We start from the raw sequence: 57,087 nt of genomic DNA, 5'->3' as shown, positions 1-57,087 counted from the left end.
GACCCCGTCTTCGATCTGGTCTTGGAAATACTGGCGGTCTTCCAATGACAGGGCGCCGGCCACGGTCAAATGGACCAGCACTCGATCCAGCTCATCGGCGCTCCCGCGCAGCTTTTCGGCGAGAAAGTCGATATCCTTGCGGCGATTGATCCGCTCCGAGAAATGGGTCCAGGTGTAGCGCCCCGTCGGCACCGGCGTGACCGTCGGCGGCGCGGCCGGTCCTTCGATTTCCACGAGCAGCGCCCGACCGCCGTCGATCACGTCGAAGGCATCCGTCTCGGGGGTGCCGCTATACCAGCACCGATCGTTGATCTTTTTCTGGCCATGCCAATCGCCCAGGGCAAGATAGGCCAGGCCGGCCCGCTTGGGGCGGTCGGGATCGATATAGTTGGGAGTCTCCCGGTCGTCCGAGCCGAAGCCGGTCACGGTGCCGTGGGCAAGACCGATGCGCACGAACCCGTCGGGAAGTTCTACCTCGTCCATGTAAGCGGTCGGATCATCCAGGGTGCGCCGATAATGCAGCGGGGCCGGCAGCAGAGCGGCGCCGATCTCTTCCAGGATCATGGGTTCCGGCGCGACGTGAGCATGCACGTTTTCGGGCAGACCCTTGCCAAGCAGCCGATCCCAAAGACCGTTGGGGCGATGTGGGTCATGGTTTCCCGGAAGCAGATGCCACTGCACGCCGGTGAAGCTTCGCATCCGCTCCAAGGGCTGGTTGAGCGAGCGGGGCGGAAGAGCCTCCATGTCATAGACATCCCCGGCGACCAGGACATGGCGGACGGCGTGCTCGCCGGCGAACTCGCCGATGCGCGTGATCGCTTGGAGCCGCGCCTCCTGAAGCAGCCCCATGGCGGTGCTGTCCATGAAGCGAAACACCTTTCCGATTTGCCAGTCCGAGGTGTGGATGAATCTTATCTGCATGGTTTCTTTTAGTCGGGGGATGTCGTCTTCTTTAAAATAACCATTAAGGGAGGTTGTCGGTCAAGGAAGGATCGACGATTCTGATCGCCGCGAGCCCTGAGGGCGTGGATGAGTTCGCCGAAAACCGGGCCCAATGGCGCAGCCCGGGAGGATGGATCAATGGTGCTTCGCACTCGGTATTTTTATAATGGGTACTCGTCTACCCATTGGAGCGTTTTTTCATGCGACCTCATATCGTGCTGGAGGAGGCACCGGTCGAAGAGGCTTTCAAGCTCACTGGCGCCTCTACCCAAAGGGAGCCGGTGCCGATCGGCTTCGGCAACGGCTCGGGGATCAGGAGCCGGCACTGACTCGCTTCAGCCAGCTGGAGTTGCTGCAGAGCTGCCGCGATGAAAAGGAGTGGGGGATGGGCGGTGAGCTGGAAAATCCCGTCGTTTCTGGATGAGAAGGGGTGGCAATGGCAATTGAAGAAAAACGAAAGCGGAAAGAAGCGCTCCTGACAGGCAAGGTCCAGGTGCTTGAAATGATCGCCAGGGGCGCCCCTTTCCACCAAGTGCTGGAAACCCTGTGCCGGTGCATCGAGCAGAACCTCGACCAGGGTTTGTGCTCCATCCTGCTCCTGGACCCGGCAGGCCGGCACTTGCGCCAGGGGGCGGCCCCAAGCCTGCCCGAGGCCTATAGCCGGGCCATCGACGGAATCGCCATCGGTCCCAAGGTGGGTTCCTGCGGCACGGCGGCCTTCCATGGAAAAAGGGTGATCGCCGGGGACATCGCGACCGACCCCCGCTGGGCGGGCTTTCGTGCCCTGGCCCTGGAGCACGGGATGCGCGCGTGCTGGTCGGCGCCTATTTTCTCCTCTCAAGACGAGGTGCTGGGGACCTTTGCCATCTATCACCGCATCCCCTATCGTCCCGAGACCGAAGAACTGGAACTCATCGACACCGCCGCCCAGCTTGCGGGCATCGCCATCGAACGTAAACGGATGGCCGAACGTCTTCTCTTCTACCGCCAGATCTTCCATCATGCCCACGATGGGATCGCCACCACGGATCTGGCCGGCTACTATCGGGAACAGAATCCCGTCCACCGGGCGCTCATCGGCTATTCCGATGAAGCGCTGGCCGGCCAAACCCCCGCCATTCACCTGGGCGAGGAAACCTTTGCCCGGATCTTCCAGGCGCTGGAGTCCGAGGACGTCTTCCGCGGCGAGATCCGCTCGCGAACGCGGGCGGATGACTGGGTGGACATCGAGCTCACCGCCTTCGTGGTGCGGGACGAGGACGGCACTCCCCTGGGCACCGCCGGGATCAAACGTGACATTCGCGCCCGCAAGCGGGCGGAGTCCCGCCTCAAGCAGCTTGCCGAACGCGATTATCTGACGGGCATCTATAACCGCTCCATGTTCCACCGGCTCCTGGAGGCGGAACTTGCGAGGATCGGCCGCCATCGCCGGCCGCTTTCGCTCATCCTGTTCGATGTCGATCATTTCAAGCAGATCAACGACCGTCACGGCCATCTCGTCGGGGATCGGGTATTGATGCAGCTGGCGGAAATCGTCCGGGAAAACATTCGCAAAGCGGACGTGTTTGCGAGATACGGAGGCGAGGAATTCGTCCTCCTGCTTCCGGATACCCCACCCGAGAAGGCGGGAAGGCTTGCGGAAAAGCTTTGCCTCAAGTGCCGCAAGTATTGTTTCGAACGCGTGGGCAAGGTCACTTGCAGTTTCGGCGTGGCCGGGTTCAGGCAAGTTGAATCCGCCGAGGATTTCATCGGGCGGGCGGACGAGGCCTTGTATCAGGCGAAAGACGCCGGACGCAACCAAGTTCACACTCGCGTGGATCGATAAGCCTCATGAAACCATCATCAATAAGAGGCCCTCAGATCCCCTGCTCAGTGCTTTCCCCCTCACCCTATTTTCCTCGGATGAGCAGCTGACGAGCCCGAGGATTCCAGCAATGCCCGGATAATCCGATCGTACCTGACCCTCGAGACCCGCCACTCATCCGGCGGTTCACACTGTCCCGATGACGCCAGAATATCGTGCAGACAGCGGGCGGCAGCGTCCGCTTCCTTCTCGGCATCGTCTTCATAACTGGGATAGAGATAAGGCGACGGGACGTATTCCGGGTAGGCTAGCCGGTCCGGTGCCAGTGGAATACAATCGGATGCCATGGCCTCGAGCAGGGAAAGCCCTTGGAAATCGTGCAGGGCCGTCGAAATCACCACATCCGCCTCTACCAGCAATCGCTCATATCGGGCCCGATCCGCAATAAAACCAAAATGGGCGATGTGCTCGGCATAACGCGCTCCGATCTTCTCGAACGCTTCGGGCTGCTTGCGAAATCGCTCGCCGACTACGCTCAGTCGAAAGGGCTGCCCTAGGTCAGCCAGCCGATCCAATAAATGAAGCAGCCGATCCGGGCCCTTGTCATACTCCCAGCGGTGGTTCCACAGCAGGTGCGGACACTTGCGGTTCAGCGGACTGGTCCGCTTGACGAACAACCGATCCTCGATCGGCACCGGGACCACGTCCGATTTGGCTTGCAACGCATCCACCAGTCCCGGGGGCACGCCGTCCGGCAAGCGAGACAAGAATTCGTCCACGCCGCTCAGAAAGCTCATCCGGTTCCACCGACTGTTAAAAACCACCCGGTCGGCGGCGACGGCACTGTACAAGTTCACCATCTGCGGTTCCGCGCTCCAATGCTGGCCTTCCGATACAGGAAATGCGAACTGGTTTTCATGCATGTAGAGCAACGCCGGCACGCGAGCCAGGTTGGGATGGAAACCGCGCAGGGATGCCAGGTCGACCATCGAGCTTGCGACAATCAAATCCCAGCATTCCTGCAGCAGCGGTTCATCCAGCCAGGACAGCGGATTGCCGCGAATTCGCCAGCGAAAAAACCGGGGAGGCAACGAAAGCACATGCCATTCATAGTGCGGCAGCGCTGCAATCAACTGCTCCCGCCAGCGGCGATGACTGGCGGCATCGTACGCGGAAAGCACCAGTATGCGGGATTGGCTGGGATCGATCATGAGCGTATTTTAACCCGGGGTTCGGGCTCACACTCGGATTTACAGGATAGCGGAGCCCCTGCCTGGAAAGTAAGAATGTACTTGGTGGGTGCGGCTCCGGCGGTAATGCAGCGGGGCCGACAATAGAACGGCGCAGTTTTGTATACAGCCTCTAAAATAACCATTTAACGAGGTTGTCAGTCTCAAGGGAGGATCGACTCAGGCGGCGGGTGATTCCTTTTTGGAAACGCCGCTTTCACGCAACGCCAGGTAAACCGCCGTCTTCAGGGTCAGGTGCAGGAGTACCTCAACCACCTCACGTTCGCCCGGCTTTGCTTGAGCACGAGAATGTTCTCTTTGAGGTGGTCAGACCAATTCAAGCGCCTGCTCACCTTTCTGGCGAGGCTCAATGTGCATGATGATCTTCTGGTCCAGCCGGTTTAGGAATACCAGTAGACGCCCCTCGGAAAATAGGTGGTATTTTCCATTCATCAGTCGGGAAACCTCGGATTGGTCGATGTCGAGCAGTATAGCGATTTCTCTTTGTTTGTAACCCTTATCTTCTAGAATCTTGCGCACCGCATGGCCAAATTGGGCACGGACCATGAGTTCATCCGGGTTTTCCAATCCCATGTCAGCGAAAACGTTTCCGCTGCTTTGTTCGAATCGATCTTGAGTCATGAATTTCTCTCCTGCTCGATCTCAACCGCCATTCGATACCGATGCCGGATTAACTCCACTTCTTTCTGGGGTGTTTTGATCCCTGATTTGGCTTTCTTCTGGAAGGCATGCAAGACGTAAACGCTAGAGCCAATTTGCACTGCATACACCGTGCGGTAGGTATCAGTATCGAAACGGGTGACAATCTCGAATACTCCTTTGCCCGCGCCCTTGAACGGCTTGGTATCGGGGGACTTGTCGCCTTTCTGAGCGTCATACAGGGCGACCCCGATTTCCCGGCGCACTTCAGCGGGGAACCGCCGGACTTGTTTTAGTGAATCTCCTATCCAGATAACCGGGCTTATCGCTTTTTCGTTCAAGGCTTATTTTTTATTTTATGAGTAGATACTCAATATTACAAGATTTATCTTTTTGCTTCCAAAAGTATAAATTCTTCTGTCAAGTTCCAGAACGATTGTTCTGATCACGGGAGGGTCGGCGGACGCGGATGCATTCGTCGAAAGCTGGACCCGGCAGTTCGGTAGGATGCGCCGACGAAGAAGGCGCATCATTCGTGTTTGATGCGCTTCGTTACACGAAGCGATATGAGGGCCTTCTTAACCCGGGTCATTGAGCATTCACTTTCATACTTTTCCACGGGTACGTGACAGTTAAATATTGTGTCACCTGAATTCCCGCCTTCAGGGACCATGTGCAAGGGGACTACGACCTCACGTTCGCCCGGCTTTGCTCGATTGGACACGGGGATCTCTTCTTCGTCATCGGTGCGCCCCGCGACGGCTTCCGCCAAACAGTCGGCTGCCTTCTTGGTCTTTTTGCGATCATGCAGGAAACCGGATCATGATAGTCTCTTAATCAGATTTCATCCTGCTCATGTCCAGTTGCCTGAGCGTGGAGTCGAGGGTGCCGTATTGGTTTATCCTTGGGAGTGTTTCCTGCCTTAGCCAAACGGTGCTTCTTCTAGGTGAAGGCGCTTAGGGCGCACTATTCGGTCTATTTATAAATCGCTATGCTAACTATATTGTTAATTTTCATCGGAATCCTGGACCGTTCAACTCCAAAGCAATTACCGCCATCAAGCTATGACTGAAAATATATCGGCTCTGAATAGCACTTCCAATCCTACGCATCCTTGCCCGTTCTGTACGTTACCGGATGAAAGGGTTATTGCCCATAGTCCGCTGGCGTTGGCCGTCCGCGATGGTTTCCCTGTCTCACCAGGACATACTCTCATCATTCCGCGAAGGCATGTCGGCTCCTTTTTCGATACCAGGTCAGATGAACGTAGCGATCTGCTTGCTCTGCTTGAACGCGCCAAGGCGCAGCTTATCTCGGAGTTTCAGCCCGACGGCTTCAACATCGGCATAAACGACGGGGCAGCGGCCGGTCAGATGGTGGCGCACCTGCACATTCACCTGATTCCTCGCTACCTTGGAGACCAATCCGACCCACGCGGTGGCGTCCGCTGGATTTTGCCCGAAAAAGCGTGCTACTGGGATGGCTGATATACAGCTCGATGAGTACTGTCGGCACTTCGCTAGGCTAAAGCGCGCGCCCAACCGTGTCTTTCCGGAATCGACTCTGCGAAAAGCGCCGCATAAGCCGCTGCTGCTATTGGCAATCATGGAGATGATTGCCCGAGGAGAAATCACTTCCAGATTTATCAGTATCACCGGCGAGTTGATAGAGCTGAATGCGCTGTTTACCGCCTACTGGCGTGCGTTGATGCCAATCACTCAGACGACCAGCATTGCCTTTCCTTTTTCGCGTCTTCATACCGAACCTTTCTGGGAATTGGTGGCAGTTCCCGGGAGGCAGATAACACGTGCAACGATCGATGCCGTCTCGTCTATTTCCCAACTCAGGAAATTAGCACTAGGGGCAAATATCGACGAAGAGCTATTTTTTCTGATGACGCGACCGGAAAGCCGCAGCAGGCTGGTCAACACTCTACTGCAATCCTGCTTTTCCGACGAAGGCCGAAAAATTCTCCAAGCCGAACTCGGCGTGCAGCATCAAATTTTTCAGTACAGCCTGGAACTCGAAGCACTTCCTCATAAAGTCGCCGAGCCTCAAAATCCCATTCCCTATAACGATACCGTGAGGGATCAGGGTTTCAGGCGAGCCATTGTTTATTGCTATGATCATCGCTGCGCACTATGCGGCGTCCGAATCGTTACGCCGGATGGTCATACGGTGGTAGAGGCAGCTCACATCAAACCCTGGAGCCAATTCAAGGACGATGATGTAAGAAACGGCATAGCGCTTTGCCGATTGTGTCATTGGGCGTTTGATGAATGGTTGATGGGCGTGGACGACAATTACCAGGTTCTCCTGTCCCGGCACATGGCCATCAGTCCGAATGCCGCGGGTTTTCTGATGACCCTGTCAGGGCGGCCGATTATCTGTCCTCAGGATAAGGCGCTATGGCCGGATCTAGGTCGGTTGGCTTGGCATCGGAAGAGGATGTATGCGTAAGGGGCTTCAGAGTGAAAGGATCGGACACGATTCCTTCATTAGATGTCTCCTGCGGTCGCTATTTGAGCTTTCGCCAACTGATGGAGTGCGGCGAGACCCAGACACCGCAGAACGCTTCGATAGATTGCCGGACAGTGAAACCGCCGATCTAGCCCGTACCCGCGCGACAGAATTAAGCAAACTGCTGGCACACAAGCCGGAGGCCGATCGCGCCCGTGTGCAGCTCGACGATGCCGAACTGATCCTGCCGCGCCATCCCTTGACACTGCTGCGTGATATTTTGACCGCCATGGCTCAAGGTAACGCCGTGACCATCGTCCCCACCCATTGTCGACACCGATGAACTGGAAGAACTCACCCATGCAGCCATTTTCCTCATGGTCGACCTAAAATCCATCGGAAATCGTTGCAATCGGTACGATAAGGTTTAATTGAACTGAAGGTGCGTAACCAGAGAGTTCCTACAATGGGATGACTAAAACCTTTGGGAAACGTATCGGTAGCCAACTTTACCTCCATGTGGAATACTTGGACCTGCTCGGCGTTGGCTCACGTGAACGTTGTCTTGATGCTAGCAATTTGTGCGGAGATCCATGATTGAATTGCGGGTGCTTTGGTTGTGCCGCCGCTCCTCTTGTAGCTGTAAACTGAAAGCGGAGTCCTCGTGAACGACGATGGTTTTCTTTCCCTATTTGAATCCATGAGACATGCCGGCGAGCTTCGCCATCTCAACCGTGAGACCCGACGGCGATTCAAGTCCTGGCTTGCTCGCTATTTCGATGACTCGAAACCGGCAGACGTTAAAGCCTGGGAATTCATGAAGGAACTTCGTCGTCTCGAGGACCTGGATGCAATCGAAGACGGTACCGATCCCGACGAAATTTATGCCGGCAATCTGTTGATTCCGGTTGAAGACGTTCGACTTACGGTGTCGGATAAGGCGGATTCGATGGCGGCGTGGGAGGCCATTTCTCTATGGCATTGAAGGAACTGGATTGGACAAGCGTATCCGAGTTCATTCAGCGCATGCCGGAAATCGAGACTATCTTAGTCGGGGGACAGGCGGTGGCTTTCTGGAGCCGGCATTATTTGAATCGCCCTGTTACCAGCCAGGATATTGATTTCCTCGGTACCGCGGAAGATGCCGAAGAGTGGTCGCAGGCGTTAGGTATCGAATGCAAAATTCCGGACCTCTCCGATCCGACTCCGAACAGCGCAATGCTTCGCTGCCTTATCGGAAAAGACGAGGTCGATATTGATTTTCTCGCCAGCCTGGAAGGTTTGAACAGTATCGATATTCGAAAGACCGCCATCGAAATTCATATCGGCGACAAAACCCTTCGAATCATGCATCCGATTCTGTGTCTGGAAAGCAGGGTGTTCAACCAACGACTGCCTTCAAAGAAGGGGCATCCGAAGGCATTAGAGCAACTTGAAGCCAGTATCGATTTTTCTCACGGTTTTCTTCAGGATTTAATCGCCGGCAATCGAATGCGTTCAGCTTTTTATGGGATCGAACGGGTTTTCGCGTTGGTCTTGGAGCCGATGGGCAAGGAAGTATGGTACCGGTATGGTATCGATGTCTTGAGGGCCATCCCGCAAGATTCCAGGTTGGGCAAGGACTTTTGGGAGAAGCGCTACCCGGCGGCCTTGAAGCAAATCGAGCAATCACGAGAGAAATTCAGACAGCTTCAGGCGCGTCGCTTGGAACAGAAAAACAAGAATCGGGATGACGAGGACCAAAGCTCCGGCTTCTCGCCCAATTGAGTGTGTGCGCTCACTTGAATGAGAGTAACCACCATGTCCCGTTCCTGCTTTATCACTATTTCCCTTAATGGTTCCAGATAACGCCGTGACCATCGTCCCCACCCATACGGAGCTGACCACCCAAGAAGCGGCCAATATCCTCAATGTCTCTCGGTCCTACCTGATCAAACTTCTGGAGGAAGGAACCATCCCCTTCACCTCTACCGGTAGTCACCGGCGGGTCCGCTACCAAGACCTGATGAAATACAAGGCCGTACGTGACCGCCGGAGCCGAGAAGCGTTGGAAGAATTGGCGAAGCAGTCTCAGAAATTGGACATGGGATACTGATGCCTTTGTCGTTGTCGACGATGCCTGTGTTCTCTATCCCGCTCCCTGCGAGATTTTCTTGTGCGTCTGGTGACGGTAGGCTTGTATGCAGCAATTGGCTTATTTCATCCCGGGGCAGTAGTCATTTTCCAGCATTCCGTACTATAGATTGCAAACATGCCTGCTTTTAACCGGAACCCATTGTCCTGCGGCAAGACCATCGGCCAGAAGACTTATCTGCATGTGGATTGCATTGACTTGCTCCCTTATGACCAGCAATCCCGGATCGCCACAGCCCAGCAATTGGCCGATGTCCAGAAGGAAACCCATTTCAACGTCATCCGTCTTGACCTCGACGGTCCCGGTATCGCCTTGCTCGCGTACTCAAACTTCTTCGAAGATCCCTTCCCCGCCCTGAAAGAAAGCTGGTTGGTGGATTTGGATCAAAAGTCGGTACGTCACCGAAACTATGCCGAATCATCCAATCCCCCAATCCTTCACCGGAAGGAATTGCTTCTGCCTCAAGAACACCCGCGGCGAGAAGAGTATGCCGCCTTGACCGCGGCCGCCAAATCCCGCTGGAACACCCGATCAACCCGGCGGATATCGTGAATTTGGGGTTCGTGGTCAATGTCATCGAGGACTTCGATGAACGGGTGGATGCCCTGACCCGAGCCTATTCGCTGGCTGAACGGCTGCTGGTGGTCTCGGTGATACTGGCCAATCAAAACGTCTCCGGGACGAAGTTCCGGGATGGGCTCTTGACCCAACGCGGCACCTTCCAGAAATACTACACCCAGGCGGAGATCAAGCAATTCATCGAGGGCGTCCTGGACGAATCGCCCATTCCGGTGGCCCCGGGCGCAAATTGTTTGGTTGCGGAATTCTTCTTCGGGTAGGCGGGTGCCGCGGGTGGTTTCGGTGGAAGATTTTTTGGCTATTAGCACCCATTACAACGAGCGCTAAAGGTATAGCCCGTGAAAGAAGACGAGCTTCTGAAACGCATCACCGTTAATCCAGAGATATTCGGCGGCAAACCCATCATCCGGGGCAGACAGTTGGCCGTAGAGCATATATTGGGCATGCTGGCAGCAGGGGATGATTTTGAAACCTTGCCTGGAGGGGTATCCCGGGTTGGAACGAGAAAACATACAGGCTTGCCTGGCATGTGCCCATCGTATGGGGGAGCATGAGCGGGTGGAGCCCGATTTAAGGTGAGGTACGATGCCAGTCGACACCATCGGTGGAAAGGGGGAGGGCGAGCCGGATTTGCCCTCGCGGGGGTAATCAGAAAGAGTCGGTTGTGGGAAATCCCTCATCGCTTGATCGACGGGAAGACCTCGGATCGGTCGATACCGAGTAATGAGTCTATGTGCCACTGCGGGATTCGCGTACGGCTTCCAAAATATCTTGAGTCGAGGCGTTGGTTTTGATGCCGGGCACATCGAAGGGGGATTTTTCTAATTCTTTCTCGGCACGGAGGACAAAAACCGAGCCGTCCTTTCTCCGGATGCGAATTTCTTCGTTTTAGGCCAAAGTGAGCAATTTGGCCAGATTCTGCCGCGCTTCTGAATAGGTAAAGACTTTCATGGGGATTACTCCAATCTCTCAATATCAAGTTTCGCGGCAACCTGCCGCATCTGACGGTCTAACATAATCAGAGGACATGCCAGGGACCGCACGCACTCTAGAAAATAAGCATCATAAGCGTAGATATTGAACTGAAAGGCAATGTCCAAGGCCTTGCCGATATCCACGGCCAATAGCCGAACCGGAATCATTTCCGTCACATCATGGACCCTCAGCGCCTGCTCAGGGATAATCTGTCGGCGTTTACACATTGCCGTTAGTGCATTACCGATCTCATAGGTCGGGTAGGCCAATTTTATTGGCTATTGACAATACCGCTTCGATATTCTGGTTAGTTGTCGTAGGAAGGTACATCAAAAGCAGGTTGCTTGGCCATGTAATTTATATGTGGGGTCGTACTTCAATAGGAATTTCTGTTAAACAGAGGTGTAGCCAATGAACGAAGACGAGCTTCTGAAACGCATCACTGTCAATCCGGAGATATTCGGTGGCAAACCCATCATCCGGGGCAGACGGCTGGCCGTTGAGCATATATTGGGCATGCTGGCGGCGGGGGATGATTTCGAAACTCTACTGGAGGGGTATCCTTGGTTGGAACGAGAAGACATACAGGCTTGCCTGGCATATGCCCATCGTATGGTGGAGCATGAGCGGGTGGAGCCCAGTGTGATGGAATCGGTGGCGTGAATCTGCTATTGGATACCTGCGTCTGGGGCGGAACGTTGCAGGTGCTTCGCGAGGCGGGTCATGATGTGGTTTGGACCGGCGAATGGGATACCGATCCCGGTGACCAGGAGATCCTCCGCTACGCTTATGAGGAGGACCGAATTTTGGTGACTTTGGACAAGGATTTCGGAGAGCGGGCTATTGTCTACGGTGACCCCCATTGTGGAATTGTCCGTCTGGTGGGTATTCCGGCGCGTAAGCAGACGGATTATTGTCTTCGAGTCTTGGAGAAATACAGTTCCGAATTGATGCGTGGAGCCATTGTCACCGTTGACGTGAAACGAACACGCATCCGAGTGCCGAAGTAGGAATATTAAATCAACTATAGGGAAGGAAATCTGCAAAAGGCCGCGGGTTGGAGCAATACTGGATTCCAACAGCGTGTGCGTCGACCGTGAGGTCAAAAAATCTTGCCAAACAAAACAGTTTGGGATAGCGTTGGCCTGACGATAGGCTGGAAAGAGACATTGTTCCTGTCCCTTATCTCCAGGTCTGAGGCATGCCGAAGCTCACCCCCGAAATCCGCCGCAAGCTCGCCGCCCTGGCCCGCCGTTACGAGGTCAGTGAGGACGCTGTCCTGGCCGCTTTCCAGGCGGTATCGGAGGGCGGGGGTCGGATGGCCCAGTTCCACCACCCGGAGCTGGGTGGAGGCGTGCAATGGATGTACAGCGGCATGATAATGATCGGCGACATGTTCAACAACGTCCTCAAGGCTCGCGTCGACGGGCTTTGCACTGAGATCTCCGAGCTGTTGGCGGAGCAGAAGCCGGGACCTTCGACACCGGCGTCGGAGGCCTATCAGAGTCAGCGGCAAATGGGATCTTCAGCAGAGGGAGATGCCCCGCCGTCGGCTGAATCGGGAAGGGTTTCTTTCTCGACGGCGTCGTGGGACTGGGGAGTGCGGGAGTCCTGGTGGCCGGAGCAGCTGGGTACGCCGAGCGCTACGGGGACGCAGAACGATCTCGCCTACGCCATCTTCCCCCAGCACCATCGCCTGGCGATCCGGTTTCGCGGAGTGGTGCGCATCTACGACACCCTCGACCATCGAATCACCGGGATCGCCCAGCAGCAAAGCCGCCATGCGACGCTCAACTTCACCAGCCAGAAGGGGACGGTCGTGCTCGACCGGCTCCCGCTTGTAGAAGAATGCGGCGACCCTTCCACCGGCGGCTCCTGATCTGCATGGATGGCTGATCTGTACCAACGCGAGGATCCGAGGTCTCTTTGACTAACGGCCGGATGCCAATCGATGTTCGACGAGTCTCGATTATCAACTACCGGAACCGCACATTCTCGCGCGTGAGCCGGCTGATCGAGGTGCAGCCCATCAATTTCATCCCCCGTTCGATTTCCGCCCGCATCAGTCCCAGCGCCCGATCGACACCGGCCTGACCGGCGGCCGCCAGGGGGAAGAGGTAGAAGCGTCCCAGCCCCACGGCCTTGGCGCCGAGCGAAAGCGCCTTGAGGACGTGGGTTCCGCGCTGGACCCCGCTGTCCATCATCACATCGACCCGATCGCCCACCGCATCCACCACTTCCGCCAACTGGTCGAAGGCGGTCCTACAGCCGTCGAGCTGGCGGCCGCCGTGATTGGACACGATGATGCCCGTGCAGCCGATCTCGGCGGCGCGTCTGGCATCCGCCGCCGATAGGACGCCCTTCAGACAGAAGGGTCCGTTCCAGAATCGGATCATGTCTTCCACGTCCTTCCAGTTCAGGGAAGGATCCAGCATCTCGGTGAAGTAGCGACCGATGGACAGGGTCCCGCCGCTCATATCCACGTGTTGCTCCAATTGCGGCAGCTTGAATTTTTCATGCATCAGGTAGTTCCAGTTCCACCGTGGCTTGATCGCAAACTGCAGCATGCCGCCCGGGGTCAGCTGGAAGGGAATGGTGAACCCGGTGCGCAGGTCCCGCTCGCGGTTGCCTCCGGTGATGCTATCGACGGTCAGCATCAGGACCTCGACCCCGGCCGCTTTGGCGCGTTCCAACATGGCGCGGTTGAGGCCGCGATCCTTGTGAAAATAGAACTGATACACTTGCGGCGTGGCGTAGGTCCGGCGCAGCTCCTCCAGGCTCACCGTGCCCAGCGAGGAGACGCCGAACATCGTTCCGTATTTGGCGGCGGCCGCGGCGACCGCCCGTTCGCCCTGATGGTGGAACAGACGCTGGAGCGCGGTGGGGGAACAATAGACGGGCAGGGCGAGCTTCTGGCCCATCACGGTTGCGGAAAGATCGACGGTTTCCACGCCGCGCAGAACATTGGGTATCAGATCGCAGCGCTCGAAGCTTGCCGAGTTTCGGCGGTGGGTGATCTCGTCGTCGGCCGCGCCGTCGATGTAGTCGAATATCGGTCCCGGCAGCCGTCGTCTCGCCAGTTCGCGGAAATCGTGGAAGTTGTGGCAATCGCTGAGTCGCATGTTGAGTCTGAATGTTCAGTAGGTGCATTGATGAGGAGGACCGAATTCTGGTGACCCGGGTCAAGGGTATTCAAGCGGGGTAGATCAATCCCTGGATACCCCGGACCGGATGGGTCAATCGATCTCCGCCGGCTCCATAACCCCATGCTTGATCCGCTCGCGCTTCCAGGTATAGGTCATGTGCACCAGGCCGTCTCGAGTCTGGATCATGGCGGGATAGGAGTATTCCCCCGGCGAATCTTCCAGGGTAACGACAGGCCGCCAATCGATTCCATGGGCGGACAGGGCGAGGGCGAGCCGGTTCCGCCGGCGCGGGATGGGGTTGTAAATCAAGAGGAAGCGGCCGTCGGCGAGTCTGATCGCGTCGATGCTCGAATTGGGGTTGGGGAGCGGGGTGGCCGCCATCCGGCCCCAGGTGCGCCCGCCGTCGTGGGACCACACGGTAGTGATGGTTTTGTTTCGGCTGCGGCAAAGCAGCTGCAGCACTTGGGGCGAGTGAATCAGCACGGTCGGCTGAATGGCGCCGAATTGATCGGGATCGTTCAGGGGGCCGGTCTTTTGCCATCGGTCCGCCGAAGCCAGGTCTGCCGAATTCCATTGGCCCTTAAAACGTTCCACATGCACTGTCCAGCCGGCATCTTCCGTGCTCGATCCGGCCAGGAGTCCGCCGCCGGCCATTGCCACCGGCTTGGCGCGGACGGGGCCCAGGATGCCGGCCGGGAGTTCGATCGCTTCCGACCACGAACGGCCGCCGTCGTCGGAAGTTCGCACCATGCCCCGCCAGTCGCTCGGGCTCGGACCCACCTTGTAGAAAAGCAGCAGGGGGCCTCCGAACGGCTGGAAGAGCACCGGATTCCAGCAAGGCATCCGGCGGCCGTCGGGGAGCCTGCCGGTGGCGATTTCCACCGGCGGAGACCAGCGGCCGTCTTCGTGGCGGGAAAGCCAAATGCCCGTATCCGGGGCGCCTTCGGTCGTACCCCCGAACCAGGCCGCCGCAAGCGCATTGCCCGTTTCCACCAGGGTAGAACCGTGGACCATGGGGGTCGGTGCTCGATCAAAGACGAATTCTAAGTTCATGAATGCTTTGGTTGTTTGGATAACCCATCAACGCTCTCCTTGTAACACAGATGTCGTATTCCTATCTGCGCTTATAAACAGGCTTTCGATGCCCCCACCTTACCCGATAGGGGCCGCACCTTTTAAGCTTGTTGTCGTAGGCTTTTCTCACCCGTAGCAATCGATTCGGTCAAAACTCCTCCGGATTGTCGTGAGCTATCGTTTCAAGCAAACACCCAACGGAAAGGTCCCAGAAACCTTCTTTCCGGGGACCAATCAACGATGGCGAATCGGATTTCAGAGAAAGCTCCCCTGAATTCGTTTTCCAGCGCGTTCTGAAAATCGGTAGCCGTGCGGTGGGCATCGTTGCCGAAAGCGCCGCAGCCCCATGCGCCGAGCACAAGCGCCGTGTGACCGTATGCCCGTGCGATAGCCAGCACCCGATGAATGCGTCGTTGCAATAGATCGCCGGCTTCCGGCTGGCCAATGGCGGGCGCATAGGGAGCGGCGCATGTAATGAAGCTCAGCAGCCAAGGTTGTTCGAGGGCCGTTCCGTCATCGGCTCGAAACACGGGCACGTCAGGCGAATAGATGGCCCAGTCGGTAGAATCCGATCGCGGCCGCTTGCGGTGCGCTTCATACATGGGATCGCCTATGAGTGTTGGGTATAAGGCGCTGGATCGGCAAAGAACCTCTTCTTGCGCTTTGGCCCCGTCAAGAAACCCGCCGCCCGGGTGAACTCCATTGGCAAAATTCAGCGCAAGAGGCTTTCTTCCGTCTTCGACGAGTCGCCGCGAAGCCCCAAGGGTTGTTTCGTTGGCGACTTGTACCTGGGTTTCAGGAAAGGCAACGGGATCAGGCGTCGGTAGGCTCGCATCCGGAGGAATGCTCGCCTTTGCGGAGCAGGCAGCTTGGACATATCGACTCCAATCGATTTGCCTGCCGGCATGGTCGAAATAATAACCCCTCTCGGCAGCTTCCACTGCGGACCTTCCAAGAGAAGCGGCCACATCCCGAGGGATATCCAATTCCCGACGTCTGGATGCGATCATTTCATCCGAATCAAGGCAGGGAAGAAGCTTCAACGTGATATAACGCAAACGGTTCGATAATTGTGAAGAAACCTTTTTATATATAGCTGGCGGTGGTGAAAACCTATCCAGGCGATGGGTGGGAACTGTTGGCAAAGGGTTTGTCCGATAAATAATAACCATCGGAGGCTATAGTCTATAGTCGGAGCGGGCCGCTCCTGGAGAGTTGGTATGTTTTTGCAAGCGGGAGACATGACCAACCCTTGCAGAAACAACAATTGAAAGAGGAGATTTGGGCGTCTACCGCCCGCGCCGTCGGGTCCGGCATGGTTGGGTGGGAATACGCGACAACGCCGCCGAGTATTTCACTCGCCTCCGTTTGTTCTTCCGCTCCGGGTCGGGTCCCTCTGGTCCCCGATCAGCGCGGTGGTGTAGCTTTCCAGCTCCTGCGAATCGATGAGGCCTGTCTGCGTGGCGAGCCGCTCGAGCGCCTGCAACCAACGCTCGTAGTAGTCCCACGAGGAGTCCGTGAGGGCGTGCTCCTTCTCCCACGCAGCGATGGCGTCAATCAATTCCTGGCGAAAGTCTTCCCACTCGTAATGGCCTTTCTTTGCCAACGCGATGGCGACCCCGAACGCTGCCCGCTCCCAGGCATTTTCGAAGAACAATTTTCCGTTCTGCCGGGGAGGTGGAGCCTTGTCGCCGAGCATGCTAGTGGCAGCAAAATGCTCGAATCTCAAATACATCTGGGTTTTCCTCTTAATGGCTAATTCAGCTCGTTTCGCGCTAGGGCGCCTGAGCAAACGCCACGCCCATCATGGCCTCCGGAGTCACCAGGGATGCGAGCTCTTCCTCGGTCATGCCCTCGGTGCCGGAAGGTCGCTGCGGGACCACAAACCATCGGATCTGGGCACTGCTGTCCCAAACCCGCACCTCAACATCGTCGTCCAGCTCTACACCGAATTCTTTCAGCACGGCCCTCGGCTCCCGGGCCGCCCTGGCGCGGAACGAGGGATCCTTGTACCAGTAGGGGGGCAGTCCAAGAACCGGCCAGGGGTAGCAAGAACAGAGGGTGCAGATGATAATGTTGTGGACCTGAGGCGTATTCTCCACGGCTCGCATGTGCTCACCCTCGGCACCCGCCATACCTTGGGGAAAATCCATCTTGGCGATGGCCGCCGGCGTGTTTGTGACCAGGAGTTTCTTGAATTCCGGGTCCACCCACGCCTTGGCGACAAGCTTTGCACCGTTGAAGGGTCCCATCTCCGTCTCAAAGTAACTGATAACCTTATCCACGGTGTCGCTGGTGATGATGCCTTTCTCTATCAACAACGCCTCCAAGGCCCGCACGCGGGCGGCGTTTTTTAGCTCCCGGTCGTCATCGTAATCAAATAGCGCGCTCATGATGCGAATGCCTCTCCTTCCAGGGGTCGGGTTCTACACGGTCGATTGGATGTAGGTTTCAAACAGGTCGGCGTACAGCACGGTGCCGGGTTCACCGAGTTCGCCCCATAGTTCCGCTTGCTCGAACTTCACGCCATAGATGGGCATCGGGGCGCCGATGCCGTCCGCCGTCGGGAAAAAGTAGCTGTAGGCCCCCTCGTAGACCTCATCGATTACCCCCACCTTGTTGCGAAGGTAGCCCGGCAACCGGGTGTGATCGCTGGGAGGAAAATCTTTAATGACTACCCAATCACCCACCTTGTATTTCGGCCTCACCTCCACATCGCACTTGGGGGAATCCCCTATCCGAAGGTAGCGGATAACCTGGTCGTCGATTGCCGGGTCCCCGTCTGCGGGAAGAGGCGCATCAAGTGCCTGCAGGTACTCGCTCGTTTTCTGGTCGAGCTCCTCATGAGAAATATAACCCTCCCCCACTAAGAAGCTAGAAATACCTCCAAGCCATTTCTCGTAGTAGCGGAACTTGAAGTATTCGAACGGGTTCATGGCTTCCGCGCCCTTGCGCAGATGCCCCCATGTCCACATACTGTCGAACTGGGTCGGTACCTCAGCCACCGGTAGGTGATTGCTGAGGGCCATCATGGCCACGTGGATGCCAAAGATGCGCTTTTCCCACGGTTCAAAAAATACATGCTTGTCGAATTGCAAGGACCCGAGCCCTTCGAGCCCACCTAGATTGTGCTGCAGTTTCATGTTCCTTCCCCATCACGACGTTGCTGAGAGTAGAAAATCGGGGAGACTGAGACACGCCTCGAATCCCTTTCTCAACTCTGACTCATCCAGGTGGCGTCCGATGAAAACCAGCTCGTTCCTGCGTGCCTCACCGGGCTGCCACGCGCGGCCGGGCCGGCCTTCAAGCGTCATATGCACGCCGTGCAGTACGAAACGCCGATCTTCATCTTCCAGCTCCAGTATCCCCTTGATGCGGAAGATGTCAGGCCCTCTGGCCTGCACGAGTTCGTTCAACCAGCGGTTCAATTGGTTGCCGTCGATCGCGCCAGATCCGGTGATGGCGATCGACGTCACTGATTCGTCGTGCGCGTGCGTGTCTTCGCTCAGCAGATCGGGGTCGATGCGCAGGGCGTTCGCCAGGTCGAAAGCATTAACGTCAAGAATCGTTCCAAAGTCGATGTCACAATCTCTAGTGCGATAGATCTTTGCGATAGCGTTGATGGCGCGTATGCGCTGCTCCAACTCGTCGACGGCGGCCTCGGTCACAAGATCCGTTTTGTTGACCAGGATGACGTCGGCGAAGGCGATCTGCTCTACGGCCTCGTCGCTATCCCAGTGAAGTGAGATGTGCTTGGCATCGACCACCGCAATCAGAGCATCCAGGGTAAGCCTCTCGCGCATGGAGACATCGACCAAGAAAGTCTGAAGCACGGGGCCAGGGTCGGCGAGGCCCGTTGTCTCGATCAGAACATGGTCAAGGTCGCCTTCGCGCTCGAAGAGATTCTCCAGGGTCCGGATCAAATCGCCGCGCACTGTGCAACAGATGCACCCATTATTCATCACGATAATTTCTTCGTCGGCACTGACCACCAAACGACTATCAATCCCCACCTCACCAAACTCGTTGATGATGACAGCAAACTTCTTGTCGTGTTTGGCAGAGAGGACTCGGTTAAGAAGGGTGGTTTTCCCCGCCCCTAGATAGCCTGTAAGAACGGTTACCGGGATTTTCTTCATAAAAAATCTCCATTTCGAATTAGCACAGGCGCGGAAACCTGCGACTTCAATCGCGGGAGGAGCGTCCCTCGGGTTGGGCTCAATACGTCCCCAGGCACTCGCTGGATAAACGGTTTCGGACCTCCGTCAGGAGGTGTTTGCCGATAAACAAATAATAATTGATCTGAAGAATTCATCTGAAAACAGTTATGCTTTACCGGAAAAACAAGCTGGCGTCAAGGGATATATTTTCAGTTCGGTGCTGCCTATTTGAGCCCTTAACCTTCAATAAGTTAGGGGGACACCTCTTGCACGCATCGCCCAACTGAACGGGACTGATTCACGCAAAATTCACGCTCGTCTGCACCTTTCCGTCAGCCCAATAGCTCCATCTGCGGAGAAACCGCAATGTTCGGCCTTGAAACCGTGTGCTTGATAGAATCATTTTGCAAGTGACGGCATTCATTGCGCTGGTTGTTCCACTGAGCCGTTTTTCCTATAGTTGCGCGCACCACTCAGGAATGAGGTAATAACGAAAACAAAATATGATTCGACCTTGGATAGCACGTCCCGTGAGATCGAGGGGGCGGTAAAAACCGTCACCATCAAACGGGACCCGTTGGGAGACCTCTATGTTTTCTTCTCCTGCGAGATCGAAGATCGGCCGAACCACCGCGTCGTGTCGGGTGAAAGCGCGGGCGCGGATTTCGGCTTGAAGACCTTTCTCACGTTCAGCGATGGAAGCGAGGAGGTCTCCCCGTTGTTCTACCGCGAGGGACGCAAGGCCATCCGCCGGGCCGGCAAGAAGCTCTCTTCCAAGCAGAAAGGGAGTAACAACCGCCGGAAGGCCCGGATGGCGCTCGCCCGCGTCCACAAGCGTATCGCCAATCAGCGCCGGGACCACCACTTCAAGCTCGCAAGACGATTGGCGCTCCGGTACGACCACCTCTTCCTTGAAGACCTGAACCTGAAACCAATGCAGCGATTGTGGGGAAAGAAGGTCGGGGACCTCGGATTCTCCGAGTTCGTCCGCATCCTCCACCCCCAAGCCGGGAAGGCCGGGTCGGTCGTTCACCACATCGACCGATGGTTCCCGTCGAGCAGAATGTGTAGCGCCTGCGGGACGGTCAACGAGGCGCTGGACCTCAAGGATCGGCGTTGGCGATGCGCTTGCGGCACGGTCCATGATCGGGATCGCAATGCGGCCCTCAATATTTTCAGAGAAGGGGCGTCTTCTCTCGGGCTAGGCGACGTAAGACCCTCCGGGGCGATCGCTGTTTGAACCCGGAATCCTCTTCCTTCAGGGAGAGGAGTACGTCAATTGTTTCTGAAAGGTCCATCGGAAGCTTCGGGCGACGAAGATTGAAGGTTAGGGTTCCAGTATAGTGCAATTGTGCGAGAACCCCAGCGCGGCAAGCTTGCCTCACCCCGCGTCGGTTTCGTAGTGAAGCGCCAGCCAGACGGTTTTTTCCTTCGGGTCGGTCCATTCAACCCGATGGCGCCGATGGGCAGGGATATGGACGTAGTCGCCGGGATGCAGCGTTTGTACGCTCTCGTCTCCCTCGAAATACACACCCGCCGAACCGGACAGGAGCACGACCCATTCGTGCCGGGCCTGGTCGTACCATTGTCCGGCCGGGGTGGCGTGGCCCAGGGAGACGATGCGCTCGAGCGTGAACCGGTTCCCCGATAGCAGCGCTTGGAACCATTCTTCCGGCAACGTATCGGGGAGATGGGCGAACAGGTTTTTGGGTGTGTCTGTCATGTCTAAACTAACGACTTAATTCGCGTGCACCACCGGCAACGCCTTCCAGCGGGTCGTGTAGCTTGGCGATTTTAGCGTCTGGCGCATGCGCCAGCGGCCGCTCAAGGCCTCGCCGGCATAATGGAGGGTCTGGCGGCCGTAGCGGCGGTTGATGTCATCCAGAACCGTCATCAAATGCTCGGATCGCCGGGGGCGTTCGGTTTCGGCGTCGAATAGGGTGTCCTGCCCGATGCCGGCGGGCACCAGATCCAACAGTATCACCCCGGCTTTTTGATAGGCCGGGCCGGGCCGGTGGATTTGCGTCAGTCCCCGCACGGCGGCGCGGATCAGGTCGCCGGTATTTTGGGTGGGGCGCTCGAAGGCGAGGGTACGGGCGTTGGCGCAGTAGGGTTGGCGGGAATCGAACGGGCTGGTGTGAAGGAAGACGGTCAGGGCCTGAGCGCACAGTTCCTGGCCGCGAAGCTTCTCTCCGGCGCGGGCGGTGAATGCGGTCACCGCCGCGCGTAGATCGTCGAATTCGGTGAGCCTCTGGCCGAAGCTGCGTGAGCTGAGGATTTGCTTTCGAGGCGGCGGCACGGTTTCCAGCGGGAGGCAGGAGACCCCGCGTAGTTCCCGGCCGATGCGCTCCATCACCACGCCGAAATGCCGCCGGAGCCGTTTCGGGTCGGCTTCGCGCAAGGCTTGAGCGTGGTCGATGCCCAGCGCTCGAAGTCGCTCCCCCCAGCGTCCGGCAATGCCCCACACGTTCTCCACCTGCACCGCCGCGAGCGCCGATTCGGGCGAGGGCAAGCGTTCCCAGTCCAGCGCGGGACCGTCCGGGCTGCCGCCTCGCTTGGCCAGGCGATTGGCGATTTTGGCCAGGGTCTTGGTGGGGCCGATGCCGATGGAGACGGGAATGCCGGTCCACTGCCGCACGGTTCGGGCGATTTCCAGGGCGTAGGCGGTCAAGTCCTCCGGCATTCCGGCCAGGTCCAGAAAGCACTCGTCGATGGAATAGATTTCGATGCGGGGGGCGAATTCGGCCAGCACTTGCATGACCCGTCGGGATATATCTCCGTAGAGGGCGTAATTGGACGAGAATACGGCTACCTCGTTTTGTCGGATGAGAGGCTCGATCTTGAAACAGGGCGCCCCCATGGGAATTCCCAGCGCCTTGGCTTCCTGGCTGCGCGCGATCACGCAGCCGTCGTTGTTGGAGAGGACCACCACCGGCCGGCCGTCCAGGCGGGGTTGAAACACGCGCTCGCAGGAGGCGTAGAAGTTGTTGCAGTCGACCAGGGCGAAGCGGTCAGAACGAGCGGACGGCATGGGCCACCACGCCCCAGATCAGGAATTCCATGCCCTCGCCGATTTCCAAGGGCTTGAAATCCGGATGCTCCGGCATCAGCCAGAGACGCTCCCCTTCGACCTTGAGCCGCTTCACCGTCAGTTCCCCGTTGACCGCCGCCACCACGATGCTGCCCGATTTGGGCTCCAGGGCCCGGTCCACCACCAGCAAATCGCCGTGATGAATGCCCGCTCCGGTCATGGAATCGCCTTCCACCCGGACGAAGAAAGTGGCCGCCGGATGCTTGACCAAATGCTGGTTCAGGTCGAGACCATCTTCCTGATGATCGTCGGCGGGGGAGGGGAATCCCGCCGGCACCTTGGAACCGTACAAAGGCAAGTGATGCCCGGCCGGTGCCGGGGCGGGCAAGCAACTTCTGGCGGGAGGGGCTTTCCCTTTGGCGGCCAGCCAGGCCTTGAGGACCGGCAGTGCGCTCACCGGCACCCGGATTGCCCGGGTGGGCTCGCCGTAGGGGCCGGTGCAGGGCTTCCTGCCGGCGCCCGGGCGGGCGCCGCCGCGTCGATTTGCTTTTTTCTCGGACATGGGGACATTTCTCAAGGAATTTTGATAAGCGTACATTAATCAAAATTCCCGCCGAGGACAAGCTTTCAACGGGGCCCGCGTGTGGTAAGTGGAAACTCTCACCGGGAGCGGCGCTCGCATCGCCATGCTATGAATTCGAGCTGGATCGGGCGGTCATGAACCGGTGCCGGATATGGAAGAGGGTCACCAGCAAGGAAGGCAGGAACACCAGCGTCACCAGGGTGGCGAAGAACAGTCCGAACAGGACGATCGCGCCGACGCCCCGGTAGAGTTCGGTGCCGGCGCCGGGGATGAAGACCAGCGGGGCCAGGCCGAAGACGGTGGTGATCATGGACATCAGGATCGGCCTGAGGCGCGATTCGACGGCGGCGCGTACCGCCTCTTCCGGTTGCATGGCTTGTTCGCGCAAATTGGTCAGGGCCTGATCGACGATCAGGATGGGGTTGTTCACCACCGTTCCCACCAGAATCAGAAAGCCCAGCATGGTGATCATATCGAAGGGCTGGCTAAGGGGGGCCAGCCCCAGCAAGGGCAATTGCGCGCCGACCACGTTCATGAGCCACAATCCGATGATGCCGCCGGCGATGCCGAGGGGTACCGTGGTCATGATCACGAAGGGATAGCCCCAGTGGGAGAAAATCGCCACCAGCAAGAGGTAGCTGAGGAGAATCGCGATGATGAAGTTTTCCGACAAGGCTTCCCGGGTGGCATCCAATTGATCGCTGGCGCCGGTGATGGTCAGCGTCACGCCGGGCGGTACCCGGCTTTTGTTTTTGAGAGATTGGATCAGGTCTTTTTTGACGGTGTCGATGGCGGTCTCGAAGGCGATCTCGCGGGGCGGAATGATGCGCACGGTGAGGGTGCGGCGTCCGTCGACGCGGCGGATGGTATCGGTATCCACCGTTTCCACCAGATCGGTGACCGCGCCCATCGGAATCACCGTGTCCCGGGGGGTGTAGATGGGCAGGGTGGGGATCTGATCCAAGTCGGTGATCGGGCCTTGATCGCTGTAGATATACATATCGATCTTGTCGTCGCCCAGAAAGTATTCATCCACGTAGGTACCGTCGGTAAAGGCGGACACGGTGTAGCCGATATCCTCCACGTCGAGTCCCAATTCGGCGGCACGCTCCCACTTGGGCCGGATTTCCAGAAGCGGTTGTCCCAAGATCAGCGAAGAAGGGTCGGAATTGATCCGGGGGTGGTTGAAAATCTCTTTCGCGCGCCGGTAGACGCGGGAGGCGACCCCGTAGATGGCTTGCAGGTTGCTGCCGCTGATATCCACGTTGACGCTGCGGGTGCCGCCATTGTTGCTGGTAATGATCGATCCTTGGCTGGAGAAGGCGCGCATGCCGGGATATTCCCGGAATTTCTCGTCCACGATCTTCATCATTCGACCGATCTGACCGGGGTCCTTGGTTTCCGCAATTATCCGAAGAAGCTGGGGCTGGGTCCAAAGGATCATGTAGGCCAGGGCGGGGACTTCGGTTTCTCCCCGAGCGAATTGCTCCGGGTCGTCGTCGAGATAGGGCAGAAAGGCGGTGTTCAGCTCATCGGCGATCCGGTTCATGGTCCGTGCGCTGTAGCCGGGAGGAGCGATCATGGACGCGAACGCTTTGGGCTCTTCGCCTTCGGGAAGGTATTCGGCGGGCGGAGTCAATTCGGCGATCGCCAGCAGGGTGGCGGCGAGCACGCCGATCAGGCAGAGCACCGATCGGACGGGTTTGCCCACCAACCAGCCGATCCCCGCCAGGATGCGTTGCTTGAGCCACCTTTCCGCTCCCGGGGAAACGGCTTTGGCCGCCAGCGGCAAACGGCTGCTGGCGGTGGGGATGACCGTCACCGACACCAGCATGGAGGCGATGATCGAGGCGGCGATGGCGATGGCGATGTCGGAATAAAGCTGTCCCGCCTCTTCTTGGACAAACAGGATCGGCGCGAACACCAGGACCGTGGTTAGGGTCGAGGCCAGTACCGCGGTCCATACCCGTTGGACCCCGGCGGCCGCGGCTTTCAAGCGGCTCAGCCCTTGGCGCCGCTGGGATTCGATGCTTTCCAGAACCACGATGGTGTTGTCCAGGGTCATGCCGATGGCGAAGGCCACCCCGGCCAGGGAGATCACGTTGATGGTGCGCCCGGCGAGCAATAGCCCGACGAAGGCGGCGATGGTGCAGATGGGAATCCCCAGCATTCCCACCAGGGTGGCGGGCAGGGAGCGGAGAAACAAAAACATCACCCCCGAAGCGAGGCCGGCGCCGATCAGCAGATTCTTCCAAACCTTTTTCACCGACGCTTCCACGTAGCGCACGTCGTCGGCGGTGTGCCGCATCTGCATGCCCATCGGTTCCAGCAGGTCCCGGCTGATTTCTTTCATCAGCGGCATCACGGCGTCCTTGATGGCGATCACGTTGGAGCCGGTGGTGCGCCGGAGGGAGATGAAGATCACCGGTTGACCGTTGAGGAAGGATTCGGAGACGATTTCGAAGTGATCCAGGCGGATCTCGGCCACATCCTTGAGGCGGGTGATGGAATCGCCCTGGCGTCGAATCAGCAGATTTTCGATCTCTTGCAAGTCATCGAACCGTCCCACCGTACGCAAGAGATAGCGTCGTTTGCCGCTGTCGATATCTCCTCCGGAAATATCCCGGTTTCGGGCGCGGATGGCGTCCCGAAGTTCGGTCAAGGTGATGCCCCGGTCGGCCAACCGCGCCGGATCCACCCGGATCTGGATCTGGCGTTCGGCGCCGCCGTGAATACTGACCTCGGAAACTCCGGGCACGCGGGCGATGCGGGTGGCTACATGGTCCTTAATGAAATCGCGCATCAGGTCCATGTCGACCCCTTTGGGGTTGCCCGGCAGGGGCTCTACCCGGAAAAACATAAAGGCGTTGTTGGAGAAGGAGCTGGTATACAGGCGCGGCTCGTCCACATTTTCCGGATAGGCGGGTACCTGACTCAGAGCGTTGTTCGCTCGGATCAGGGCCTCGTTGAGGTCGACCCCGAAGGCAAATTCCAGTTCGATATGGGCCTCGCCGGTGGAGGCGGTGGAGACGATTCGCTGCAGACTGGGCAGGTTGCGCAAATATTTTTCCTGCTCGATGAGGATCTCTTTCTCCACATCCCGGGGAGTGGCCCCCGGCCAAACCGTGTGAACGGAGATCACCCGCACTTCCAGGTCCGGGATCATTTGCACGGGGATGCGAAACACGGCGATCGCTCCCAACATCAGAAGAACCAGAACGCCGATGGCGAGCAGGGTGCCGCGTTTGATGATCGCTTCAATCATGAGGTGGATTCGAGGATTTTGACCACCTGCCCTTCCTTAAGGGCTTCGTTGCCTCGGACCACCACCATGCTGCCGGGATCGAGCCCTTTCAGGATGATTGCCGTATTGAACGTTTTGCGAGCCAATTGGACTTGGTGTTCGGAGACGCGCCATTGGTCACCGTCCCGTTTCACCAGCCAAACGGTGCGGCGGCCGTCCGGATAGGAAATCACCGCATCGCGCGGCAATTGCAGAGCCTGTCGGGCCAGTTGCACTTTAAAAATGGCCTGGGCGGACATGCCCGGCATCAAGGCGTCGCCGGCTTCCCCGATTCGTATGCGGGCGCGGAAGGTGCGCGCGCTAGGGTGGTTTACCGGCACGATGGTCGCCACTTCGCCGGAAAAAGTTTGGGGGGGCAGGGTATCCAATTTGACGGTCACCGGTGTCTTTTTTCCGATTCGGTGAAAGTATTTCTGAGGCACCTGAACGTCGAGGCGCAGTCGATCGGTGGCCACCAGATCGACGACCGGGGTGCCGGTATCGATCCATTCGCCGGCCTCGGTCAATTTCTCGCTGACCACCCCGTCGAAGGGGGCGGTGACCCGATGCAGTCGGACGATCGTCGATTGCCTTCGGTATTCCGCCTTGAGTCTGGCGAGTGCCGCCGCTTTCATCTTGACGTCGGCGGCTCTGGCCCGGGCGGTGGTTTTGGGAATATTCTTGCTGCGGATCAAGCGTTGGGCTTCCTCGTTTAGGCGTCGGGCTTCCTGGAGCGCCGCCTGGCCCTCGTCGAGCGCCGCCCGGGCGCGGGTCAGATCCAGTTTCGCCAACACCGGATCGAGCTCCACCAAAATAGCTCCGGACGTTACCCGGTCGCCGGCATCCACGTGGACCTTGGCCACCAGGCCGCTGACCTGGGGCGAGAGGGAGGCGCTGCGTTTGGAAGTGATGGTGCCGCTCAAGGGCAGCTTTTCGACGACCGGTGCCACCCGTGCCTCCGTCACATAGACCGGGGCCGGTTCGGCGGCGCGCGTCGAACCGGCGGCGAGCCAAAGACATAAAGCGGCCGCTGCTAAGTATCGATAGCTGAAGACAGACAGATAAAACTCCAGGTCAAAGATTGGGGTTTTAGGGACCAAATAGATTTGTACGTTTGATTTTAGCCGCCGTTTCCGAGGGATGGCAACCGGGTAACGGGGAGCATTGGAGCGTTGAAAAGGCGGTCGAATTCCAATGCGCTTCAGGTCGCAAAATGCAGCTTAACTTGACTGTTAGCCGCGAGACGGCTCGGAATCGATAAAGAGGCGTGTTCGGAGCAAGAAAAACCATGTTTCGAGTCGAAATGTATTGACGCTGAGAATATTTGTTGTATATGTTATCGACTCGATACTAGAGGATAGGAGGTAAGCGAAATTATTGGCAGTGGGAAATATCGATTGAGATGGTCGGCCGGCGGAGCCTGACTCGACTAGTCGAAACCGATGCCGGTGAGGGACTCGCTGCGGTCGACGTTTTGGACGCTTGGATTTTTTATGTCAACGATGAGACGTCCCCCGGGGACGTCGGATACTAAGCAGAGGTGTCTAGCATGAGCGATGAACGAGTGAGCGAAGGACAAGTGAGCGAGGAAAAGGAGAAAGATTATTTCTGGTTTTACGTGGCGGCGCTGGCGGCGGCGGCGATCGCCGTGATCATCCTCGTCAAGATCAACGAAGGCGATAAATATGAAGGGATTCAGAAACTTGAGAACGAGGAGGTCCAGCGGTTGAACATACGCGTACTCAATTGAAGAACATAAATCCAGGGAGATCCGATGGATTAAATCATTCGGGAGAATTGCTGTGAAACTAAAACGTATTATTATATTGGTCGCCTTGTGCACCGTTTCCGGAGCATCTCTGGGCGCGGAATTCATTTACCGGGATTTGATGGGCGATACCCTTCCCACGCCTGGGTGTTCGGCAAAAGCGGACGCGCTGGAAACCACGTCGAAACAATACTATATCGATAAATATGCCAAGCGGTTTTGTCAGACCCAGGGCTACGGCTGGGGGTTGGAGCAGGTCAACAACACGGGTCAGTCCGAGTGCGAACCGTGCGGCAACGGCCAAGAAGGCTATCAATGTCGTCTCCGGGATGTGGTGGTCAGTTGCAAGCGCCTCAAACCCGGTTCGGTGGGTTTGATTCCGGGTAAGGGATAATGCTCGTTTGGCCGGGGCATGCACCTCGGTAAAGAGAGGGAAAATTTTGCTTCATCGGGGTCCGTTTTGCGGATCCCGATGAAGCCAACATTCGGGGAAGATAAATTCGATTGGCTAGTCCACCGGTGATTCAGGCAGGAATAGTTCCTTTGCCGGTCGAGGACGGCTGAAATAGTATCCTTGGGCGAGATCGCAGTCCAATTCCTTCAGTGCCATGACCTGCTGTTTCGTTTCCACGCCTTCGGCCACCGTCTGAAGGGAAAGGGTTTTGGCCATGCCGATGACGGTGGCCACGATGGCGTGGTCGTTGCGATCGGTGAGCATGTCGCGGACGAAGGACATGTCGATTTTGAGTTTGTCGGCGGCAAATCGCTTGAGGTAGCCCAAGGACGAATAGCCGGTGCCGAAATCGTCGATGGCGAGGCTGAAGCCGTGACGGTGAAGGGCGTGGGTCACCTCCACGGTGGCCTCCGGGTCCCGGATCACCCCGGTTTCGGTGAGTTCCAGCTCGATGCGTTGGGGGGGGATGCCGGCGTCCCTGACGATCCGGCATACCGAATCTACGAAGTCGGGGGAGCCGAAGTGGGCCGCGCCGATATTGACGGCGATCCGGTCGGGGCACTGGCCTCCTGCCTTCTTCCATTGGGCGAGCTGGGTTGCGGCCGCGTGCAGCGCCCATTCTCCCAATTGCCGAATAAACCCCCGTTCTTCCGCGATGGGAATGAATTCCGCCGGCGAGATCCAGCCCCATTCGGGGTCCTTCCAACGGGCCAATGCTTCCACGCCGACCTGGCGATTGGTTTTCAGGTCGATTTGGGGTTGGTAATGGAGAGACAAAAGCCCGGTGCGTAGGGCCAGCTCGAGCTTGCGGGTCAGTTCCAGCCGGCGGGCGAGTATTTCACCCATGGCCCGATCGAAGAAACAAAAGGCTTCGTCCCGGGCCTTGGCTTGGTACATGGCGATATCGGCGTGGCGTAAAAGATCCTCCGGTGTTTGTCCGTCCTCGGGATAAAAAGCGATGCCCACGCTGGCTTTGATCAGAAAGCTATGGTCGCCGCTGGTCAGGGGGCGGTCGAGCGCGGCCTGGACGCGTTCGGCGACGTGGATGGCGCCTATTTGATCCGCATCGGTCAGGAGAATGATGAATTCGTCACCGCCCAGGCGGGCGACGGTCTCCTCGTTGCGGATGCAGTCACCCAGCCGGGTGGCTACTTCCACCAGTACCCGATCCCCCACGGGGTGGCCGAAATTGTCGTTGATCTCCTTGAAGCGGTCCAGATCGATGAACAGCAACGCCAGCTGCATTCCTCGCCGCTGGGCGCGGGCAATGTTTTGGGTCAGCCGATCCAGGAAAAGCGTCCGGTTGGGGAGATGGGTCAGGGGATCGTAAAAGGCGAGTTGTTGTGCCCAGGCTTCCGCGTTTAGGCGCTTGGTTTCCTGCTCGGCCGCTTCCAGCGCGAAGGCCAGGTCGGCAGTGAGTTGCTCCAGCAGGAACAATTCGTCCGCATCGAAAAAATCGATTTCCGAAGCATATAGATTGAGGGTGCCGCGCACTCGCCCGGCCACTTTCAACGGCAGGGAGACGGATGCGCGGTAGCCGTGGGCAAGCGCCATCTTTCGCCAGGGCGCCATGGCCGGATCGTGGGAAATGTCGTTGACCACCTGCGGGCGCTCGGTGCGGATTGCTCGGGCGCTCGGTCCGTCCTTACTGACGGGATCGCGGGTCGAAAGATGCAGGTTGCGGATATAATCTTCGGTCAAACCGGCCCATGCTTCGGGTTGGATGTTTCCCGTACGGTCGTCGTAGATACCCACCCATGCCAGGCGGAAGCCGCCGATCTCCACGGCGATGTGACACGCGTCCTGGAACAGCTGACGGGGTTCTTTGTTTCTGACGATGGTTTGGTTGATACGGGTGAGCAGCGCGTAGGTGCGCAATAGTCGGTTGATTTGCGCCTCGGATTGCTTACGTTCGCGGATATCTCGGGCGACGGTGGAAAGATATTCCACCTGACCGTTCGAGTCCCGGTGGGCGATGATGATTTGGGAGACGGGAATTTCTTCACCGTCTCGAGACCGCAAGGCGGTTTCCCCTTCCCAGGTTCCTTCGCGCATGGCGGTCGGCAAGCCGATTTCAAGTACCTTTTGGGCGGCCCATTCCGGATGGGTATCGGGGATGCGAATCGTATCGATGTCTTTTTCTGGGCCGATGCCCAACAGTTGGCGGGCGCTATGGTTGTAATATAAAACTTTTCCCTGGGGGGAGGCGATGGACACGAAATCGGGGGTCGCTTCCAGGATCGCCAACAAGCGGTGTTGAGCGGCTTTGGTTTCCTTCTTTTCGGTGATGTCCCGTACGGTCCCAATGGCCAACAAGGGGCGGCCAGCGTTATCGCGGTCGATTTCGGCACGCTCCTCGACCCAGCGAGTTTCCCCGCGGACGATCAGCCGGTGTTCGATCCGGTAAGCCGCCCCTTTTATAGCCGCTTGCCATGCACTTTTGACCCGCGAACGGTCGTCCGGGTGGACGCAGGAGAGAAATTTCGCGTAACTCAACGATGTCCCCGCCGGGACGTCGAAAATGCGGTAGGTTTCCGGCGTCCAAGACAACAGGCCGGTTCGGAAGTCCAGCGTCCAGCTTCCGATGTGCGCCACCGCCTGGGCGCGCAGCAAAGTGGTTTCGTTGGCCGCCAGGGCTTGTTGGCGCTTTAATTGTTCGCTCAGGTCCTCAACAATGACGCACAAGAAATACGCGTCATTCGTGGAGCGAATGCTTGCAACCCGCACCCGGGCTGCAATCGACCGTCCCCCCGCTAGAATCAGTTCGGTGGTCAAGTCGCTCGGTTGGCCGGTTGCCGCCGTCCGGCGGGCCGCTTGCTCGATATCCGCGCCACGCAGTGCGTCTCCGAGCGGTCGGTCTCGGATGGCGTCGAGTCCACAGGCGAGATGTTTCAAAATCGTTTGATTGGCCGAGATGACGGCGAGTTTCGGGGTGATCGTCAACAATCCCACCGGCAAATTCTCGAGAATCTGTTCGGCATAACCTTCGAGATCTAAAATCATGGCCCGGTCGGCGTTTTCGTTCTTCCCTGATATGGGAGAGTTGCCGCTAATGTGCATGGCCAATTATGATTCAACTTTATTCAAAAGAAGAATTCTCCCCGGTTAGAAGAGGCCATTTACCCGAATCCAGTTTGTTCCGAATGAATCCGGACAGGAAATATTGCCTTGAGTGTAGTATAGACCTGAATGCTCCGGCCAAGGACCGTGGTGCGGCGGCTATATTCCAGCATGCCGTTAAAGAATAGTCTTCAATCGATGCGCCGCGTCGGATCAGTTGCGCCAGAGAACCGTTCGCCGCCTCGGTCATCCACCGGGAAAGGCGATTTGCCACGAGATAAGGCTTTGGGTCGCCCGAGCGGAAGCCGGTTGCTGCTTCCAAAAACCTGCGGAAGGTTTGGTCTTCGTCTGGTGAAATGGAGAGGGTGTTCTCGGGCATAAGGCAAATTCTCAGTGATGTTTGGATGCGGTCGACCATGATTGACCTGCTTGAATCTTGAACTGACTGATCAGTTGTTGCAGCTCCGTGGCCAGACGGGCTAGATCGTCGGCGGCGGCGGTGGTTTGTTCGGTGCCGCTGGCGGTTTGCTCCGAGATTTGGCTGATGTTGGTCACATTGCGGTTGATTTCCTCGGAAACGGCGGATTGCTCCTCCACCGCGCTGGCGATCTGGACGTTCACTTCATCGATGGTGGCTACCGCGCGGGTAATGGCTTCCAGCGCCTGAGCGGCTTGATCGGCCTGCTGCACCCCCCGTTGCGCTTGTTCGCGGCTCTCTTCCATCACTCCGACCGCGTTGCGGGCGCCGCTTTGAAGCTTGTCGATCATGGCCTCGATTTTCTTGGTCGATTCCTGGGTGCGCGAGGCGAGGGTGCGGACCTCGTCAGCCACCACCGCAAAGCCGCGCCCTTGCTCTCCTGCGCGCGCCGCTTCGATCGCGGCGTTCAGGGCCAATAGATTGGTTTGCTCGGCGATCCCTTTGATGACGTCGAGTACGGTCCCGATATTTTCGGAATCGTGCCCCACCTCCTTGACGACGCCGGCGGCATCTTCGATTTCCTCCGCCAGCTGGGCAATGGCCCGCGAGGCCGATTCGACCACCGATTTGCCGCTTTGCGCTTCCCGGTGGGCTTGACTTGCCGAATCGGCGGCGGCGCTGGCGTTACTGGCCACTTCTTGCACGGTGGCGGTCATTTGGTTGATGGCGGTGGCGACTTGATCGGTTTCCCGGCGTTGATGATGGACGTTGCCGGCGCTGTCTCGAGCCACCGCGGACAGCTCTTCCGAGGCGGCCGCCAGTTGGCCGGTCGAACCGATGATCTGCTGGATGAGACCTTCGAATTTTTCCAGCATGGCGTTAAAGGCGTGCGCCATCGTCCCGATTTCGTCTCGGGACGCGCTTTCGGCGCGGAGGGTCAGATCGTTGCGAGTCGCCACCCGCTTTGTGACCTCGCTCAGGCGAAGCAACGGTCGAGTGAGTCCCATGGCGAAGAACAGGCCGACGACCACCGCGACCGCCGCGATGAGCACGGTCAGGATGATCGCGGCGACGGTGATTTCCCGGGAGATGGCCGCTTCGGGAGCGAAGGCTTCTTGGGCGTCGATCTCGCTCATCAGCGCCCAGTGCAAGCCCGGGATATTCAGCGGCGTGTAGGCCGACAGCACTTCCACGCCGCGATAGTCGGGGAAGATCTGAAACCCCCGGTTGCCGTTGACGGCGGCCCGAGTGCCTTGGGTGTCGATGACCTGAAGGCCGATATTGGTGCGTTTGGCTTCGATTTCCGCCACCAACTCGGTGGGGGTGCCCCTTTTTCGCATCAGATCGGCGTAGCCTTCCGCATCTTCGATCAGAAAACGGCTCATGCTGCGCGCCTTCAGGTCGGGACCGACGAGATAAGTCTCGCCGGAATCGCCCAGACCGGCTTCTTTCCACTTGCCCTCATTGGTCATGATGGCATTGATTTGCCCGATGGGCAGTTGGAGGATCAGGACCCCCAGGCGTTCGTTTCCTTCGAAGACGGGGGAAGCGATGAAAGCGGCCGGACTTTCATAGGAGGGCAGGTAAGGAGAGAAATCGACGATTGCGACCTCGTCCCGGCCCAGTCGGTTGGCGCTCCGAAATGCCCGGCCGATCCCGGTGTCGGCGTAGGGGCCGTGGTTCAAACCGGTGGCGAAATCCAGTTCCTTGAATACGGAATAGACGATATTGCCGGAGTCGGCGTCCACCAGAAAGATATCGTAGTATCCGAACGCCTCGAGAAACTGACGGATGGGCGGGTGATACAGTTTGTGAACCTGGCTATAGGCCGAACCGTCATCGGCGCCGTCCAGCCGGTGTTTGCTCCCCAGCGGATAGGGATTGGCCTGGATGTAGCGGTATTGGAGCGCGACCGAGCGGTCGTCCAGACCGTTCAGCAAGGAAGTGAGATCGACGGATTTGCCGTGGTTGAGCCGACCATACTCCTTACCGAAAGCGTTCCGATAATAGTCGCCCAGGGCGTTGCGCATGCGATCGATGTCCGCGCCTTCCGGCAAGGCTTTATAGGTGCTTTTAAACTGGCGCATCGCATCGATCGTCATCCGGTTGCTGGAAAAGGTGACAACCTGCTTGCGAATGTGGTGAAAGTAATCCTCGATCTGTGCTTTTTTGGTGTCGCGAATGGAAACCAGCTGATTTCGAGCGGCTTCTTTCAAGGCATCGCCGGCGGTATGAGTGGCAATGGCGCTCAAAATGAACGAGGCGGTGACGAGGGGAACAATCGCCAAGGCGGACGAGACGGCGACCAATTTGGGGGTAATGTTCATGGCATCCTTTTATGCGTATCACCAAATTCCGTGAAGTTTACCCGCTCCTTAGACATGTCGATGCCGCGCCGGCGAGACAACTCCATGGAATGGTATCGGTAGGGAAACGGATTTCTTTAGCCAAATAAAGGCAGGCGTGGGTTAAGTCCTTCGCAACAAATTGACATGCATTAAAATGACGTTTTTTTGAACTGAGGGACAAGCGGACAATGGGCGTGAAAGCGATAGAATTGAGCGAAGGCGAGCGGGAAACGCTGCGGGCGATTATCAAAAAAGGCGTGGATTGGCGGGAGCGTGACCGAGCGGAAACGATCTTGGCCTTGTCGGAGGGGCGGACGGTGGCGGAGGTTGCGGAAACGCAAGGGGTGAAGCCGGAAACGGTGCGGGTGCGGCGGCGGAAATGGCTGAAAAGAGGTTTTGCGAGCTTGCCGGACCGGCAACGCAGCGGGGCGCCCAGCAAACTGACGGACGAACACCGCGTGCAGTTGAGGTGCTGGGTCGAGGCGGAGCCGTTGACGGCGCGCGTCCTACTGACGCGGCTGGAGCGGGAATTTGGCGTGAAGATCGGCGCGACGACGCTGCGCAACGAATTGAAGCGCCTGGGCTATGTCTGGAAGCGCACGCGCTACTGTTTAAAAAAAAGCGTGATGAAGGACGTTTTGAGCAAGCCCAGCGGGATATCGCCGAACTGATGACCCAGGCCCAGGCGGGTGCAATCGAACTGGCTTACGTGGACGAGGCGGGTTTTGCGCCGCAACCGCCGAACCGCTCGGCGTGGACGGCGAAAGGCGAGACGCACGCCGTTGCACCCAAGCGGGCAAAGCGTCTGAACGTGATCGGCGCGTTACTGTCGTCGGGCAGACTGTTTATGACCAAACTGTGGTGGAACGTCAGCGGACTGTACTTTTTTGCCTTCCTGATGGCGCTCGTGGAGCGTGTCAAGAAGCCGTTGGTGGTGATTTTGGATAACGCCTCGATCCATACCGCCAAGTCCTTGCAGCCATATTGGGAACTGCTGGAAGAAAAAGGGTTGCGTTTCTACTTCCTGCCCCCTTATAGCCCGGAGTTGAACCGCATCGAAATGTTATGGCGTAAGATGAAATACGAATGGCTCCCGTTCAAGACGTTCACGCCGGAAGAACTCGAACAGGCAATCGGTGAAATCGGGGCCGGTTTTGGCTCGGAATACATGCTGACTTTCTGATAAGCACTTAACGATCGAACAGATAGATCAGCCCGATGAGAAGGATGAGGTTGAGGATGCCGGCCAATGCCGAGATAAGCTGCCAGAATCGGATCGGATTGCGCTCGATGAGCGGTTGGCGGTCTTGCTGCAAAAATTGAGGATTGGGATGTTGCAAATCGTGCAGGAATTCGGACAAGGCTTCATAGCGCTTGTCCGGGTCGAACCGCAAGGCTTTTTCCAGGGCCTTGTCCATCCATAGGGGGATGTCGGGATTCCAGTGGCGGGCGGAGTGATACTTCAGGCGGGTAACGTTGCCCTCGCCGTACTTTTCCCCGTAGGGCAGGCGGCCGGTCAGCAATTCATAGGCGATCACCCCTAACGAAAATTGATCCGATCTGACGCTTCCGGCATAGCCCAATAGATATTCGGGCGCGGTGTAATGCCGGGTTCCCAGGAGGTTCATGCGCTCCAGGGGCGATTCGATTTCCGCCACGCCGGCGATCTTGACCGAGCCGAAATCGATCAGTTTGACCGTGCCGTCGCCATCGATCATGAGGTTTTCCGGCTTCAGGTCCTGGTGCAGCATTTCCAGTCGGTGCATGGCCCGAAGCCCCTTGACGATTTGCGCCACCAGGTCGCGCACTTCCCGGATGTTGCGCCGGGGATGGTCGTCCATCCACTGGCGCAGGGTTTGTCCCGCGATGTATTCGGTCACCAGGTAGAGGCAGGAACGCCGCCGCCGTGGCTTCAAAACCCGCAGCACATGAGGGTTGCGCAGGCGGCCCCCGACCCATTCTTCGTGGGAAAACCGATCGATGTAGGTCAGATCGTCCTCGAAGTTGGGCGAGGGGGTTTTGAGGACCACCGTTTCCCCGTTCTCCTCGTCGACGGCTTGATAGACTTGCACTCGCTTGCTGGCGCTGATTTCCCGGAGAATGCGGTAGCCGTCCAGCTTCATGCCCGGATCCAGCAGCGGCGGGAAGGGCAATTCGACCAGCTTTTGCCAAACCGCTTCTGCGTTGGTGGCGGGGAGCCGGTCGAAACGAACGATTTGGCAGGTCAAGTTGTCCGGACTGCCCGCCGCCAGCGCCTGGCGGACGATTTCCAGCGCGGCCTGGTCGAGATCCGGCCAATCCCGGAGGATGCGGACCATCGCGGCGCCGGACAAATAATCGTGCACCCCGTCGGTGGTGAAAATGAAGCCATCTCCCGCCAGAAGGGGGAAGGTGCGGTGATCGATGTCCAGGCTCAGGTCGATCCCCAGCGCCCGCGCCAGATAGCGGTCGGGGCCCCAGCTATGGTCCTGGGTGAGCTGTTCCAGGGTGTCGCCGCGCAGGCGATAGATCCGGCTGTCGCCGACGTGGAACAGATAGCCGGTGTGGGACTTGACGATCAGCGCGCTCAAGGTGCTCGCCCAGCTGCCGGGCTGATTGCCTTGGCCGTAGAGCCAGCGGTTGACCGCCGCCAGCACTTTCTCCACCGATTGCTGGACGCTCCAGGAATCGGGCGTGGCGTAATAATCGCTGAGGAGGCTTTTGACGCAGCTTTCGCTGGCTACTTTGCCGTCATCGCAGGCACTTACCCCGTCGGCGACCACCGCGGCGATCCCTTTGTAGGTGAGATCCGGCTCGGCGGGAACCAGCACCCCGAAGGAGTCCTGATTCTCCTCTTTGTGACCGGTGGCCGAATATTGGCCGATGCTCAGCTGAAAGGAAGTCGTTTTCGATGGGACATTATCCCACATCGATCATGTGTACCGTGCCGTCGGGCAAAGTTTCCGCGACGTGACCCTTGGGTTCGTCCAGAAACAGGGCGGCCACCATGCCCGCCAGAGCGGCGATCGCGATCGCCAGAAAGAAGGTCTGGGGGCTGACGAAGGAAAATATGGTTAGAAACACCACCGCCCCCACGTTGCCGTAGGCGCCGACCATGCCGGCGATCTGGCCGGTGAGGCGGCGTTTGACCAGGGGGACCATGGCGAAGACCGCTCCTTCGGCCGCCTGGACGAAAAAGGAGCAGACCATGGTGACCGCCACCGCCAGGAACAGGGGCCAGCCGGCATCGATCCGGGACATGGTCCAATAGCCGAGGCCCAAGCCGGCAAGCAGAATCAGCAGACTTTTTTTACGGTGGAAGCGATCGCTGATGAGTCCGCCGCTGGGGCGGGAGACAAGATTCATGAAGGCAAAGCCCGCCGCCAGCATGCCGGCATGGACCTGGCCGATGCCGAAAGTGTCCTTGAAAAACAGGGGAAGCATGGAGACCACCGCCAACTCCGAGCCGAAGGCGATGAAGTAAGCCAAGCTGAGGATAGCCACTTGCTTGAATTTGTAGCGGTCGAATGCCGGCACTTGCTTCCGGAATACCCCGTGATTAACCCGGACGGCGTGATAGATCTGGTAAGCATAAAGAAGGCTGAGCACAAGGTACAGGCCGTTGGCCAGGATCACGTCGAACAATTTCAGCTGAACCAGCTTCCAGGTCAAAAGCCCCAGGGCGAAATAGAGCGGGAAGTTGAGCAGCAGGTAGAAGAAGAAATCCCCCGGCGAGGTCACTTCCAGGGCGCCGGATTTTTTGGGTTTGAAATAAGTGGAACCCTTGGGCGTATCGGAGACCGAAAAGAAATAGATCCCCGCGTAGATCAATGCGATGACGCCGGTGGTGGCGATGGCGTAGCGCCAGCCGTTTGCCCCGCCGTACCACAAGGCGAGGGTGGGCAGGGTCATGGCGGCGAACGCCGAGCCGAAATTTCCCCAGCCGCCGTAGATGCCTTCCGCCAGTCCCACGTCGCGGGACGGAAACCACTCCCCGATCATCCGGATGCCGATCACGAAACCGGCGCCGACGAAACCCAGGAGAAAACGGGTGATGGCCAGGGTGGTGTAATCGTCGGCGATGGCAAAGGCAAAGCAAAAGAAGCTGGAAAGAAACAGCAGGCCCGAGTAGACCCGCTTGGGTCCGAGCTTGTCCACCAGCATCCCTATGACGATGCGCGCCGGAATGGTCAGTGCCACGTTCAGGATCAGCAGGATTTTCACCTGCTGGTCGGTGAGATCGAAAACCTCGCGGATCGAAGCCATCAAAGGCGCATGGTTGAACCAAACCATGAAGGAGATGAAAAAGGCCAGCCAAGTGAGATGCAGAATGCGCATCCTGCCCCCGAAGGTCAGAAAGGTGAGGCGTTCCGACATGAGATATTTCCTTTTGTCTGGTAGGGTCTGAATTGATGTGCCTCTAAATATCAGCAGGTTTTATGCCAAAAGATGGGTTTCAGTCAGGGCGGCCTGCTTTTGGCGGCAAAGCAATCTGAGAGTCTGTTCCGACCCCACGCCAAACACGCCTCAAGCAATCCTTCGGCTGCCTTGAATTGGTGCGTCGATGCACTGAATTCGAACAGTAGGCGGCAAGTCCGTGTCTAGGCGGCGGGAATCGGTTCGATTTGCCAGATTTGGGCGGCGTATTCGCGAATGGCTCGGTCGCTGGAGAAGCGGCCGGCGTAGGCGATGTTGAGGATCGCCCGCCGGTTCCATTCATGGGGATTCAGGTACATCCGATCGATGCGCGCTTGGCAGGCGATGTAATCGGCATAGTCGGCAAGCACCGCGAAACGGTCCTCGCCGAGGAGAGAATCGATCAAGGGACGGAAACGGTCGGGATCGTCGGGAGAAAAATAGCCCTCGGCAATCATGTCCACGGCCTGTTGGAGTTCGGGGTGGGCGCGGTAATACTCTCGGGGGTTGTATCCTTGCCGGCGCAGTTCGACAAGTTCCTGGGCGGTGTGGCCGAAGATGAAGAGATTGTCCTCGCCCACCGCGTCGCGAATCTCGATGTTGGCGCCGTCCAGGGTGCCCACGGTCAAGGCACCGTTCAAGGCCATTTTCATGTTGCTGGTGCCGGAGGCTTCGGTGCCCGCCATGGAGATTTGCTCGGAAAGCTCGGTGGCCGGAATCAGCATCATGGCGTTGGAAACGCCGTAATTGGGCACGAAGATCAAGCGCAGCCGGTCGTTGGCGATCGGGTCTCGGCGAACGGTCGCGGCGACGTCGTGGATCAGTTTGATGATCAGTTTGGCCATGAAATAGCCCGGCGCCGCCTTGCCTCCCAGGATCACCGTGCGGGGCAGCAGATCCCGTCCGGTACGAAGGCGATTATAACGGGTAATGACGTGGAGGACGTTTAAAAGCTGGCGCTTGTATTCGTGAAGACGCTTGATCTGGACGTCGAACAAGGTGTTCGGGTCGATCTCGATTCCCAAATCGGTTTGCAAGTATTTCGCAAGATGCTTTTTGCCGGCATGTTTCGCCGTTCGAAACGATTGTTGAAAGGCCGGATCGGTGGCCTGCGGGGCGAGCCGCTCGAGTCTTTCCGCTTCCCGCACCCACTGCGGGCCGGCGGCCTCCGTGATGAGTTTGGCCAGCGGCGGATGGCACTGGTTGAGCCAGCGCCGGGGAGTGACGCCGTTGGTCACGTTGAGAAAGCGGTCCGGAAAAATGCGCGCGAAATCCCGGAAGATGGTGGTCTGCATGAGCCGGGAATGGAGCTTGGAGACGCCGTTGATTTTGTGGCTGCCGACGATGGCCAGATGGGCCATGCGAATGCGTTTTTCCCCGCCTTCCTCGATCAGCGAGACCCTGCGGATCAAATCCGTGTCGCCGGGGTGGCGTTCGCTCACCCTACGCAGAAAGCGGGCGTTGATCTCATAGATGATTTGCAGATGACGCGGCAGGAGGGTCTCGAATAGGAACACCGGCCAAGTCTCCAAGGCCTCCGGCTGGAGGGTATGATTGGTGTAGGAGAAGGTGGCCACGGTGATATCCCAGGCGGTTTCCCACGGGATTTCGTGGAGGTCCACCAGAATCCGCATCAACTCGGGGATGGCCACCGCGGGATGGGTGTCGTTGAGCTGAACGGCGGCCTCCTGGGGGAGGGATTCGAAGCCGATGTGGTCCTGTAGGTATTTCGCCAGAATATCCTGCAGGGAGGCGCTGGCGAAAAAGTATTCCTGCCGCAGGCGGAGCTCGCGGCCCATTTGAGTGGTGTCGTCGGGATAAAGGACCTTGGACAGGGTTTCCGACTGGATTTTTTCCGCCACCGCCTGGATGTAGTTGCCTTTGTTGAAATAAGTCAGGTCGAATTCGCGCGAGGCCTTGGCCGCCCACAGGCGCAGATTGTTTACCGTTTCGCCCCCGTAACCGGGAACCGGAACATCGTAGGCCATGGCCAAAATGTCTTCGGTATCCACCCAGCGAGGACGCGGAGCGCCTCCGACGTCTTGCCGGATTTCCACCCTCCCGCCGAATCGGATCGGGTATTGGATTTCCGGGCGGGGCAATTCCCACGGATGTTCGTCGCGCAGCCAGGGATCCGGATGTTCCACCTGCGAGCCGTTTTCGATGGTCTGGCAGAATATGCCGTACTCGTAGCGGATGCCGTAACCGAAACCCGGCATTTGCAAGGTCGCCAAGGAATCCATGAAACAGGCGGCCAGGCGCCCGAGTCCACCGTTTCCCAGCGCGGCTTCGTATTCGATATCCGCCAATTTAGTCAGGTCCATCCCCATTTCCTCCAGAGCCTTCCGGAATGGTTCGTAATCGCCCAGGTTGAGGAGGTTGTTGATGAGGGAGCGCCCCAGAAGATATTCCATCGACAGGTAATACATCCGCTTGACGTCGCGCAGGTAATAGCGGCGCATGGTCTCCATCCAGCGCGAAGTCAAGCGATCCCGAACCGTATGGGCCAGGGCGTAGAACCAGTCGCGGTCGGATGCTTCGACCGGGTCCTTGCCCAGGGAATAGATCAAATGATTGATCAGGGTTTCCTTGATGGAATAAATGGGCTGCTCGGATTCCGTCGCCATGGGGAGCACCTGAATCCATTGGACGATGGATGCTAGCTTAGCAGATCGGTTCGAAATAGCCAGGTATCGTGACCCGACGCGTTCTTACCGACTCACGCCGCAAATGTCGCCCCACCTTAGCGCTGCCTAGGGGCTAGAATCTGCCGCTCCGCGGCCACCCAATCCTCCATTTCGAAGCCGGAAGCGAAGCCACGTTTTTCGGCCCGGTAATAAGCCGCCTCGGCGATCATTGTTTCCACCAGACCGGAAGGCAAGGGCGCGTCGGCGGGGGCGTGGAGCGGCTGAAAGCCGAGCTTGAATAATTCCAGCCAATTGCCCGGCGGTGTCAAATTGAGGCCGATGTCGACGGGTTCTCTCACCGCCAAGGTGCCCAACAGCCGATCCCAAAAAGAGAAGACGAAGCCGTAGTTGCGATCGTGCTCGTCCCGTTGAGTGGAGTGGTGCAGTCGGTGCAGGGAGGGCACGGTGAATAACCAAGCCAACCAACGTTCGCCGGCGATACACAGGTTGGCGTGATGGAACATGACCCAGAGGGTGACCAAGGTTTCGGAGGCTAACACCAAGGTTGCTTCTACCCCCGTGACCAAAATAAAATCCGCCTTGATCACCGTGGTGAGTAACACCTCCACCAGGTGGAGTCGGAAGGCGGTGGAGACGTTCAGGAACGGATCGCTGTGATGAATCCGGTGGAAGCGCCAGAGCCAGGGCAGTGCATGGCACGTCCGGTGCCAGAAGTAAAGGGTCAGATCCAGCAGGACAAAAGTGGCCAGGCCACGCCAAGGGTCGCCGAGACCGTCGAGCAAACCGCGCCGGGCCACCCGCTCGGCGAGCACCAGGAGAAACGAAGTCGACAGCAGGGAAAGCAGGACGTCGTTCATGACCAGGGTGCTGAGATTGATCCGCAGGGATCGGCGGGCGAGGCTCGTACGGGGGTTCTCTTTGCCGCAGCGCAATTCCATCAGCACGAAGCCGGCGAGCACGGCGAATAGGAGCAGCACTCGCCCCATTCCCTCCGGCAGTTGCAGCAGACCGGAGAGGAGGGCCGATAAGGACGGGAATAGCATCAGGGTTTCAAACATTTCTGTTCCCTCCCTCATTCGAGGTGGTGATCAAGTAAGGAAATGCAATGCGGATGCCATACTATAGCAGCTCGATTAATTTTTAATGAAAATCAATCGACTAATTTGTTAATCAATTATTGCCCGATCGAATGCTAATGCACGAAGAACCCATTTGTGAACCGGTTCGGTGAATTCTGCATCGCAATGGTGCGACGGGAATGACTCAAGTAGAGTCCCTTCTCCCGCTGGCGGGAGAAGGCTAGGGTTGAGGGTGGTTTTAAATAAAGGCATTTTCCTGATGGATTCCACCCTCACCCCGACCCTCCCGCGAGCGGGAGAGGGAAACCATGGCATTCGCGATTACCCTGACCCTCAAACGAGTTTTGAAACAGACTTTTAGAGTATTTTTTACATTCTTAGTTGTTGAATTATATGTCATTTTCACGAAATAGATCCTGTGCCGGGAGACTGGTATTTATTTGGCACATTAAATGCATATAGAAAAATAAACAAACACCCGGGAAGTAGTGTGGCTGGCGAGAATCTGGAGAAAAGACGGTTGCATTTGGGGTTCATCCCGCTCACCGATTGTGCGCCGTTGGTGATCGCCCACGAAAAGGGCTACTTCCGCAAATACGGTCTCGAGGTGGCGCTTTCGCGGGAATCCTCCTGGGCGAATATTCGCGATAAGGTCGCCGCTGGCGTGTTCGACGGCGCGCATATGTTGGCGCCGCTTGCGATCGCTACGACTTTGGGATTGGAAGGGATCAAAAAAGCAACCATCGCGCCGCTCGCCCTGGATTTGAACGGCAACGCGGTGACTCTTTCCACCGAACTTTATCCTCCGCCCACGAAGGCCACCGGTAAAAGCTTGTCGGCAACCGGCTTGCGGCACCTGATCGGGAGGGGGAAGCGGCGCGGACTGCCCCGATTCGCTTCGGTGTATCCCTGTTCTTCGCATACCTACTTGCTGCGTTACTGGTTCGCCGCCGCGGGAATCGACCCCGGCAGCGATCTGGATTTTTCCGTGATCCCTCCGCCGCAAATGGCCGCCTGCCTCGAATCCGGAGAGGTGGCGGGCTATTGCGTCGGCGAGCCCTGGAATGAATATGCCGTTGCCCGAGGCATCGGGCATGTCTGGACCACCAGTTACGAGGTCTGGAACAATCATCCGGAAAAAGTCCTGGGGGTGAATCAGGACTGGGCCGAGGCCCATCCCAATACGCTCCAGGCATTGCTGATGGCCTTGCTGGAGGCGGCTCGCTGGATCGACCGACCGGAGAATCGAATCGAGGTGGCGACGATCTTGTCCGCGCCGCCCTATGTGGATGTCCCCGTCGACGTGGTGAAAATGTCCATGATCGGAACCTTTCGCTATGCGGCTTGCCAGCCGCCGGTTTCGCTGCCCGATTTCAACGTCTTTTACCGTTACGCGGCCACATTTCCCTGGCGCTCCCATGCGCTCTGGTTTCTCACCCAAATGGTGCGTTGGGGTCAAATTGTCGAGCCCATCAATTTAAGGCGGATAGCGGAAACGGTCTACCGCCCCGATCTCTATCGACAGGCGGCGAGCGCGTTGGGCATTCCGGTTCCGGAAGGGGACCTCAAACCGGAAGGAATCCATGCCGAGACTTGGACACTCGAGACTCCGGCCGGTCCCTTGTCAATGGGACCCGACTGGTTTTGCGACGATAAATCCTTTCATCCCGACGATCCGGTGGGCTATCTTGCGGATTTCGCCATTCATCGGCGCAAGGTCGGCCTGAAAGATCTCGCCGCTTGCAATCCCTGAAGTCATGGGGCTTCTAATTCTAATTGTCGATCGGGATTTCGGCCGCAGCGCGGTCCTGGAGCAGGCGTTTTCCGACGCCGGCCATACGGTGGTCGCGCGGCTGCAAAGCGAACGTGAATTGTCCGCGAAAGTGGCCGAGCATCAGCCCGACGTGGTGATTATCGACATGGAGGCGCCAGGCAGGGATACCCTGGAGCAGATGCGCGAAGTCAGCCGCGACCATCCCAAGCCGATCGTGCTGTTCTCCAACCAGCGCGATCCGGATTATATCCAGCAAGCGGTGCAAGCCGGGGTCAGCGCGTACGTGGTGGACGGCCTGCAAAAAGAACGGGTGCTGCCCATCGTCCAGGTGGCCTTGGCCCGGTTTCGGGAGTTTCAAGTCCTCAAGCGCGAATTGGAAAACACCCGCACCCATCTGAACGACCGCAAGGTGGTGGAAAAGGCCAAGGGCTTGTTGATGCAGCGCCGCGGAATGAGCGAAAGCGATGCCTACCGGCTTTTGCGCAAGACGGCAATGAACCGTAATTTGAAGATGGTTGACGTGGCGCGGACCTTGTTGGAACTTGAGAATCTGACCGAGCGATAAAGCCGTTGATTCAGCTTTTTCCGCGCTTTTTAAGATAAGCTGCGGCCTGTCCGAGCACCTGTCGGGTGGAGGGATCGAGCCGTTCGGCGGTGATCCGGGAAGCCGCCACCAGCAAGGGCAGTGCGCCGAAAACGATGAACACCAGGTCGGCCGGCGTGCGCAGCCATTCGATCCAGCGGGTGGTGGGGTCGGCGGTGAAATCGAGGCCGCGGGCGTGCCAGTAGCCGTGCTCCACCACGTCCAGGAGTTGGCGAACGCCGTTGGGGAACAGGTTGGAGGCGAGCATGCCGGCCAACCCGAGGTTCACTCCCCAAAAGCCGATGCGGACCCATTTTTCCGCCTTTTGCCACAATTCGTCGTCGGCCACCTGGCGCATGACGAAGACGCCGAGCCCCAGGGCGAGCATGCCGAACACCCCCATGAAGGCGGCGTGGCCGTGGTTGGGGGTGAGCAGGGTGCCCACTTCGTAGTAGCTGACGATGGGCAGATTGATGAGAAAGCCGAAAATGCCGGCGCCGACGAAATTCCAGAAGCCCACCGCCATGAGAAAGTAAAAGGTCCAGCGGTGCTTGAGTACGCGTTCCCGCTCCGGGGAGATTTCTCCGTGTCCGGCCAGACGTACGAAATCCCAGGCATCCAGGGTGAGCAGGATGAGGGGGATCACTTCCAGGGCGGAGAAGACCGCGCCCAGGGCCATGACCGCCGGTGACTGGCCGGTCCAATACCAATGGTGGGCGGTGCCGATGATGCCGCCGATGAAGTAGAGAATGGCGTCCAGGTAGATCACCCGCAGGGCGGTGGCGGTGCCCACCACGCCCAAGCGGTGGAACAGCACCGCCACCAGGACGGTGATGAAGAACTCGAAAAATCCCTCCACCCATAGGTGAATGATCCAGAAGCGCCAGGTTTCTGCCACGGTGAAGTGGGTTTCGGCGCCGAACAGGAGGGCGGGGAGATAAAACACCGGAATGGCGGCCGCGGCGGCGAACAGAAGCAGGCCTATTTCCCGGTAGATATAGTCGCTCAGGGCGGGTCTCAGGGCGCGGAATATCAGCCACAGCCAGTAAAGCAGTCCCCCCGCCAGCAGCCATTGCCACAGCCGGCCCAATTCCAGATACTCCCATCCCTGGTTGCCGAGCCAGAACCACAAGGGCCCCATGCCGCCGAGAATACCGATCCATTCGCCCAGCAGGCTGGCCACGGCGATCGCCAAAAGAGCGAGGAACAGCCGATTGACCCCTTGCGGCTGATCTTCCGGATCGCCGCCGCCCACCACCGAGGCTAAAAACAGGCCGCTGGCGATGTAGGCCACCGCTACCCATAGCACCGCCAGTTGCAAGTGCCAGGTGCGCGCCAGGTTGCTGGGCAGGAAACCGGAGAGGTCCAATCCGTAAAAGCTTCCGGGTTCCGCCCGGTAATGGGCCACCAGTCCCCCGAGCAGGGTTTGAGCCAAAAACAGCGCGGTCACCACCAGGAAAAACTTGACCACCGCCAATTGGGCCGGGGTATATTCGCCGGGGTGCAAGGTCAATTCCGGCGGCGGGCCGCTTTCCTTCCAGCCCAGATAGTCGAACTTGCCGAAGGCCAGCAGCACCAGGCCGGTGCCGCCCAGCAGGGCGATCAGGCTCAAGGCGCTCCAGAGCACGGCGGAAGCGGTGGGCAGATTGCCCGCCTCGGGGTCGTAGGGGAAATTGTTGGTATAGCTGTAGGCCTCGCCGGGGCGGTTGGCCACCGACGCCCAGGCGGCCCAGGCGAAGAATGCGGTGAGCCGTTCGAGTTCGGCGTCATCGTCGATATGCTTTTTCCGCAGGCCGCCGTTGATCGCCGGCGAGGAAAAATACTCGCGCCAATAATCCACTTGGCTGCGGTAGGTTTCGGCTTCCGCGGCGTTGAAGCGCAATATCTCGCGCGCGGCGTCGTAGCGGTTTTCCTTGAGCTGCAGTTTGACCTCCGCGGCGATCGCCGCCTGGGCGGGTGCTTCCAGTTCGGCGAAGGGACGTCCGTGGCGGAGCCGGGCCAGGCGGTCGCGCAGGGTGAGCACCAGTCGATGGAGATATTCGGCGGCGAAATCGGGCCCCAAATAAGCGCCGTGGCCCCAGACCGTGCCGTTCTCCATCAATCCGTAGCGCAGAAACAGGGCTTGGCCGGCACGGATATCGTCACCGCCGAAGAGTTTCTTGCCACCCTCCGTGCGTATCTCCTCCGGCACCGGCGGGGCGTTGACGAAAGACCCCCGGGTCATCCAAGTGAGCACCATAAAGCCGAACACGAGCACGCCCAGGGCGGTCCAGCGCCAAGCACGGGAGAGAGGTTGGGAGGGGGCATCGGTCATGGCGATCCACTTTGCAAAATTAGTTGAGGGGATTCTCGGGGAAAAACGGGCTTCGACGCAAGCATTAGCACCTAATCAACAAGGCGGCGACGATTAAACTCAGAATCAGCGTGACGCCTTTCCAGAAAGCCAGCGGATCGCGTTCGATGAGCGGCGGACGGGTTTTGTTTAGAAACGCTTGGTTGGGATGGCGCAGATCATGGATAAATTCAGAGAGTTCCTCGTAACGCCGGTTCGGGTCCGGATGTACCGCCTTTCTGATGGCCTCGTCGACCCAAGCTGGAATCTTGCTCTCATGGTGAGGGATGGATCGATAGATCAATCTGTTTTGCGCCGCTCGGGATCGGCATTTGGCGACCTGAGTCCCGTAGGGTAGCTTGCCGGTTAGCATTTGATAACAAATCACGCCCAATGAATACAGATCCGAACGGGGCGTTCCGCTTTGTCCCAGAAAGTATTCCGGTGCGGTATAGGGGGCCGTACCAAGCAGCTCGCAGTGTTCGTCAGGGCTTACGATTTCGGCGATACCGGCCACTTTGGTGGAACCGAAGTCGATGAGCTTCACTGTGCCGATGCCATCGATCATGATGTTGTCCGGTCTCAGGTCCTGATGCACCATTTCCAGACGGTGAAAAGCGCGTAGCCCTCTCGCGATTTGCTCAATGATCCCGCGCACTTTTTCCAGCTCGGGTTTCGGATGGTCGATCATCCATTGAGACAATGTTCGGCCTTCTATGAACTCGGTGACGTGGTAGAAATAATTGCGCTTACGAGTCGGTTCGATGGATTTTAAAACATGGGGGCTGTCGATTCGCCGGGCTATCCAGGCTTCCATGGAAAATCGTTCCAAGTAGGCGGGGTCGATGCGAAGGTCGATGGAAGGTATTTTGATCGCCACCGGCATTTGAGTTTCACGATCGATGGCGAGGTAGACGTGGCTGCGGTAGCTGGCATGGATCTCTCGGACGATTCGATAGCCGTCGAAAATCCTCCCGGCCGTCAACAGCGGCGGCAACGGCAGTTCGGTGAGGCGCGCGTGAAGCTCATCCGCGTTATTCAGCGGCAACGCCTCGACCCGGACGATCTGAGCGGTCAGATTGTCCGGGCTGCCTTGTTTGTGGGCTTCGGCTGCGATGGTTTGGGCGGCGGTGTCCAGATCGGCGTCATCTTGGGCGAGGGTGTCGACGATGAAACGCTCGCCGACATATTCGTACACGCCGTCGGTCATCAATAGGAAGCAGTCCGACCGATCCAGCGGCAGGGCTTGATAATCGATTTCCAGATGGGGGCCGATACCCAGCGCCCGACTCAGATAGCTTTTGTCCTGAGAAACCCAAAGCCTGTGGTCGTCGGTCAATTGCTCCAGGCCATTGCCTTGTAAGCGATAGATGCGTGCGTCACCGATATGAAAGAGGTAAACGGTGGTCGATTTGAGAATCAGAGCGCTGAAGGTGCATATGTACCCCCGGTCTTGATCGTAACGGTATCGGCTTTGCCGGGTTTGTGAATACAGCCATGCGTTGGTTGCGCTCAATACTTGTTGAGCGGACTTCTTTACGGACCAGGCGTCCGGCGTAGAAAAATAATCTTCCAAAAATCCCGTAACCGCCGCGGCGCTGGCGATTTGGCTGACTTCGCTGCTGCCGATGCCGTCGGCCAATGCCACCGCGATGCCTTTGGCGCTTAATCGAGGTTCTTCGGGAACATAAGCGCCGTGGAAATCCTGATTGATTTGCTTCCGGCCCTTATCCGAGTATTGGCCCAAAGAGATGCTCAATTGACCGGGCATTTTTCTCTCAATGGAAAGGGGAACCTCTGCTTCCTGGTTAAGAATCTATCACCCCTGGATAGATCGCGGGCAGAGGTTCCGGGTGGCGGCGGTTAAACGGCTTGCTGCTTGGAATGGATGGCCTCCTTGGGGCGGATGACCCGTTTGGGGGCGGTTTTAATGTGGGTGACGTATAAGGTCGACCCGGTAAACGCCAGCCCGCCGACCAGGTTTCCCAGCACCGTCGGAATTTCGTTCCAGATCAAATAATCCATGATCGAGAAGTCCCCGCCCATGATCAAACCCGAGGGAAACAGAAACATGTTGACCACCGAATGCTCGAAAGCCATGCCGAAAAAGAGCATGACCGGCATCCACATGGCGATCACCTTGCCGCTGACCGAGGTGGATATCATCGCGCCGACCACCCCGGTCGATACCATCCAGTTGCAAAGCATGCCTCTGATAAACAGCGTCAACATGCCGGCCAGGCCGTACTCGGCGTATCCCACGGTGCGTTTTTTGCCGATGGTCGCGATGACTTTGCCGACTTCGTTGGGTTCGGTCGAGAAACCGTAGGTGAAAACGATCGACATCATCACCGCGACGGTGAGCGCGCCGAGGAAGTTGCCGATGAACACCAGCCCCCAGTTTCTCAAGATGCCGCCGATGGTCACCCCCGGCCGCTTGTCGAGCCAGGCCAGCGGCGTCAGCACGAACACGCCGGTAAGCAGGTCGAAGCCCAGCAGATAGAGCATCGAAAAGCCGACCGGGAACAAAATGGCGCCGATGAGCGGATAACCGGTCTGGACCGAGGCGGTCACCGCGAACACCGCGGCCAACGCCAGGATCGCGCCGGCCATATAGGCTCGGATGACCGTATCGCGGGTCGACATATAGATTTTGGATTCGCCGGCATCCACCATTTTGGTCACGAATTCTGTCGGAACTAAATAGGACATGGGTATACTCCTTAAATGGGTTGTTGATGGATTAGAAATTCAACGCCACTTGCCCCCATACTTTGTGGGTATCGATGGAGAACTTTTGGGCGTCGTAATAGGCGTATTTCAAAAGCACGCTGACATGTTTGCCGAAAGTCCGAGTCAACAGCGCATCGAACTCCTGGCCGTAACGGACGCCGCCGTTTTCGTCGTGGAAGTCGTGATAGACACCCAGGAGCGTCGCGCCCCATAGATTGATTCCCACCGAAGCCTGAACGTCGCGGACGCCATTGGGCGGGGTGGCGAGGAATTTGTCCGCCCAGCCCTGAAAAGCGTGAAGCGTGGCGAGCGGGGTGCGGAAGCCGACCCCATTGTCGGCGGTCAGGTTTTCGATCGCCCCTTTCAAAGTGACGGAATAGGCCGAGACGCCGCCCATGAAGTGGTAATAATCGGTGGCGTAATCGTTGGGATTGCGCTGATAGTCCATCTGCCGGGCGTATTCGGCGGTATAGAGCAGTTTGACTTTGTCGGTCACGGCGTAGCCGCCGTCGAAGCGCAGCCCGTAGGTTTGGCTGGAAAGGGCGAAGTTGGCGCTGTCGCGGCGGTCGTCGTAATCCAACCAGTAGCCGTAGGCGGTCAGCTTGCCGAAGGGGAGACCGGTATAGGCGACGTTCAGCAGCGGCGAATTCATATCCACGGTTCGCGAGAGGATGTTCTGCACCCGCCAGAGAAAGGCGACGTCGGCGGTTAGATCGGGAATCGAATTGTTGGTCAGGCGCACGGCGTCGTAGGTTTGTTCCAATTGGCGCCAGCCCACGTTGCCGATGAAGCGATGGTTGTCATAGATGATCCGCTGGCGGCCGGCTTTGATGAAAGTGTCGGGGACGGCGTTGAACGACACCCAGAGCTGGTTGAGTTCGGTTTCCTGGGGGTCGGCGACGACGGAGCGCCCCGTCTCGTTGTTGCGCAGGCTGTTGTAGCGGTCGGGTCCCACTTCCCAGTTGCCTTCCATTTCGGCATAGCCCTGCAAACCCTGAAAGCGTGGCGTGAGATAGCCCAGCCGCAGGCGCAGGGTGGAAGCGTGGGCTTCCTCCCGACCGTTTTCCTCGTCCACGTATTCGTAGCGGTAGCGGGTGTCGGCTTGGATCCGGCCCCATTCTCCCTGAAGCGCGTCCGCGACCGGATGCAACAGATCGTCCGACCGACCGACCGAGGGGATCAGCGCGACGATGAGCAGGCCGGGAACGAGGCGTCTGCCGGCAGCTGCGGGTGAGGGTAGGCTCATGAACGATTCTCCTTGGTGATTAAATCGGTTAGGCGATCAAGCGAAGTTTGGCGGTCTGGTTTTTGGCGCCCGTCGTCGTCCTGTCCCCCGGAGGGCGGGGTGAGTCCTCCGCCCCCGATTCCAGATGCCGCTCGTGCAGGAAGCGGACGATTTCCGCGCGGTAATGGTTGAAGGTGGAATTCTCCGCCAGCGCCAGGCGGTCGCGCGGGCGCGGCAGGTCGATGGAAAGAATTTCGCCGATCCGGGCGGCGGGGCCGTTGGTCATCATCACCACCCGGTCGGAGAGCAGCACCGCCTCGTCCACGTCGTGGGTGATCATGATCACGGTATTGCCCAGCCGCGCCTGAATGTCCATGAGGGAATCCTGCATATGGGTGCGGGTCAGGGAATCGAGCGCGCCGAAGGGTTCGTCCATCAGCAGCACCTTGGGCTCCATGGCCAGGGCGCGGGCGATGCCCACCCGCTGCTTCATGCCGCCGGAGATTTCGTGGGGTTTGCGCTCGAGGGCGTGGCTCATGTGGACCAACTCCAGATTGGTCAGGGTCCACTCGTGCCGTTCCGCCTTGGATTTGGTTTTCCTGAATACCCGGTCGACGGCCAGACGGACATTGTCGTAGACCGACAGCCAGGGCAGGAGCGAGTGGTTCTGGAAGACCACCGCCCGCTCCGGTCCGGGGTCGTTGACCTCCTTGTTTTCCAGAACGACCCCGCCTTCGGTGGGCTGCAAAAGTCCTGCGACGATATTGAGCACCGTGGATTTGCCGCACCCGGAATGGCCGATCAGGGAGACGAACTCGCCCTGCTTCATCTTGAGATTGATTCGGTTTAGGACATTGAGCGGCCCCTTCTCCGTGGGAAAAGTGATGCTCACATGGTCGATGTTGAGGTAGGGAGTCATGAAAATCTCCTTGATTTCGTTGTCGGATAGCCTCGGGCGATCAGCGCAGCACGGCCTGCTTGTCCCAGTCGACCGTTTTCTGCAAGCCCAGCATGCCGCGGTCGAGCAGCAGCCCGATGAAGCCGATGGCGACGACGGCCACCATGATTCGAGCCAGCGAGTCGGAGCTGCCGTTTTGGAATTCGTCCCAGACGAATTTGCCCAACCCCGGGTTCTGGGCCAGCATTTCCGCGGCGATGAGCACCATCCAGCCGATGCCGAGAGATAAACGCAGGCCGGTGAAGATCATCGGAATCGCCGACGGCAGGACGATCTTCCAGGTCTTGGTGAACCAGCCCAGCCGCAGTACCCGGCTGACGTTGAGGAGGTCCTGACTGACCCCGGATACGCCTACCGCGGTGTTGATCAGGGTCGGCCACAGGCAGCACAGGGTGACGGTGATGGCCGAGGTGACGTAAGCCTTGGAGAACACGGGGTCCTTGGAGACGTAAAGGGCGGATACGATCATCGTCACCAGAGGCAGCCAGGCGAGGGGGGATACTGGTTTGAAGAGCTGGATGAGGGGGTTGAACGCCCGATGGAGCGTGGGATTCAATCCGATGACGATGCCGAAGGGAATGGCGATCAAAGAGGCCAGCAAAAAGCCCGTCGCCACGGTCTTCAGGCTGGTGAACATCTGATCGATGAAGGTCGCTCTGCCGGAATAGGCGAGCTTCCTGAGACGCTCGACTCTCTCCGGGGATTGAGTCTTTTCGATGCGTTTTTGCAGACGCTCGTAGAAGGCCTGTTCCCTGTCCCGCTCGGCTCGGTGCTCCTGCCACAGCGCCACGCTCTGTTCCCATACCTGGACGGGGCCGGGCAGGACGCCCAGGGAAGTATGGACTTGCCGGGCGCCCACCGACCACAGCACGAGGAATATTCCGATCGCCAGCAGGGGAGCCAGAATGCCCCGGGCGGTGGGGCGCAGATCGATGCGTTCGAATAAATGGGTGAGACGATTCAGAAACGTCATGGCATGAGATGAAGCGATGGTTTGCGTCATGGCGATTGCCCTCCTTATCGGCTTAGAGTTTGTCTTTGCCTTTCAGGCCGATGGGAAATTGTTCCAGGTAGGCGTTGGGTTGGGTGCCGTCGAAAGTGATCCCGTCGATGAACTCGGTCTGCGGGGGGCGAAACCCCGTCTCCTCGGTGAAGTCGGGAAAGTCGGAAGGCTTCATCTTGCCTTCGGCGATCAGCGCTTCCGCCGCCTTGCGGTAAAGGTCGGGGCGGTAGACTTTCTTGGCCGTCTGCATGTACCAATCGTCCGGTTTGTGCTCCGGTATTTGTCCCCAACGCCGCATTTGCGTCAGATACCAAACCGCGTCCGAATAGTAGGGATAGGTGGCGTGGTAGCGAAAGAACACGTTGAAGTCGGGCACCGAACGCTTGTCCCCCTTCTCGTATTCGAAGGTGCCGGTCATGGAGTTGGCGATCACCTGGTTGTCGGCCCCCACGTAGTAGGGCTGGGAGAGGATCTTCACCGCTTCGGGGCGGTTCTTGTTGTCGTCCTCGTCGAGCCATTTGGCGGCCCGGATCAGCGCCTTGACCACGCGGATGGTGGTGTTGGGGTATTGCTCGGTGAATGCCTTGGTCATGCCGAACACTTTCTCCGGATTGTTTTTCCAGATCTCGTAGTCGGTGATGACCGGCACGCCGATGTCCTTGAACACCGCCTGCTGATTCCAGGGCTCGCCCACGCAGTAGCCGTAGATGGTGCCGGCCTCCAGGGTGGCGGGCATTTGCGGCGGCGGGGTGACCGACAGCAGCACGTCGGCCCGGAGGGTCCCGCTGGTATCCCCTTTGTGGGGGGCATAGTACCCCGGATGGAGTCCCCCCGCGGCGAGCCAGTAGCGCAGCTCGTAATTGTGGGTCGAGACTGGGAAGACCATCCCCATCTTGAAGGGTTTGCCTTCGGCCTTGTATTGCGCCACCACCGGCTTCAGCGCCTCGGCGCTAATCGGATGCTCGGGCCGGCCGTCGGGCAGCTTGGAAAGGTTGGGCTTCATTTGTTGCCAGACCGGATTGGAAACGGTGATCCCGTTGCCGTTGAGATCCATGCTGAAGGGGGTGACGATATGGGCCCGGGTGCCGAAGCCGATGGTCGCGGCCAAGGGTTGGCCCGCCAGCATGTGGGCGCCGTCGAGACGCCCCTCGATGACACCGTCGAGGAGCACCTTCCAGTTGGCTTGGGCTTCCAGGGTGACGTAAAGCCCTTCCTCCTCGAAAAAATGTTTCTCGTAGGCGATCGCCAGGGGCGCCATGTCGGTCAGCTTGATGAAGCCGAACTTCAAGTCCATCTTCTCGGCCTCGCCGATCTCCGCCCGGGCGGAAAGGGATAGGACGGCGCCTCCCAAAAACGTGCAAGCCGCCAAGGCCAGCAAGGCTTTTTTCAGAGATCCACGGCGGGATTCCGCCTTGTTCGTGTATTCGTTGTCGACCGTGAGAGTCATATGCGTTTCTCCCGTTTGTTCCAAAAAAAAGCGCCCATTACCCCGATCCGAATTCGTTCGGGATAATGGACGCCGTTGTCCGTTTCAGGCCGCCTTTGGCCTGTCTGTTTTGTGGCGGACGATCGGGACGCCGATCTGCCGCGCTAGCCGCCGTTGTCGGGGCAAACGTTCTGGCGCGGGCATCGTTGCCACACGCATCGAAATCTGCCGATTGCCTGGATTAAAATCGCGCGCCGGGTCGACGCCCGAATCCTGACTTGCAGATATTCAAGCACGTATCATGCCAAAAAAATCTGTTGAAAAAATGTCATGAAAACAGGCGGTCGGGAAAGGAGCGCCGGCCGATTTCAAGGAGGAAAGGCAGGGCATGGGGACTTGGGCGGGGCAAAGTGGACGGACCGCAGATGCACGGCATCGGTGCGCGATGATTCAAATCTGTGCCGGCACTCGATGCCCGCGGTGGCTCGCTCCCGGCATTACGGTTCGATGGCTGAGCGCATGTCGGGTCGCCAAACGGCGGGCATCGTCCGGATTGCGGAGGGTCACCAACGCTTATAGGGAAGAAATTTGCCGTTCATGGTGATAACTACCCGATCCCCGGCGGGATTGGCTTCCTTGTCGATCTCCATGGAGAAATCGATCGCGCTCATGATGCCGTCGCCGAATTTTTCGTGAATCAACTCCTTGAGGGTTTCTCCATACACGCCGATGACTTCGTGAAATCGATAAATCACCGGATCGGTGGGGATTTGATCCCAATGTTTATGGGGAAATGCTTGCAACGCGGACGAGATTTCAGCGGGCAGTCCCAGGATCTGGCAAAGCCTATCGGCGAATTCGGGCTTGAGACTGTTCATGCCCAGGCAGGCGGAAGTCAAGAATACGGGCGACAAGCCCACTTGTTCCGCGATCGCTTCCCAGCCCAGGCCGATTTCGGATTTTGCCGCCATGATCTTTTCGGTCATTTCCAGCTTATTCATAGCTAAGAGAAGCCTCCTGTCGGGTTTGTGGAACCAAGCTATCCATTATTTATAACGCAAATTTCGCGCCGAGAATACAAAAAGACAGTCTTTCAGTGTTTTGAAACAAACGCCAATGGCATCCATCCTCTCCCGCCAAGGAGAGAGCGATGGGGCGGGGTCTCCGGTGCATCACAATGGTGCAGATTGAAAGGCATTCCCTCTTTTATCGCCGTTTTTTGGGGGGGGCGATCGGCGATCTTTCGTGATTATTCATGGCATGGATGATGCTTAAAACATAGGGTGTGGTTAATATCAGTGATGATGCGGAATGTTCGAGGAAATCAAAACATTCATTGCGCCGTGCGTCTTTATGTGGCGGCTCCCTGCGATAGAGCGTCTGGAGAAAATCTATACCCATGCGCTGGGGAGTTATTTCGTCGTTTTTTGGATTTTGCAGAGTCTCTTTACCAGTCCGGCCGAAGGCTTATTGGCTACCGTCGTCGAGATGATGTTGATCCTGGCTTTCACCGCGGGGCTTACCGCTCTGGTGGGTAAGCGTCAGGCTTTCCGGCTCATTTTGGCAATCTTATTGGGGTCGACCAGCGTGGTCGGTCTGTTGGCGGTGCCGGCGAGCATCTGGCTGCTGGTGGTGGAGACCGGCAGGCAACAGTTGGCTTTTTACACCCTCTTGTTGTTCCCCCTATGGTGGTTGGCGGTGCTGGAGCATATCTTTCATCGGTTTCTGGAAAAATCCCGAACCTTCTGCTTCTGGCTGGCCTGCGGTTACGCCACGGCGACTTATTTGGCCACCTTTCTGATCATTCTATGAATTTCACCGAACGCCGTGCCCGGCCCGCGGCTGTTTTCAGCGGAGACTCCATGTCCAGCATCGACCACTTGCAATTGATCGAACGCCACCGAGAACACCGGCAGGCGATTCGCCGCTTGATCGAATCGATTCTCATCGGTTTCGCCGACGAGCAGTTTTTCCACTGGCAGACCCGCAAAACCAAAGACCTGCTCAAGGATTTGGGGCGGCGCTACCCTTTCGTTTCGATGATTTATTTCCTCGACGAACAGGGCATGCAATGCAGTCCCAATTTGTGGTTGGGCGGTACGACCTATCCCGATCAGGGGCAAGGGATCGATCGCAGTCGCCGGCCCTATTTCCTCGCCGCCGCCCAGAACGGGGTCAACGTGGTCACCGACCCTTATCTTTCCACCGCCAACAGTCGCTTGTGCCTATCCGCCGCCACTCGCTTGAAGAGCTCCGGCGGGGAACGCTTTTTGGTGATGGACGTGGACTTGGCGAAACTCCTCAGTTATTTGCAGGGCGACAGCAAGCGGCGGCGTTTGGAGCCCTATTTCAAGGCGGTTTACGCCTTGATCGCGATAGGCTTGTTCAGCGTCGCGGCGGCCCTGATTTTGTCCGCCGGGAGCGAATTGGTCGCCATGCTGACGCCCACCGCGCGCGTCCCCACCCTCAGCTATAAATCCCTCAGCGCCATCATTTACCTGACCTTGGCGTTGGCGGTATTCGATCTGGGCAAGACGACCTTGGAAGAGGAAGTGCTTTTGCACAAGGATATTTTCCGTCTCAGTGCCACGCGGCGCACCATCACCCGGTTTATCGGCGCGATTCTGATCGCCGTCTCCATTGAGGCCCTGCTGATGATGTTCAAGGGATCCCTGAAGACGGAAACCGAACTGCTCAGTTCGGCGGTCTGGATGATGCTGGCGGCGGTGGGGCTGCTGATCGGCCTGGGAATCTATGTTTACCTGGGGTGTCAGGCGGAGCGGATACTGCTCAAGCGTCGCCGGCAGGAGGAATCATGAAACC

Annotated in this window: 55 protein-coding genes (2 of these 55 only partly in view); 24 read left to right on the top strand and 31 right to left on the bottom strand. The window is 58.2% G+C overall.

The features are described 5' to 3' along the window. Nucleotides 1-921, bottom strand: partial view of a metallophosphoesterase family protein gene (locus H035_RS0114735; RefSeq protein ID WP_022949737.1) — the 5' portion only. 222 nt of this gene lie to the left of the window's left edge; the window shows 921 of its 1,143 coding nt (coding positions 1-921); its start codon is at nt 919-921; its stop codon lies beyond the left edge, outside the window. 221 nt (nt 922-1,142) lie between these two features. Between H035_RS0114735 and H035_RS22525 the strand changes: the two genes are divergently transcribed. Together H035_RS22525 and H035_RS0114725 are read left to right on the top strand one after the other, a co-directional pair. After that, the gene (locus tag H035_RS22525; RefSeq protein WP_235044657.1) at nt 1,143-1,271 is read left to right on the top strand and encodes a type II toxin-antitoxin system VapB family antitoxin; all 129 of its coding nucleotides are present in this window, start codon (nt 1,143-1,145) and stop codon (nt 1,269-1,271) included. A gap of 107 nt (nt 1,272-1,378) precedes the next feature. After that, a complete protein-coding gene (locus tag H035_RS0114725) occupies nt 1,379-2,767 on the top strand; it encodes a sensor domain-containing diguanylate cyclase (RefSeq protein WP_022949735.1) in 1,389 nt (462 codons plus the stop codon). A gap of 59 nt (nt 2,768-2,826) precedes the next feature. On the opposite strand, the gene H035_RS20005 is transcribed toward H035_RS0114725, so the two are convergent. The 3 genes from H035_RS20005 to H035_RS0114710 all read right to left on the bottom strand — a co-directional run bounded on the left by H035_RS20005 (nt 2,827) and on the right by H035_RS0114710 (nt 4,976). Continuing rightward, the gene (locus tag H035_RS20005; protein ID WP_022949734.1) at nt 2,827-3,957 is read right to left on the bottom strand and encodes a tRNA-queuosine alpha-mannosyltransferase domain-containing protein; all 1,131 of its coding nucleotides are present in this window, start codon (nt 3,955-3,957) and stop codon (nt 2,827-2,829) included. Between the two features lie 345 nt (nt 3,958-4,302). Continuing rightward, complete coding sequence (locus H035_RS0114715) at nt 4,303-4,617, bottom strand: helix-turn-helix domain-containing protein (protein ID WP_022949733.1); 315 nt, start codon at nt 4,615-4,617, stop codon at nt 4,303-4,305. After that, complete coding sequence (locus tag H035_RS0114710; protein WP_026596655.1) at nt 4,614-4,976, bottom strand: type II toxin-antitoxin system RelE/ParE family toxin; 363 nt, start codon at nt 4,974-4,976, stop codon at nt 4,614-4,616. The genes H035_RS0114715 and H035_RS0114710 overlap by 4 nt, the downstream gene beginning before the upstream one ends. A gap of 723 nt (nt 4,977-5,699) precedes the next feature. Between H035_RS0114710 and H035_RS22790 the strand changes: the two genes are divergently transcribed. From H035_RS22790 to H035_RS19980, 12 genes are all read left to right on the top strand, one after another. Beyond that, complete coding sequence (locus H035_RS22790; protein ID WP_022949731.1) at nt 5,700-6,122, top strand: HIT family protein; 423 nt, start codon at nt 5,700-5,702, stop codon at nt 6,120-6,122. After that, the gene (locus H035_RS0114700) at nt 6,049-7,095 is read left to right on the top strand and encodes an HNH endonuclease (RefSeq protein WP_235044655.1); all 1,047 of its coding nucleotides are present in this window, start codon (nt 6,049-6,051) and stop codon (nt 7,093-7,095) included. Before H035_RS22790 ends, H035_RS0114700 begins: the two co-directional genes overlap by 74 nt. Nucleotides 7,096-7,180: 85 nt before the next feature. Further along, complete coding sequence (locus H035_RS20000) at nt 7,181-7,438, top strand: hypothetical protein (protein ID WP_022949729.1); 258 nt, start codon at nt 7,181-7,183, stop codon at nt 7,436-7,438. 321 nt (nt 7,439-7,759) lie between these two features. Continuing rightward, nucleotides 7,760-8,080: a hypothetical protein gene (locus tag H035_RS0114690; RefSeq protein WP_022949728.1), complete on the top strand. Its 321-nt coding sequence runs from the start codon at nt 7,760-7,762 to the stop codon at nt 8,078-8,080. A gap of 41 nt (nt 8,081-8,121) precedes the next feature. Continuing rightward, complete coding sequence (locus H035_RS19995; RefSeq protein ID WP_152486079.1) at nt 8,122-8,862, top strand: hypothetical protein; 741 nt, start codon at nt 8,122-8,124, stop codon at nt 8,860-8,862. Between the two features lie 85 nt (nt 8,863-8,947). Beyond that, the gene (locus tag H035_RS19990) at nt 8,948-9,190 is read left to right on the top strand and encodes an excisionase family DNA-binding protein (protein ID WP_051149865.1); all 243 of its coding nucleotides are present in this window, start codon (nt 8,948-8,950) and stop codon (nt 9,188-9,190) included. A 156-nt stretch (nt 9,191-9,346) separates the two neighbouring features. Then, on the top strand, nt 9,347-9,781 hold the full coding sequence (locus tag H035_RS0114675) for a class I SAM-dependent methyltransferase (RefSeq protein WP_152486078.1): 435 nt from the start codon (nt 9,347-9,349) through the stop codon (nt 9,779-9,781). Beyond that, nucleotides 9,778-10,068, top strand: a complete 291-nt coding sequence (locus tag H035_RS0114670; RefSeq protein ID WP_022949724.1) for a hypothetical protein — start codon at nt 9,778-9,780, stop codon at nt 10,066-10,068. The genes H035_RS0114675 and H035_RS0114670 overlap by 4 nt, the downstream gene beginning before the upstream one ends. Before the next feature lie 78 nt (nt 10,069-10,146). After that, nucleotides 10,147-10,362: a DUF433 domain-containing protein gene (locus H035_RS21505; protein ID WP_200861588.1), complete on the top strand. Its 216-nt coding sequence runs from the start codon at nt 10,147-10,149 to the stop codon at nt 10,360-10,362. An 832-nt stretch (nt 10,363-11,194) separates the two neighbouring features. Further along, nucleotides 11,195-11,446 (top strand): DUF433 domain-containing protein, encoded by a 252-nt coding sequence (locus tag H035_RS0114655; protein WP_022949721.1) that lies wholly within the window; start codon nt 11,195-11,197, stop codon nt 11,444-11,446. Continuing rightward, nucleotides 11,443-11,793, top strand: coding sequence for a DUF5615 family PIN-like protein (locus H035_RS0114650; RefSeq protein ID WP_022949720.1), 351 nt, complete (start codon nt 11,443-11,445; stop codon nt 11,791-11,793). The genes H035_RS0114655 and H035_RS0114650 overlap by 4 nt, the downstream gene beginning before the upstream one ends. 191 nt (nt 11,794-11,984) lie before the next feature. Then, complete coding sequence (locus H035_RS19980) at nt 11,985-12,662, top strand: hypothetical protein (RefSeq protein ID WP_022949719.1); 678 nt, start codon at nt 11,985-11,987, stop codon at nt 12,660-12,662. Between the two features lie 97 nt (nt 12,663-12,759). On the opposite strand, the gene H035_RS0114640 is transcribed toward H035_RS19980, so the two are convergent. The 7 genes from H035_RS0114640 to H035_RS0114610 all read right to left on the bottom strand — a co-directional run bounded on the left by H035_RS0114640 (nt 12,760) and on the right by H035_RS0114610 (nt 19,142). Next, nucleotides 12,760-13,905, bottom strand: a complete 1,146-nt coding sequence (locus H035_RS0114640; protein ID WP_022949718.1) for an alpha-hydroxy acid oxidase — start codon at nt 13,903-13,905, stop codon at nt 12,760-12,762. Between the two features lie 114 nt (nt 13,906-14,019). Continuing rightward, nucleotides 14,020-14,943 (bottom strand): sialidase family protein, encoded by a 924-nt coding sequence (locus tag H035_RS19975; protein ID WP_200861587.1) that lies wholly within the window; start codon nt 14,941-14,943, stop codon nt 14,020-14,022. Between the two features lie 242 nt (nt 14,944-15,185). Beyond that, a complete protein-coding gene (locus H035_RS0114630) occupies nt 15,186-15,944 on the bottom strand; it encodes a TIGR02452 family protein (RefSeq protein ID WP_200861586.1) in 759 nt (252 codons plus the stop codon). Nucleotides 15,945-16,357: 413 nt separating this feature from the next. Next, on the bottom strand, nt 16,358-16,738 hold the full coding sequence (locus tag H035_RS0114625; RefSeq protein ID WP_022949715.1) for a nitrile hydratase accessory protein: 381 nt from the start codon (nt 16,736-16,738) through the stop codon (nt 16,358-16,360). A gap of 40 nt (nt 16,739-16,778) precedes the next feature. Beyond that, a complete protein-coding gene (gene nthA, locus H035_RS0114620) occupies nt 16,779-17,396 on the bottom strand; it encodes a nitrile hydratase subunit alpha (protein WP_022949714.1) in 618 nt (205 codons plus the stop codon). A 33-nt stretch (nt 17,397-17,429) separates the two neighbouring features. After that, the gene (nthB, locus tag H035_RS0114615) at nt 17,430-18,146 is read right to left on the bottom strand and encodes a nitrile hydratase subunit beta (protein WP_022949713.1); all 717 of its coding nucleotides are present in this window, start codon (nt 18,144-18,146) and stop codon (nt 17,430-17,432) included. A 12-nt stretch (nt 18,147-18,158) separates the two neighbouring features. Further along, complete coding sequence (locus tag H035_RS0114610; protein WP_022949712.1) at nt 18,159-19,142, bottom strand: CobW family GTP-binding protein; 984 nt, start codon at nt 19,140-19,142, stop codon at nt 18,159-18,161. Between the two features lie 535 nt (nt 19,143-19,677). Here H035_RS0114610 and H035_RS19970 point away from each other — a divergent pair. Next, nucleotides 19,678-20,403 (top strand): RNA-guided endonuclease InsQ/TnpB family protein, encoded by a 726-nt coding sequence (locus H035_RS19970; protein WP_022949711.1) that lies wholly within the window; start codon nt 19,678-19,680, stop codon nt 20,401-20,403. Between the two features lie 141 nt (nt 20,404-20,544). On the opposite strand, the gene H035_RS0114600 is transcribed toward H035_RS19970, so the two are convergent. The 5 genes from H035_RS0114600 to H035_RS19965 form a co-directional block, all read right to left on the bottom strand. Continuing rightward, nucleotides 20,545-20,886: a cupin domain-containing protein gene (locus tag H035_RS0114600; RefSeq protein WP_022949710.1), complete on the bottom strand. Its 342-nt coding sequence runs from the start codon at nt 20,884-20,886 to the stop codon at nt 20,545-20,547. A 15-nt stretch (nt 20,887-20,901) separates the two neighbouring features. Continuing rightward, on the bottom strand, nt 20,902-22,194 hold the full coding sequence (locus H035_RS0114595; RefSeq protein WP_022949709.1) for a Y-family DNA polymerase: 1,293 nt from the start codon (nt 22,192-22,194) through the stop codon (nt 20,902-20,904). Then, nucleotides 22,175-22,756: a LexA family protein gene (locus H035_RS0114590; protein ID WP_022949708.1), complete on the bottom strand. Its 582-nt coding sequence runs from the start codon at nt 22,754-22,756 to the stop codon at nt 22,175-22,177. Before H035_RS0114590 ends, H035_RS0114595 begins: the two co-directional genes overlap by 20 nt. 127 nt (nt 22,757-22,883) lie before the next feature. Continuing rightward, nucleotides 22,884-26,042 carry an efflux RND transporter permease subunit gene (locus H035_RS0114585; protein WP_022949707.1) on the bottom strand — a complete coding sequence of 1,053 codons (3,159 nt, stop codon included), beginning with the start codon at nt 26,040-26,042 and terminating at the stop codon, nt 22,884-22,886. Then, entirely contained in the window at nt 26,039-27,025 is a 987-nt protein-coding gene (locus H035_RS19965; RefSeq protein WP_268741937.1) for an efflux RND transporter periplasmic adaptor subunit, read from the bottom strand. The genes H035_RS0114585 and H035_RS19965 overlap by 4 nt, the downstream gene beginning before the upstream one ends. A gap of 584 nt (nt 27,026-27,609) precedes the next feature. Here H035_RS19965 and H035_RS19960 point away from each other — a divergent pair. Further along, the gene (locus H035_RS19960) at nt 27,610-27,810 is read left to right on the top strand and encodes a hypothetical protein (protein ID WP_022949704.1); all 201 of its coding nucleotides are present in this window, start codon (nt 27,610-27,612) and stop codon (nt 27,808-27,810) included. Between the two features lie 52 nt (nt 27,811-27,862). After that, a complete protein-coding gene (locus tag H035_RS0114565) occupies nt 27,863-28,222 on the top strand; it encodes a hypothetical protein (protein WP_022949703.1) in 360 nt (119 codons plus the stop codon). A 114-nt stretch (nt 28,223-28,336) separates the two neighbouring features. On the opposite strand, the gene H035_RS20960 is transcribed toward H035_RS0114565, so the two are convergent. From H035_RS20960 to H035_RS19950, 3 genes are all read right to left on the bottom strand, one after another. Further along, nucleotides 28,337-31,285, bottom strand: coding sequence for a bifunctional diguanylate cyclase/phosphodiesterase (locus tag H035_RS20960; protein WP_022949702.1), 2,949 nt, complete (start codon nt 31,283-31,285; stop codon nt 28,337-28,339). A gap of 76 nt (nt 31,286-31,361) precedes the next feature. Beyond that, entirely contained in the window at nt 31,362-31,760 is a 399-nt protein-coding gene (locus H035_RS21855) for a hypothetical protein (RefSeq protein WP_152486076.1), read from the bottom strand. Next, a complete protein-coding gene (locus tag H035_RS19950; protein ID WP_022949701.1) occupies nt 31,733-34,087 on the bottom strand; it encodes a methyl-accepting chemotaxis protein in 2,355 nt (784 codons plus the stop codon). The genes H035_RS21855 and H035_RS19950 overlap by 28 nt, the downstream gene beginning before the upstream one ends. 209 nt (nt 34,088-34,296) lie before the next feature. Between H035_RS19950 and H035_RS19945 the strand changes: the two genes are divergently transcribed. Together H035_RS19945 and H035_RS0114545 are read left to right on the top strand one after the other, a co-directional pair. Beyond that, complete coding sequence (locus tag H035_RS19945) at nt 34,297-34,779, top strand: helix-turn-helix domain-containing protein (protein WP_051149723.1); 483 nt, start codon at nt 34,297-34,299, stop codon at nt 34,777-34,779. Continuing rightward, complete coding sequence (locus H035_RS0114545) at nt 34,779-35,291, top strand: IS630 family transposase (RefSeq protein ID WP_051149724.1); 513 nt, start codon at nt 34,779-34,781, stop codon at nt 35,289-35,291. The genes H035_RS19945 and H035_RS0114545 overlap by 1 nt, the downstream gene beginning before the upstream one ends. Nucleotides 35,292-35,298: 7 nt before the next feature. On the opposite strand, the gene H035_RS0114540 is transcribed toward H035_RS0114545, so the two are convergent. The 4 genes from H035_RS0114540 to H035_RS19940 all read right to left on the bottom strand — a co-directional run bounded on the left by H035_RS0114540 (nt 35,299) and on the right by H035_RS19940 (nt 42,209). Further along, nucleotides 35,299-37,017, bottom strand: coding sequence for a bifunctional protein-serine/threonine kinase/phosphatase (locus H035_RS0114540; protein WP_022949700.1), 1,719 nt, complete (start codon nt 37,015-37,017; stop codon nt 35,299-35,301). Then, nucleotides 37,007-38,464 (bottom strand): NarK family nitrate/nitrite MFS transporter, encoded by a 1,458-nt coding sequence (locus tag H035_RS0114535; RefSeq protein WP_022949699.1) that lies wholly within the window; start codon nt 38,462-38,464, stop codon nt 37,007-37,009. Before H035_RS0114535 ends, H035_RS0114540 begins: the two co-directional genes overlap by 11 nt. 224 nt (nt 38,465-38,688) lie before the next feature. Then, entirely contained in the window at nt 38,689-41,130 is a 2,442-nt protein-coding gene (locus tag H035_RS0114530) for a glycogen/starch/alpha-glucan phosphorylase (RefSeq protein WP_022949698.1), read from the bottom strand. A gap of 116 nt (nt 41,131-41,246) precedes the next feature. Next, the gene (locus tag H035_RS19940; RefSeq protein WP_022949697.1) at nt 41,247-42,209 is read right to left on the bottom strand and encodes a sterol desaturase family protein; all 963 of its coding nucleotides are present in this window, start codon (nt 42,207-42,209) and stop codon (nt 41,247-41,249) included. 511 nt (nt 42,210-42,720) lie between these two features. Between H035_RS19940 and H035_RS0114520 the strand changes: the two genes are divergently transcribed. Both H035_RS0114520 and H035_RS0114515 read left to right on the top strand, forming a co-directional pair. Next, nucleotides 42,721-43,983 carry a CmpA/NrtA family ABC transporter substrate-binding protein gene (locus H035_RS0114520; RefSeq protein WP_022949696.1) on the top strand — a complete coding sequence of 421 codons (1,263 nt, stop codon included), beginning with the start codon at nt 42,721-42,723 and terminating at the stop codon, nt 43,981-43,983. A 4-nt stretch (nt 43,984-43,987) separates the two neighbouring features. Further along, nucleotides 43,988-44,569: an ANTAR domain-containing response regulator gene (locus H035_RS0114515; protein ID WP_022949695.1), complete on the top strand. Its 582-nt coding sequence runs from the start codon at nt 43,988-43,990 to the stop codon at nt 44,567-44,569. A gap of 10 nt (nt 44,570-44,579) precedes the next feature. On the opposite strand, the gene H035_RS19935 is transcribed toward H035_RS0114515, so the two are convergent. The 8 genes from H035_RS19935 to cynS all read right to left on the bottom strand — a co-directional run bounded on the left by H035_RS19935 (nt 44,580) and on the right by cynS (nt 55,265). Beyond that, the gene (locus H035_RS19935) at nt 44,580-46,901 is read right to left on the bottom strand and encodes a nitric-oxide reductase large subunit (protein ID WP_022949694.1); all 2,322 of its coding nucleotides are present in this window, start codon (nt 46,899-46,901) and stop codon (nt 44,580-44,582) included. 64 nt (nt 46,902-46,965) lie between these two features. Beyond that, complete coding sequence (locus H035_RS0114505) at nt 46,966-48,690, bottom strand: bifunctional protein-serine/threonine kinase/phosphatase (RefSeq protein WP_022949693.1); 1,725 nt, start codon at nt 48,688-48,690, stop codon at nt 46,966-46,968. A gap of 92 nt (nt 48,691-48,782) precedes the next feature. Beyond that, nucleotides 48,783-49,631 (bottom strand): formate/nitrite transporter family protein, encoded by an 849-nt coding sequence (locus H035_RS0114500; protein WP_022949692.1) that lies wholly within the window; start codon nt 49,629-49,631, stop codon nt 48,783-48,785. Between the two features lie 31 nt (nt 49,632-49,662). Then, nucleotides 49,663-50,898, bottom strand: coding sequence for an alginate export family protein (locus H035_RS0114495; protein WP_022949691.1), 1,236 nt, complete (start codon nt 50,896-50,898; stop codon nt 49,663-49,665). Between the two features lie 28 nt (nt 50,899-50,926). After that, nucleotides 50,927-51,796: an ABC transporter ATP-binding protein gene (locus tag H035_RS19930; protein ID WP_022949690.1), complete on the bottom strand. Its 870-nt coding sequence runs from the start codon at nt 51,794-51,796 to the stop codon at nt 50,927-50,929. Between the two features lie 40 nt (nt 51,797-51,836). Further along, nucleotides 51,837-52,838: an ABC transporter permease gene (locus H035_RS0114485; protein WP_022949689.1), complete on the bottom strand. Its 1,002-nt coding sequence runs from the start codon at nt 52,836-52,838 to the stop codon at nt 51,837-51,839. Nucleotides 52,839-52,860: 22 nt separating this feature from the next. Continuing rightward, complete coding sequence (locus H035_RS0114480) at nt 52,861-54,285, bottom strand: CmpA/NrtA family ABC transporter substrate-binding protein (RefSeq protein WP_022949688.1); 1,425 nt, start codon at nt 54,283-54,285, stop codon at nt 52,861-52,863. Between the two features lie 542 nt (nt 54,286-54,827). Next, a complete protein-coding gene (cynS, locus tag H035_RS0114475) occupies nt 54,828-55,265 on the bottom strand; it encodes a cyanase (RefSeq protein ID WP_022949687.1) in 438 nt (145 codons plus the stop codon). A 352-nt stretch (nt 55,266-55,617) separates the two neighbouring features. On the opposite strand from cynS, the gene H035_RS0114465 reads away from it, so the two are divergent. The 3 genes in view from H035_RS0114465 to H035_RS0114455 are tightly spaced (at most 50 nt apart) and all read left to right on the top strand, a layout consistent with a single transcriptional unit that may run on beyond the window. After that, nucleotides 55,618-56,076 carry a hypothetical protein gene (locus H035_RS0114465; RefSeq protein WP_152486075.1) on the top strand — a complete coding sequence of 153 codons (459 nt, stop codon included), beginning with the start codon at nt 55,618-55,620 and terminating at the stop codon, nt 56,074-56,076. Nucleotides 56,077-56,126: 50 nt separating this feature from the next. Continuing rightward, on the top strand, nt 56,127-57,083 hold the full coding sequence (locus H035_RS0114460) for a PDC sensor domain-containing protein (RefSeq protein ID WP_026596647.1): 957 nt from the start codon (nt 56,127-56,129) through the stop codon (nt 57,081-57,083). Further along, nucleotides 57,080-57,087: the 5' portion of a nitrate reductase gene (locus H035_RS0114455; RefSeq protein WP_022949683.1), read on the top strand. 2,656 nt of this gene lie beyond the right edge of the window; only the first 8 of its 2,664 coding nucleotides appear in the window; it begins with the start codon at nt 57,080-57,082; the stop codon falls past the right edge of the window. Before H035_RS0114460 ends, H035_RS0114455 begins: the two co-directional genes overlap by 4 nt.

Source organism: Methylohalobius crimeensis 10Ki, from assembly GCF_000421465.1.
GTDB lineage: Bacteria > Pseudomonadota > Gammaproteobacteria > Methylococcales > Methylothermaceae > Methylohalobius > Methylohalobius crimeensis.
The sequence above is the reverse complement of the archived record's forward strand: the minus strand, read 5'-3'. Positions and strand labels throughout refer to the sequence as shown.

Bases quoted from the DNA above. Each gene is read 5' to 3' on its own strand.
- H035_RS22525 (WP_235044657.1), top strand. From the start codon at position 1,143: ATGCGACCTCATATCGTGCTGGAGGAGGCACCGGTCGAAGAGGCTTTC.
- H035_RS0114725 (WP_022949735.1), top strand. From the start codon at position 1,379: ATGGCAATTGAAGAAAAACGAAAGCGGAAAGAAGCGCTCCTGACAGGC.
- H035_RS20005 (WP_022949734.1), bottom strand. From the start codon at position 3,957: ATGATCGATCCCAGCCAATCCCGCATACTGGTGCTTTCCGCGTACGAT.
- H035_RS0114715 (WP_022949733.1), bottom strand. From the start codon at position 4,617: ATGACTCAAGATCGATTCGAACAAAGCAGCGGAAACGTTTTCGCTGAC.
- H035_RS22790 (WP_022949731.1), top strand. From the start codon at position 5,700: ATGACTGAAAATATATCGGCTCTGAATAGCACTTCCAATCCTACGCAT.
- H035_RS19995 (WP_152486079.1), top strand. From the start codon at position 8,122: ATGCCGGAAATCGAGACTATCTTAGTCGGGGGACAGGCGGTGGCTTTC.
- H035_RS0114675 (WP_152486078.1), top strand. From the start codon at position 9,347: ATGCCTGCTTTTAACCGGAACCCATTGTCCTGCGGCAAGACCATCGGC.
- H035_RS0114655 (WP_022949721.1), top strand. From the start codon at position 11,195: ATGAACGAAGACGAGCTTCTGAAACGCATCACTGTCAATCCGGAGATA.
- H035_RS19980 (WP_022949719.1), top strand. From the start codon at position 11,985: ATGCCGAAGCTCACCCCCGAAATCCGCCGCAAGCTCGCCGCCCTGGCC.
- H035_RS0114640 (WP_022949718.1), bottom strand. From the start codon at position 13,905: ATGCGACTCAGCGATTGCCACAACTTCCACGATTTCCGCGAACTGGCG.
- H035_RS19975 (WP_200861587.1), bottom strand. From the start codon at position 14,943: ATGGTCCACGGTTCTACCCTGGTGGAAACGGGCAATGCGCTTGCGGCG.
- H035_RS0114625 (WP_022949715.1), bottom strand. From the start codon at position 16,738: ATGTATTTGAGATTCGAGCATTTTGCTGCCACTAGCATGCTCGGCGAC.
- nthA (WP_022949714.1), bottom strand. From the start codon at position 17,396: ATGAGCGCGCTATTTGATTACGATGACGACCGGGAGCTAAAAAACGCC.
- nthB (WP_022949713.1), bottom strand. From the start codon at position 18,146: ATGAAACTGCAGCACAATCTAGGTGGGCTCGAAGGGCTCGGGTCCTTG.
- H035_RS0114610 (WP_022949712.1), bottom strand. From the start codon at position 19,142: ATGAAGAAAATCCCGGTAACCGTTCTTACAGGCTATCTAGGGGCGGGG.
- H035_RS0114600 (WP_022949710.1), bottom strand. From the start codon at position 20,886: ATGACAGACACACCCAAAAACCTGTTCGCCCATCTCCCCGATACGTTG.
- H035_RS0114595 (WP_022949709.1), bottom strand. From the start codon at position 22,194: ATGCCGTCCGCTCGTTCTGACCGCTTCGCCCTGGTCGACTGCAACAAC.
- H035_RS0114590 (WP_022949708.1), bottom strand. From the start codon at position 22,756: ATGTCCGAGAAAAAAGCAAATCGACGCGGCGGCGCCCGCCCGGGCGCC.
- H035_RS0114585 (WP_022949707.1), bottom strand. From the start codon at position 26,042: ATGATTGAAGCGATCATCAAACGCGGCACCCTGCTCGCCATCGGCGTT.
- H035_RS19960 (WP_022949704.1), top strand. From the start codon at position 27,610: ATGAGCGATGAACGAGTGAGCGAAGGACAAGTGAGCGAGGAAAAGGAG.
- H035_RS20960 (WP_022949702.1), bottom strand. From the start codon at position 31,285: ATGATTTTAGATCTCGAAGGTTATGCCGAACAGATTCTCGAGAATTTG.
- H035_RS21855 (WP_152486076.1), bottom strand. From the start codon at position 31,760: ATGGTCGACCGCATCCAAACATCACTGAGAATTTGCCTTATGCCCGAG.
- H035_RS19950 (WP_022949701.1), bottom strand. From the start codon at position 34,087: ATGAACATTACCCCCAAATTGGTCGCCGTCTCGTCCGCCTTGGCGATT.
- H035_RS19945 (WP_051149723.1), top strand. From the start codon at position 34,297: ATGGGCGTGAAAGCGATAGAATTGAGCGAAGGCGAGCGGGAAACGCTG.
- H035_RS0114545 (WP_051149724.1), top strand. From the start codon at position 34,779: ATGACCCAGGCCCAGGCGGGTGCAATCGAACTGGCTTACGTGGACGAG.
- H035_RS0114540 (WP_022949700.1), bottom strand. From the start codon at position 37,017: ATGTGGGATAATGTCCCATCGAAAACGACTTCCTTTCAGCTGAGCATC.
- H035_RS0114535 (WP_022949699.1), bottom strand. From the start codon at position 38,464: ATGTCGGAACGCCTCACCTTTCTGACCTTCGGGGGCAGGATGCGCATT.
- H035_RS0114530 (WP_022949698.1), bottom strand. From the start codon at position 41,130: ATGGCGACGGAATCCGAGCAGCCCATTTATTCCATCAAGGAAACCCTG.
- H035_RS19940 (WP_022949697.1), bottom strand. From the start codon at position 42,209: ATGTTTGAAACCCTGATGCTATTCCCGTCCTTATCGGCCCTCCTCTCC.
- H035_RS0114515 (WP_022949695.1), top strand. From the start codon at position 43,988: ATGGGGCTTCTAATTCTAATTGTCGATCGGGATTTCGGCCGCAGCGCG.
- H035_RS19935 (WP_022949694.1), bottom strand. From the start codon at position 46,901: ATGACCGATGCCCCCTCCCAACCTCTCTCCCGTGCTTGGCGCTGGACC.
- H035_RS0114505 (WP_022949693.1), bottom strand. From the start codon at position 48,690: ATGCCCGGTCAATTGAGCATCTCTTTGGGCCAATACTCGGATAAGGGC.
- H035_RS0114500 (WP_022949692.1), bottom strand. From the start codon at position 49,631: ATGTCCTATTTAGTTCCGACAGAATTCGTGACCAAAATGGTGGATGCC.
- H035_RS0114495 (WP_022949691.1), bottom strand. From the start codon at position 50,898: ATGAGCCTACCCTCACCCGCAGCTGCCGGCAGACGCCTCGTTCCCGGC.
- H035_RS19930 (WP_022949690.1), bottom strand. From the start codon at position 51,796: ATGACTCCCTACCTCAACATCGACCATGTGAGCATCACTTTTCCCACG.
- H035_RS0114485 (WP_022949689.1), bottom strand. From the start codon at position 52,838: ATGACGCAAACCATCGCTTCATCTCATGCCATGACGTTTCTGAATCGT.
- H035_RS0114480 (WP_022949688.1), bottom strand. From the start codon at position 54,285: ATGACTCTCACGGTCGACAACGAATACACGAACAAGGCGGAATCCCGC.
- cynS (WP_022949687.1), bottom strand. From the start codon at position 55,265: ATGAATAAGCTGGAAATGACCGAAAAGATCATGGCGGCAAAATCCGAA.
- H035_RS0114465 (WP_152486075.1), top strand. From the start codon at position 55,618: ATGTGGCGGCTCCCTGCGATAGAGCGTCTGGAGAAAATCTATACCCAT.
- H035_RS0114460 (WP_026596647.1), top strand. From the start codon at position 56,127: ATGTCCAGCATCGACCACTTGCAATTGATCGAACGCCACCGAGAACAC.